The following is a 55,586-nucleotide window of genomic DNA, read 5'->3' as shown; positions in this document are numbered from 1 at the left end:
GAACAAGATTCTGGCACTTACTGCGGCACTGGCACTCGCCGGCTGCACCACCACCTCGGACGTCTACCTGAAAAACGGCGAACAAGGCCTGACCATTGACTGTTCCGGCGAAGCCAATTCCTGGGCCAGCTGTTACGAAAAGGCCGACGCTTCATGTGCAGGCACCGGCTACCGTATTGTCGGCACCGAAGGCACGCCGTCGCTCAAGGAAAGCGAGAAAACCCTGGGCCAGGACGTTGGCAACTACAAAAGCCGCAGCGTCGTCGTGGTGTGCAAATAAGCGTCGGCGCTTACAGCTGAATGTCGGCGAACTTGATGCCCAGTCCGCGAATGGTCTCGATCAGATCGTCCAGGCGCTGGAACGACTCCACCTCGTCCTGATCGTCCACCAGGAAGAAACTGCGTCCACCGCTTTTTTTGAAGAAAACGATCCACTCGCCGAGGTCGGCAGGATTCTGGATGACATGGGTGGCCGAGATCTGACCCTCGGCATGGCGGGCTCTGACATCTTCACGTTTCATAACTGGCTTCCAGAAAAAGACAAATACCGCGCGAACCCGGGCTCGCACGGCATTTTTGCATTGAATGGTCGACAGTCTAACGGATGCCCTGCCCGATCAGCACGCCCTCTACGGATTGGCCATACAAATTGACGCCGTCGTTGGCGTGGAACTTCAGTCGGGTCTTCTCCACCGAGCCGTCCACCAGGCGCGGATCCTGCGGCCGTTCGTGGCTGTTGACGTAGGCCGCCACATCCCAGGCTTGCTGGTCGCTCAAACTGCCGCCTTTACCCAGTGGCATATTGTGTTTGATAAACGATGCGGCCGTATTGATGCGGTGCATGCCCGCGCCCCAATTGTAGGAATCCTTACCCCATAGCGGTGGCATCGCGTAGTCGTCGCCTACCTTTTGCCCTTGGCCTTGCGGCCCATGACACACCGCACACTGCTCTCCATAGACCTGTGCGCCCCGAGCCAAGCTGTAACCGTCTGCCGGTTGCGCCACCTCTGGGTACCCGCGCCCCGGCAGCTCGACGCCCAGCGGCGCCTTACTGGCCAGCCAATAGGAGTACACCGATAAAGCGGTGATTTCCGGGCTGTCGGCGGCCGGCGGGGTGCCGCCGTTCATGCTGAATTGGAAACAGCCCTGCAACCGCTCCGCGTAGGTGTTGACCTTGTCGTTCTTCTTTCTATAAGCCGGATACATCGGATAGGCCGCCCACAACGGCGCCGAGTTGGCCAGGCGGCCCTGGTTGAGATGGCAATTGCTGCAATTGAGGCCGTTGCCGACAAACTGCGGGGCCAGACGCTTGGTGTCGACGAACAAGGCATATCCCTGCCTGACCAACTTGCCATAGGCATTGTCGGGCAAGTCTTTTTCCGCCGGTGGCTGGAACACGCTGGCTGGCGATTCGACCGAATGGGGCACTAACTGGGATTGGTCTTCCATGGCGATGGTTGCGGCATGGCTTGGCAGGACCATCAACAGCCCGACAGCGGGAGTGATCAGATGCGCCTTCATGGCTTAGCCTCCACGTTCAATGACGCGAAGTACTGAGCGACACCCTGGACTTCCTCGGCGGTCAGTGACTTGGCGATGTGCCCCATCAGATCATTGGCATCGTTGCGGCGAGTGCCGTTCTGCCAGGCGCTCAACTGCGCAGCCAGATAAGCCGCAGGCTGGCCGGCCAGTGGCGGGAACGCGTCACCGATGCCGCTGCCGGCCGGACCGTGACAACTGACGCACGCAGGAATCTGCCGCTCCCACGCGCCTTGCCAGGCAAGTTGCTGCGCGGCTGTGGTCGGCATTTCGCTGCGGTGCAGCGCAGCCGGTGCTGGCGCCGGCATCGCGGCGATGGCTTGGCTCAGTGCGTCCAGCTCCGCCTGTGTCAGGGCAATTGCCAGCGGGCGCATCACCGGGTTGCTGCGGCTACCGCTTTTGAAATCTTCCAGCTGCTTGCGTACATAGGCCGCTGGCAGGCCCGCCAACCGGGGGAAACCAGCCGCCGCCATGCCTGAACCATCCGCACCATGGCAAGCCACACAGGGCATGGCGCCCGGCTGCGCACCGCCTTCCATAAAAATTTTCTTACCATCCAACGCCTGGGCGTTATCCATCAGCAAAAGCAGCGCGCTACTTATCAGCACTCGTTGCAGAGCTTTCATCACGACTCCGTTTTTATTGTTATGAGTTGATGCCCTTACGGCATAAACCTTACAAAGCGTAGGGCAATGGCCCTGCTTCCACAATATTAACGCCGAGAATAAAAAAGCCTGACACTGCAGCGGCAGGGCCAGGCTTTTATCGGATTCGAAGTCTGATGATGAGGCTCAAAAAGGATCAGCCGGAGATGCAGTCCTCACCGGCTTTTTTCACATCGCCCGGACGAATCGGCACATTCGACATGCTCTCGTAGAGCTTGATGCTGCTGCCGCTGGAGCGTTCCTCGATTTCAAAAATCGCCGATGGGTCGGCCGAGAACTTCTGCGGCACGATCACCCTGACGCCTTCCTTGTGCGGCTCGATCTGCGGTGGCCGACGGGTAGTGGAGAGTTTCTGCACAACACATGCGGCGTATTCCTGCGGCTTCTTACCGGAAATCACTGCCAACGTTGGCGGGGTCTGCTTGATGTCTGCAACCGAAGCACATCCACCCAACGCCAAGGCCAGAACCAACACACTCCACTTCATATAAAAACCTCCGATAAAGACCCTACGACAGCGGGGATGGTAAATTTCTCCCGGACACGTAGGATTTATCCCTGATCACACGGTAAATAACTGTTTTAAATTGTCGACGCCGTTGAAGACGGGCCGATAATAAACGCGCTGGGGCTGATAAACTCCATCTTAACCTACGTATCATTCTGATTTTTCAGAAAAAGTCCTTCTGGAGACACTCCCATGAAATTTATCCACCAGCGCGAGCACCTCAACGAGGGAGATATTGTCGTCATCGAATGCTCGCAAACCTGCAATATCCGTCTGATGAGCGACGCGAACTTTCGCAGCTTCAAAAACGGCGGCCGCCACACTTACCATGGCGGTGCGTTCGATAAATTCCCTGCGAAGATCACCGCGCCGAGCACCGGTTTCTGGAACATCACCCTGGATGTGGTCACCCGCCGCGCCATCAGCGTGACCCGCAAACCTGCGCTGTCCCACAAGATTCGTATCGTGCGTCGTACCAGCTCCAAGCTGAGCTGATCCGCCCTTCCACAGGAAATAACCGTGACTGCCACCACCAAATACGTGATCAAGTACAAGCTCAACGGCGAGCGCCGTTTCGAGTTTGCCCACCTGCACAGCAACGACTTGGAAGAAGCCAAGCAAGCCTTGGCGAAAATTCATGAATCCAGTGATGAAATTACCGACATCACTGTGAGCAAGGCACTCTAAGCCCATGCCCGGCCCCACTGCGGACCTGTTCGCCGACCACGCCTTGCAGCAACCCGCAGGGCGTGAGCAGATCGGCGAACAGTCCTACGTGCTAAGAGGCTATGCCCTGCCTTGGATTGATCGTCTTCTACCGGAACTGCGCCGCGTGTTGGCGCAAGCACCGTTTCGCCAAATGGTTACCCCCGGTGGCTTTACCATGTCGGCAGCCTTGAGCAGTTGTGGTGACCTGGGCTGGACCACCGACACCACCGGCTATCGCTACACCCCCTTCGACCCGCGCACCCAACAGCCTTGGCCCGCCTTGCCCGAAGCCTTGCGCTCATTGGCTGTAGAGGCGGCGGCCGAGGCCGGTTTCGCCGCCTTCGCCCCCGACGCCTGCCTGATCAACCGCTACGTGGCCCGGGCCAAGATGTCGCTGCACCAGGACAAAAACGAGCGCGATTACGCAGCGCCCGTGGTGTCAATATCCCTGGGCCTGCCGGCGATCTTCCTGTTCGGTGGCCATGCCCGTGCAGACAAACCGCAGAAAGTCTCGCTGTTCCATGGCGACGTGGTGGTCTGGGGCGGTGTGGACCGCCTGCGTTTTCATGGGGTGATGCCGATCAAAGAAGGGGTGCATCCGGTGATGGGCCCGCAACGCATCAACCTGACGCTACGCACCGCCGGTTGATTTGACCGCAAGCTTCGGAGTGCCAGGCGGTCTCGGCGCGGTTAATCTGCCCGGGAGCCGTCAAGAGTGCCAAGCATGACTATCGAACAAGATCCCCGCTGGGCCGCCATTGTGGCCCGCGACAGCAACGCCGACGGGTCGTTTGTGTATGGCGTTAAGACCACCGGTGTCTATTGCCGCCCCAGCAGCGCTTCGCGGCTGCCGCGCCCGGAGAATATTGAGTTTTTCGACACCCCGGCGCAGGCCGAAGCCGCCGGCTATCGCCCCAGCAAACGCGCGAGCGGCGACCAGACCCAACTGGCCGCCCACCATGCCCAATTGGTGGCCGACGCATGCCGGCATATCGAGCACGCGGCCACTGCGCCGAGCTTGAATACCCTCGCTGACCGAGCCGGTCTGAGCCCGTTCCATTTCCATCGCGTTTTCAAGGCCGTGACGGGTCTGACGCCCAAGGGCTACGCCAATGCCCATCGTTCCCGCAAAGTGCGCGACGGGCTCAAGGGCCAGCATTCCGTGACGGCTGCGCTGTACGACGCCGGTTTTAATTCCAACAGTCGTTTTTATGAAGCGGCCAATCAGCTGCTTGGCATGAAACCCAGCGACTACAAGGCCGGCGGCGCTCACAACGCTATTTGGTTCGCCGTCGGGCAGTGCTCGCTGGGGGCGATTTTGGTGGCGCAGAGCAGTCGAGGCGTCTGTGCGATCCTGCTGGGTGACGACCCCGAACAACTGTTGCGCGACCTGCAAGACCAATTCCCCAAGGCCGAACTGGTGGGCGCCGATGCGACGTTCGAAAGGTTGGTGGCCCAGGTCGTCGGCTTTGTCGAGGCGCCCGCGCTAGGCCTGGATTTGCCGTTGGACCTGCGTGGCACCGCGTTTCAGGAGCGTGTGTGGCAAGCCTTGCGGGATATCCCAGTGGGCAGCACCGCCAGTTATGCGCAGATCGCCCAGCGCATCGGCGCACCCAAGTCGTTTCGTGCCGTGGCCCAGGCGTGCGGCGCTAACAGCCTTGCAGTGGCAATCCCTTGCCATCGGGTGGTGCGCAGCGATGGCGAGCTGTCCGGCTACCGCTGGGGCGTTGCACGCAAGCAGGCATTGCTTGAGCGCGAACGTAACAGCAAAAGCTGATAGCCCTGCACGAAACGTCCACAGCGTCCAGTGAATAAAACAGACTGGCCGCGTGGCATACGCCCTGCTAAAAACAGCGAAACCACTGACCTTCGCTGGAGCCCCATCCATGAGCACCTGGCCTGACACACGGATTCTCGACTTGCTCGGCATCGAGGTACCCATTATCCAGGCGCCCATGGCCGTCGGCACCACGCCCGCCATGGTGATTGCCGCCAACCAGGCAGGCGCGTTGGGCTCGTTGCCCGCCGCCGCGCTGAGTATCGAGCAGCTGCGTGAAAGCCTCAGCGTCATCCGTGCGGCCAGCAACCGGCCGATTAACGTGAACTTCTTCTGCCATCAGCCGCCTGCGCCGGACGAGGCTCGCGACCAACGCTGGAAAGCCCTGCTGCAACCGTTCTACTGCGAACTGGGCGCCGATTTCGAGGCGCCGACGCCGGTGTCCAACCGTGCGCCGTTCAACGACGAGGCGTGTCAGGTGGTAGAGGCGTTCCGCCCCGAGGTCGTCAGTTTCCACTTCGGGCTGCCGGAAAAAGCTTTGTTAGATCGGGTCAAAGCCACGGGGGCCAAAGTGCTGTCGTCGGCCACCACGGTGGAAGAAGCCCGCTGGCTAGAGGCCCACGGTTGCGATGCAATCATCGCCATGGGCATCGAGGCTGGAGGTCACCGGGGCATGTTCCTTAGCGATGACCTCAACACTCAGATAGGCCTGATGGCGCTGGTGCCGCAGATCGTCGACGCCGTCAGCGTGCCGGTGATCGCCGCGGGCGGTATCGGCGACGCGCGGGGCATCGTCGCAGCGTTCGCCCTGGGCGCCTCGGCGGTGCAGGTCGGCACGGCGTACCTGTTTACCCCCGAAGCCAATGTGAGCGCGGCCCATCACTATGGGTTGCGCCACGCCCAGGCCAGTGAAACCGCCTTGACCAACCTGTTCACCGGCCGCCCGGCGCGAGGCATCGTCAATCGAGTCATGCGCGAATTGGGCGCGATGAATCCCGCAGCGCCGGCATTTCCCCGCGCCGGTGGCGCGTTGATGCCGCTCAAAGCCAAGGATGAAGGCGGCTTCAGCAACCTGTGGTCAGGCCAGGCCTTGCGTCTGGGCCGTGACATCGGCACCTATGAACTGACGCGTCAATTGGCCGAGCAGGCGCTGGCCAAACTCACGTAATCCGTTGCGGCAACGTTGCACTGTACCGGCAGTGGCTAACCGCTATATAGTCCCGTACATAGCGATTAACCACGCCGTGCATTCCAAGGAGCTGCTTCATGCTGATTCATGCCTCACGCCTGGCCGTCCTGGCTACCGCCCTCGTGTTCGGCTCGGCCCACGCCGATGAAGTCCAGGTGGCGGTGGCGGCCAATTTCACCGCACCGATCCAGGCGCTAGCCGCCAGCTTCGAACAGGACACCGGCCATAAACTGGTCGCGTCCTACGGCGCCACCGGCCAGTTCTACACCCAGATCAAGAACGGCGCGCCCTTTGAAGTGTTCCTCAGCGCCGACGACAGCACCCCACAGAAACTCGAAAACGAAGGCGATACAGTCAAAGGCTCGCGCTTCACCTACGCCGTGGGCACCTTGGCGCTGTGGTCGCCTCAAGCTGGCTATGTCGATGCCAACGGTGAGGTGTTAAAACGCAATCAGTTCAAGCACTTGTCCATCGCCAACCCCAAAGCGGCGCCCTATGGTCTGGCCGCCACCCAGGTTTTGGCCAAACAGGGCTTGAGCGAACAGGTCAAGGACAAGCTCGTCGAAGGCCAGAACATCACCCAGGCCTATCAGTTCGTTTCCACTGGCAACGCCGAGCTGGGCTTTGTGGCCTTGTCGCAGATCTATAAAGACGGCAAAGTCACCAGCGGTTCGGCGTGGATCGTCCCCGCGGCCTTGCATGACCCGATCAAACAGGACGCGGTGATCCTCAACAAAGGCAAAGACAGCGCCGCTGCCAAAGCGCTGGTCGAATACCTCAAAGGGCCGAAAGCCGCTGCCGTTATCAAATCCTACGGTTACGAGCTGTAAATGCCCCTATCGAGTGCCGATTTTTCCGCGATCTGGTTGACCATCAAACTGGCGTCACTGACCACCGTGATCCTGCTGGTCATCGGCACTCCAATTGCCCTGTGGCTGTCACGTACGCGCTCCTGGTGGCGCGGGCCGGTGGGGGCGATCGTCGCCCTGCCCCTGGTGCTGCCACCGACGGTGATCGGCTTTTACCTGCTACTGAGCATGGGGCCCAACGGTTACTTCGGTCAGTTCACCCAGTGGCTGGGGCTGGGCACCCTGACATTCAGCTTCGCCGGGCTGGTGATTGGCTCGGTGATCTATTCCATGCCGTTTGTGGTGCAGCCGTTGCAAAACGCTTTTTCGGCCATCGGCACGCGGCCTTTGGAAGTCGCTGCGACACTGCGCGCCGGGCCGTGGGACACGTTCTTCAGCGTCATCCTGCCCCTGGCGCGGCCGGGGTTTGTCACCGCATCCATTCTGGGCTTTGCCCACACCGTGGGTGAATTCGGTGTGGTGCTGATGATCGGCGGCAATATTCCGGACAAGACGCGCGTGGTGTCGGTGCAGATCTACGACCATGTCGAAGCCATGGAATACGCCCAGGCCCATTGGCTGGCCGGCGCCATGGTGGTGTTCGCGTTCTTTGTGTTGCTGGCGCTCTACTCCAGCCGTAAAACCAACATGGGCTGGAACTGATATCGATGATGGAAATACGCCTGCGACTGTCGTACTCCGGCTTTGCTCTCGATGTGGACCTGCACCTGCCCGGGCGCGGCGTCACTGCGCTGTACGGGCATTCCGGCTCGGGCAAGACCACTTGCCTGCGCTGCATCGCCGGGTTGGAGCGGGCCGGCGACGGCTTTGTGCGGATCAACGATGAGGTCTGGCAAGACAGCCGCAGCGGCCTATTCGTACCACCGCACCAGCGCCCGTTGGGGTATGTGTTCCAGGAAGCGAGCCTGTTTGCGCATTTGTCGGTGCGCGCCAACCTGGCCTTCGGACTCAAGCGCACACCGCGCGCGCAACGGCGGGTGGACATCACTCAGGCCACCGAACTGCTGGGCATCGGCCACTTGCTCGAACGTCACCCGCAGCACCTGTCCGGCGGCGAGCGCCAGCGCATCGGCATCGCCCGCGCATTGCTTACCAGCCCGCGCTTACTGCTGATGGATGAGCCCCTGGCCGCCCTCGACAGCCAGCGCAAAAGCGAAATCCTGCCGTACCTGGAACGCCTGCACGACGAGTTAGACATCCCGGTGCTGTACGTCAGCCATGCCCAGGATGAGGTGGCGCGCCTGGCCGATCACATCGTGCTGCTCAGCGACGGCAAGGCCTTGGCCAGCGGTCCCATCGGCGACACGCTGGCGCGCCTGGACCTGCCCCTGGCGCGTGGCGACGAAGCCGGTGTGGTGATCGACGGCGTGGTCACTGCCTACGATGCGCACTACCAATTACTCACGTTGCAGTTGCCGGGCAGTGCCTCGACCATGCGCGTGGCCCACGCACCGCTGGGCATCGGCCAGGCCCTGCGGGTCAAGGTGCAGGCTCGTGACGTGAGCCTCAGCCCGCAGGCCGAAGAACACAGCAGCATCCTCAACCGTTTGCCGGTGACCGTCACCGAGGAAATCGCCGCGGACAATAGCGCCCATGTACTGGTGCGCCTGGACGCCGGTGGTACACCGTTACTGGCGCGCATCACACGGTTTTCCCGCGATCAGTTGCAATTGCATCCCGGCCAGCCTCTGTGGGCGCAGATCAAGGCCGTGGCGGTGCTGGCCTAGCAAACCTTTTGGCACGACCGCACACAGCTGCGGTCCATCAGACATACCGGCCTGATTTTGTTGCCAAGGAACCTGACCCATGCCCGACTCCGCGCTGCCCGCCGACCTGCCTCGCGACCTGCATTACGTTGATGACACCCAGCCGGGCATTCGCCGCAAGAAAGTGCGCGGCAAATTCCAGTACTTCGACCCCAAGGGCGAACGCATCACCGATGCTGACGAGATCCGACGTCTCAACGCCCTGGCGGTGCCACCGGCCTACACCGACGTGTGGATCTGCGCCGACCCGCGCGGCCACCTGCAAGCCACCGGCCGCGACGCCCGTGGGCGCAAGCAATACCGCTACCACACACGCTGGCGCGAAGTGCGCGACACCGACAAGTACGCGCGCTTGCAAGCCTTCGGCAATGCCCTGCCAAAACTGCGCAAGCAGTTGGAAGCACAACTGGCCGAGCCCGGTTTCACCCGCGAGAAAGTCCTGGCTACCGTGGTGATGCTGCTGGACGCCACCCTGATCCGCGTCGGCAATACCCAATACGCCCGCGACAACAAATCCTATGGCTTGACCACCCTGCGCAACCGTCATGTGGACGTCAAAGGCAGCGAAATCCAGTTCCAGTTTCGCGGCAAGAGCGGCGTCGAGCACCAGCTCAGCGTGAAGGACCGCCGCCTGGCAAATGTGGTGAAACGCTGCATGGAATTGCCGGGACAGAACCTGTTCCAGTACTTGGACGAGAACGGCGAGCGCCACACGGTCAGCTCGCATGATGTGAATGCCTATCTGCACAGCCTCACCGGCGAAGACTTCACCGCCAAGGACTACCGCACCTGGGCCGGCACCGCCATGGCGTTGGCGGTGCTGCGCGAGTTGGAGTGGCAGCCCGAATCCGATGCCAAGCGCCATGTGGTGGCGATGGTCAAGGATGTCGCCAAACAGCTGGGTAATACTCCGGCGGTGTGCCGCAAGTGTTACATCCACCCGGCGGTGCTGGAGCATTTCAGCCTTGGCGAGTTGTCGAAATTGCCCAAGCCGCGAGTGCGCAAAGGATTGAAAGCCGAGGAAGTTGCACTGGCGATGTTCCTGGAAAGACTGGCCGCCGACTTGCCGCAAAAGGCCAAGGCAGGTTAGGCTCTGCCGCCCTCCTGTTCTCTAGGACGACCGCCGACGTGAACCACTAAGCCTTCCAAAATGTATCCGCAACCAGCGCCATGCGCGCTAGTTGGCCTGTCCGACATTTTTTTGGAGGTGCTGATGACTCACGTCAAACGGCTGCCCGCAATGATTTCCCTGCAACACGTTACCTTCCAGTTCGCCAATGGCGAAACCTTGCTGGCTGACGTGAACCTGTCCATCGATCACACCTCCACCGGTATTGTGGGACGCAATGGCCGTGGCAAAAGCGTGCTCGCGCAATTGATCGCCGGGGTGCTTGTGCCGTCATCCGGCTCGATCACCCGCTCGGCCAGCGCGGTCTATGTGCCGCAACGGGTGGTGGTCAATCCGGGAATGAGCGTTGCCGATCTTAGCGGCACTGCCAACGTGCTGGCAGCGCTGGAACGCATGGCTGCGGGCGCGGCGCACATCGACGATTTTGACCTGATCGACAATCGCTGGGATCTACCCGAACGTCTGCGCGCGGCCCTGGATGAAGCCGGTCTGGGGTCACTGGCGGCGGATTCATCGGCCGAACAGCTCAGTGGCGGCCAACTGGCGCGGGTAGTGCTGATTGGCGCCCTGTTGGCGTCGCCACAGGTGCTGGTACTCGACGAGCCCACCAACCACCTCGACAGCGATGGCCGCGCCTGGCTGATGCGAGCGCTGGGCCAGTGGCGCGGCGGCTTGGTGGTGGTCAGTCACGATCGGCCCTTGCTCGATAGCCTGGCGCGCATCGTCGAAGTGTCGCCCCTCGGTCTTCTCGTCTATGGCGGTAATTACGAGACTTATCGCCGGCAACGCGACGCCGAGCAACAGGCCGCCGTCGCGGCATTGGAACAGGCGCGCCTGGAGCGCAGTCGCGAACGCCGTCGTCTACAAAAGGACCACGATACACTGCAACGCAATGCCGCCCGTGCGCACCAGCACGCACAAACCGCGAATGTGGACCGGTTTACCCAGGCGCGCTGGAAGCGCACCGCCAGCGAAGTGGTCAGCAGCGTGCGCAGTGAGCAATACGCGCGTAAACAACAACTGGATACTCAGGTCCGCCAAGCCCATGAGCGCGTGGAGGAACAGTCGCCGACATTGATCGCCTTGCCGGCGTCGACGGTGCCTAAGGGGCGGCTGATGCTGAGGTTGGTGGATGCATGCCTACCATGGTTGCATACACCCGCACTGACGCTCAGTTTGATGGGCCCCGTGCGAGTAATCGTGCAGGGCCCTAACGGTTGCGGCAAATCTACCTTGCTAAAAGTGCTGGCGGGCGATTCCCACCCAGTCAGCGGTGAGTGTTGTGTGCCGGTGCCCACCGCCTACATCGATCAGCAACTGGCCTTTCTGGAGGACCGACGTTCGGTTATCGAGCACCTCAATCTGCTCGAAACGCCGCTGGCCGAAGGCGAGCTGCGTACTCGCCTGGCTTTGCTGCAACTGAACGCCGTGCGTGTGACTCAGCCGGTCGCGCAGCTCAGCGGTGGCGAGCGTTTAAAGGCCGCGATGGCGATTGCCCTGTGGCGTGAAATCCCGGCGCAATTATTGCTGCTGGACGAACCGACCAACCACTTGGACCTGGAGTCGGTGCTTGCCTTCGAACAGGCGTTGCAAGGGTTTGCCGGCGCATTGGTGGTGGTATCCCATGACGAGGCGTTTATCCAGGCCATCGGCCCGACCCATCGGTTGCAGTGGACATCCACAGGATGGTGCCTGGAAGCTGTCTGAGATCATTGCGCGTAAGGTCAAAGCGTCCTACCGTAGTGGCCGGATAATCTCACCGAGGAACCCGCGTCCATGCTGCCTGCGCCCCGCAAACCGTACGCCAACGCTGCACTGGCTCATCGACGCTTATGGCGAGGCCGCATCGGCATGATGCTGGTGGGCAGCTTATCGGTGCTGGCGGGTATGACGGATGCCATTGGCTTTATGGCCAGCGGCGACTTCGTTTCGTTCATGAGCGGTAACACCACGCGCCTGGCGGTGGCTATCGGCGCCGGCGACCACAGCCTGACCGTACGGCTACTGTTGCTGGTCGCCACCTTTGTTCTGGGGAACGCGCTGGGGATTGTGGTCAGCCGATTCAGCCGGCGCCACGCCCTGCCGCTGCTGCTGTATATCGCTGCGTTGCTGTGCTGCGGCGCCTTCTGGCCATTCGAAGACATGTTGCCTGCGCTACTGGCTGCCATCGTGGCCATGGGCATGCTTAACGCGGCGGTCGAGGAAGTGAACGGCCTGCCGGTGGGCCTGACCTATGTGACCGGCGCACTTTCGCGTTTCGGTCGCGGGCTGGGCCGTTGGCTGCTGGGCGAACGTCGCAGCGGTTGGCGGGTGCAACTGATTCCATGGGGCGGCATGTTTGTCGGCGCCGTGATCGGTGCAGTGTTGCAGCAGCACATGGGCCTGCGCGCGCTTTGGGTCAGCGCTGCATTGGCGGCGGTGTTGGGGTTGGTGTCGTTGAAGATTCCGCGGCGTTGGCACTTGGGCTACATGCCACGCTGATCAAGGAGGGATGCTCGCCCGGCGCGACGGCCTCGACGTCCGTGTACCGGTAAAGAGCCATCACCCCGGGCGAGCGAGGTGAATCATAAGCCAATGCCCAAAGCCTGTCCCGCCGGGCGTTTCCGAATATGACTAAGGCAAGGGACTACAGACAAGTCGCCAGTGCGGCCAAGCGACGCTTGGCGGGCATCGTGTCTTCGGCAGCGTAGTACTTGACGCTGGAACCTGCGCCCACGCTCTGAATGTCGACGAAGTAATCGCCGCCGGTGGTGTATACGGTGAAACCACCTGCCTCGCTCGGTTCCTTGAAGCCACCGGCGTCCACGCCGAACACACTTTCATCCTGCCAGCCGAACTGAATGCACTCGGCAACCACCAGTGTGGCCTTGTCCGATGCCAGGGTTTTGTAGGGTGCGCCGGTGCGTGCCTCGTTCATCTTCGAACCCGCGCAACCGCTCAGTACCGCCAGTGCCAATGCGCCCAATACCACGTTCCGCATGCCATCGCTTCCTTGGAAAAAACGCGACTCTACCATTTACGGGCACCCGCCAAAGACTATTACGTTGCTCTGGTGGTGCCTGATCAAGGCTGGAGTGGCATCGGCACAAACATGGCATTATGATGCCGCGGTCGGCTTCACTGATGAGGCCGACCGGTTATTTTCTACAAGGAAGCGTCATGAAAGATTTCGTTATCAGCGTTAACAACACGGTTTTGTACATCGCCCTGGCCTTCGTCTGGTTGATCGGTCTGGTGTCGATGTTCAGCGCCAGCTTCCTGTCGGGCCTGGCGGTTCTGGTCGGGGGAACGTTGACGTGGTGCATCATTTCCGGCTTCTGGTTCGTCCAGTCGGCCACCTACGAAGAGCTGCGCAAGCTCAACGCAAAAAACTGATGCCCTGAAGCGGCCCCGATTGGGGCCGCTTTGCTTTGGCAGGATAAATTTATCTTCACTGTGATACGCGCCGTAGCCACCTACACTGGCCGGGCTCATTTTTATGAAGTCTTCCTTCTGCCCGCTCTCCCGCGGGCTTTTTTTCGCCTGGGTTTTACAGCCACCAGCGCAGCAAATAGAACACCGCCATGCTCAGCAACACGGTGAGCAGCACATTGCGCGTCCAGACCATCAACCCCACCGCGCAGAGGCCGGCGAGCAAATACGGATTGGTCGGGCTCAGGTTGAGGTGATGGTCGGCCAGGAAAATAATCGGCCCGCAGATCGCCGTCAGCATGCCCGGCACCGCAAACCCTAGAAACTCTCGCGCACCGCGATTAAGGCGCACCGGCAGACGCGGTTCGATAAACAGATAGCGGTTGAAGAACACCACCAGGCCCATGGCCACAATCATCAGGTAAATCATCGCTGCCCTACCCCCAGTCGCTTACAGGCAAAGCCGGCGCCCATGCCCAGCAAACCCGACACCACCACGGCCGACTCCCACTGCAAAAAGCTCAGCCAGACCGAACACAGCAACGCCACCGCCACGCACACCACCGTTGGTACATCGCGCACCACCGGGGTTATCAACGCGATGAAGGTCGCGGCAATCGAAAATTCGAGCCCTAGCTGGTCCAGGCCCGGAATGCTCTTGCCCAGCACAATGCCGGCCAGGGTGAACAGGTTCCAGATGATATAGAAGGTCAGCCCCACGCCCAGGGCGTACCAGCGATTGAAGGTCTGGCGGTCGTAATGGCTGACCAACGCGAAAAACTCATCGGTCAGCAAGAACCCCAGGCTGATACGCCAGCGGGTACTTAACGGAGAAAGCACTGGCCGCAGGTGCATGCCGTAGAGCAAATGCTGAGAGGTCAGCAGCAAGGTGGTCAGCACGATCGATATCAGGCTGGCGCCACTTTTGACCATACCGATGGCCACCAACTGCGCAGCACCGGCGAACACGATGGTCGACAGCCCCTGGGCTTGCAACGGGGTGAATTGCGCATCGATGGCCATGGAGCCGGCGAGCAGCCCCCAGGGCGCGCAGGCCAGGGATAACGGAATAACGGCGATCGCACCGCGCGCGAACGCATAACGGGGTAAGGCAGCAGGCATAAAAACGGCTCATCGACGGACAGTCGCCAAGCATGCCAGCGCGCCGAGGCGCCTGTCTTGAACGATATTGCTCAGGCGAGCTTCACGGACACCTGTTCCACCGAATCCCGCGCTTCGCGCAACTCGTAGGCATCTTGGTTGAGCCGGTGAATGGTGTTGAGCAAGCGTTGACGCAACACCTCGTCGCCGAGTTTTTCCACGGCGCGCATCAGATCGAACGCCGCGGTTTCGTTATTTTCCGCGACGGAATCCAGGGTTTTGCGCAGGTTGCGAGTGGCTCGGGTCACGCGGGGTCTTCCTTCATCTGCAATGGGGAGGCACTCTAAGACATGAGTGTTTCATTTTAATTTCAAACACTTGTGGTTGATCTTCATGAACTTGATCCACATCAATCGAAACAAGATTTGACCGAAATATATGGAAATACGTATATTCGAATAAACGTATATGCGGATGGAACCATGTCAGACCTCCTGTCTCCTCCCGAACTGTTCAAATGCCTGGCCGACGCTACCCGTGCCCGCCTGACGTTGTTGATCCTGCGCGAAGGCGAACTTTGCGTGTGCGAACTGATCCATGCTCTGGGCGACAGTCAGCCGAAAATTTCCCGGCACCTTGCGCAATTGCGCAGCGGCGGGTTGCTGGTGGACCGTCGCCAAGGCCAGTGGATCTACTACCGTCTCAATCCGGCACTGCCCGACTGGGTGCATCAGGTGCTGACCACTACGTTGCAAGCCAACCAGCCATGGTTGCACGACGACGCGCAGCGTCTGGGTGCAATGGGCGACAGACCACAACGGGCCAGCAACTGCTGCTGAGCCATCGGAGCGTTAATTCATGCTTGTCGCAATCGCCATTTTTCTGTTCACCATCGTGCTGGTTATCTGGCAACCCAAAGGCCTCGGCGTGGGCTGGAGCGCCAGCCTCGGTGCGATCCTGGCCTTGGCGTCCGGTGTCATCAGCCTGGCGGATATCCCGGTGGTGTGGCACATCATCTGGAACGCCACCGGTACCTTTGTTGCGTTGATCATCATCAGCCTGCTGCTCGATGAGGCCGGCTTCTTCGCCTGGGCCGCCTTGCATGTGGCGCGTTGGGGCCGAGGCCGCGGCCGACGTCTGTTTGCGTATATGGTGCTGCTCGGCGCGCTGGTTTCGGCGCTGTTCGCCAACGACGGCGCGGCGCTGATCCTTACGCCCATCGTGATGTCGATGCTGTTGGCACTGCGCTTTTCGCCGGCGGCGACCCTGGCGTTCGTGATGGGCGCGGGCTTTATTGCCGACACTGCGAGCCTGCCGTTGGTGGTATCGAACCTGGTGAATATCGTTTCGGCCGACTACTTCAAGATCGGTTTCAACCAATACGCGGCGGTGATGGTGCCGGTCAACCTGGTCAGCGTCGCGGCCACGCTGGCGGTGCTGCTGTGGTTTTTCCGCCGGGATATTCCCCAGAGCTACGACCCGGCCGACCTGGATGAGCCTGTCAGCGCGATCCACGACCGCGCCACGTTCCGCGCCGGCTGGTGGGTGCTGGGCATTCTGCTGGTCGGCTGTTTTGCCCTGGAACCGTTGGGCATTCCCATCAGCGCGATTTCCGCGGTGTGCGCCGTGCTCCTGCTGGTGATCGCCGCCAAGGGCCACAAAATCTCCACACGCAAAGTGCTCAAAGAAGCACCGTGGCAGATCGTGATTTTTTCCCTGGGCATGTACCTGGTGGTCTATGGCCTGCGCAATGCCGGTCTCACTACTTACCAGGCCACCTGGCTCGATACCTTCGCCACCTATGGCGTGTGGGGTGCGGCCATGGGTACGGGGGTGCTGACGGCACTGCTGTCATCGGCGATGAATAACCTGCCGACGGTGCTGATCGGCGCGCTGTCCATCGAGTCCAGCCATGCGGTGGGCGTGGTCAAGGATGCGATGGTCTACGCCAACGTGATCGGCAGCGACCTCGGCCCGAAAATCACCCCTATCGGCAGCCTGGCCACGTTGCTGTGGCTGCATATCCTGGCGCGCAAAGGCATCACCATCACCTGGGGTTACTACTTCAAAGTCGGCATTGTGCTGACCTTGCCAGTGCTGCTGATCACCCTCGCCGCCCTCGCCTTGCGCTTGAGTGTCTGAAGGAGCCGTTTCATGAAAGTCCTGTTTATGTGTACCGCCAACAGCTGTCGCAGCATCTTGTCCGAAGCCGTGTTCAACCACCTGGCGCCGGCAGGTTTCCAAGCGGTCAGTTCCGGCAGCTTTCCCAAAGGCCAGGTGCTGCCCCGCAGCCTGAGCACCCTGCAAACAGCCGGTATCAGCACCGAGGGTTTGTACAGCAAGGGCAACGACGCCTTCGAAGACAGCCCGCCGGACCTGGTGATCACCGTGTGCGACAAGGCCGCTGGCGAAGCCTGCCCGGTGTACTTCGGTCCGGCAATGAAAACCCATTGGGGGTTGGAGGACCCGTCCGACGTCCACGGTGATGACGCACACCTCGATGCCGCCTTCCAGGCCACCCTGGAAACCATCGAAAGCCGTTGCCGGGCGTTTTTTGCATTGCCGTTCGAGCGTTTGTGCCCGGCAGAACTGAAGGTTGAACTGGAGCGCATTGCGCAACTGTGACAGGAGCAAACAATGAGCACGCTGCCGAATCTCGATGCAGGCCTTTCCCCCCCTCTTCACACTGGGCCGACCCCCGCGCCGCGTATCTTGCTGCTCTACGGCTCGACGCGACCACGCTCGTTCAGCCGCTTGCTGGTGGAGGAAGCGGCGCGCTTGCTGGAGCATTTCGGCGCTGAGACCCGGATATTCAACCCCAGCGGTTTGCCGCTGCCGGACGATGCTCCCAGCGACCACCCCAAGGTCCAGGAATTGCTGACGCTGATGCAGTGGTCCGAGGGTCAGGTATGGTGCTCGCCCGAGCGGCATGGTTCGATGAGTGCGGTATTCAAGGCGCAAATCGATTGGGTTCCCCTGGCGCTGGGCGCCGTGCGCCCCACCCAGGGCAAGACTCTGGCGGTGATGCAAGTGTGCGGCGGTTCGCAGTCGTTCAACACCGTCAACCAACTGCGCGTCCTGGGCCGCTGGATGCGCATGTTCACCATCCCCAATCAATCCTCGGTGCCCAAGGCGTTTCTGGAATTCGATGAACACGACCGCATGAAGCCTTCAGCGTTGTATGACCGCGTTGTGGATGTGATGGAGGAACTGGTGAAGTTCACGGTGCTGCTGCGCGATCGCCCGGACCTCGTCGACCGCTACTCGGAACGCAAGGAAAGTGCCGACGAGTTGTCGCAGCGGGTCAATCAACGGTCGATCTGAATGACCGGGCCCGGTTATGCTCAGAAGCTTGCGTTTTCTACCGAGTCGATTGAATGAACGACATGCACCACGCCTGGCTGGGCAGCTACGAAATCAGCAGTACGCACTGCACGGGCTTGAACTTCGCCCGTCACAGCCACGACGAGTGCGTGATCGGCGTGAATCTTATCGGCGAGGAAAACGTGTGGCTCGACCGACGTGAGTTTGTCGCCGGGCCGGGCAGCATCACGCTGTACAACCCCGGACAAATCCAGGGCGGCGGCGCGGCTGATGGCGCGCCTTGGCAATTTGTCAGCCTGTATGCCACGGCGGATCAGTTGGCCCACGACCTGGGGCTGGCGTACGTGGAATTCGATCGCGCCGTGTGCTTTCAGCCAGCCCTTGCTCAGCGCCTGGCGGCTGCGGTGCACGGCGCCTTGAGTACCGATGCGCTGATACGGGAATTGAACGAGGACGCCCTTGTCCTGGCGCTCGCCGAGGTGGTCAGCCTCAGCGGCGTGCGCCTGCCCAGCACCACGGCCACCGGTAACAGCCTGATCAGCCGTGCACAGGAATTGCTCGCCGAGCAGTTGCATCAATCGCTGCCGCTGGAACAGTTGGGCGATGAGCTGGGGCTGTCCAAATTCCACCTGCTGCGCACCTTCCAGAAAGAAACGGGCCTCAGCCCGCGCCAATGGGCCATGCAACTGCGCACCCGTCGTGCCAAAGGTTTACTGCGCAACGGTGTATCGGCCGGTCAAGTCGCCCATGACCTGGGCTTCGCCGATCAGAGCCACCTCAACCGGCATTTTCGCGCCGCGTATGGCATCACGCCGGGGCGCTACCAAAACGTGCTGCAGCGCTGAACAACGCAATCTGATCCAAGACACCTGTGCGACGCGGCGGCACACTGCCGACCATCACTGGATGGGAACGCGGGCATGCTGACGATTTTTCTTTACGCACTGGTATTCGGTTTTGTCTTTTGCCTCTCTCCCGGTGCGGTGCTGGCCGAGACCCTGCGCCGTGGCTTGCTGCATGGGTTCACCCCGGCGTTGCTGGTGCAAGTCGGTTCGCTGGTGGGCGATGCGGTATGGGCAGTGATCGGTCTGACCGGCATTGCGCTGTTGATCCAGCATGATGCCGTGCGTGTGCCCCTGACGGTGATCTGCGCGTTGTACCTGGCCTGGCTCGGCGTGCGCAGCCTGCTGGATGCCTGGCGCTTGCCGGCCATGGACAATGCCCCGGCCGGCTCCGGGCAGAGTGCGCTGGCAGTGGGCGCGGCGATCTCGCTGGCCAACCCGAAAAACATTGTGTACTGGGGCGCGCTGGGCAGCGCCTTGTCTGGCATCGTCGGCGCCACGCCGAGCCATGGGCAGACGCTGATATTCTTTGCCGGGTTTATGCTCGCCTCGGTGTTGTCGTGTTTCTTGACCGCCGCGCTGGTCAACCTGATGCGCAAGCATGCCTCGGCGCGATGGCACCGCATCAGTTATGCCACGTGCGGGCTGGTCTTGATCTATCTGGCCGTACTCGCTGCGCAGGGTATTTGAAGCGGTAGCGTCCAAGCGCCCGATGATGCAGGCACGCTGCTCAAGCACTATGATGGCTCGGTCCTCCACCCCCGGGCATGGCACATGAACCGCATCGAACATTTCACACTCTTGGCCACCTACAACCAGTGGATGAACCGCAAGGTCTACGCCGCCGCCGGCAGGCTGAGCGACGCTGACTTACGCATGGACCGTCACGCGTTCTTCGGTTCGATCTTCGGCACCCTCAACCACCTGATCCTGGGCGACACCGTGTGGCTCAAACGCTTTGCCGAGCACCCTGCCGGCTACTCGGCGTTGGCCCCATTGAGCAGCGTCGCCCTGCCCCCGGACCTCAAACAACTGGCCTTCGCCGACCTGCATGAATTGTCCGCACGGCGCGCCTGGCTGGACCAGATGATTATCGATTGGGCTCACAGCCTGACCGAGAGCGACCTCGATCAGCGCCTGCACTACCACAACATGCGCGGCGATGGCGCCAACAAACCATTTGCCAGTCTTATCGTGCATTTTTTCAATCACCAGACCCACCACCGAGGCCAGGTAACCACCCTGCTGACCCAGGCGGGCCAGGATGTGGGCGACACCGACCTGCTGGCGCTGATCGACTGAGATCAGTGCGAGGTCAGCTCGGCATAGGCCTGCATCAAGCGTGGAAAGTCCTCGGGCGCGGGCAATTGCGCGAAGCTTTCGACCGCCGGCGTGAGCGCCCAGGGCAGCTTTTCACAGGTCCAGGTCTCCATGAACGGCGCAAAATCGGCCGCGCTGTCCAACATCGTTGCCCGCACGTTAACGAAGCCGTCGATGCCATGGGGGCGCGTAAATAACCAACTCATACAGTGGGGGCAGCAGTAATGGCGGTCCGCGCCGTGCAGGCCACCGATCACCGGGGAACCTTGGGTGACGGTAAACGCATCCGCGATGAATAGCGCACTCAAAGAGAACGCACTGGCGCTCATCTTTTGGCAGCCGGTGCAATGACAGGCCATGGTCATCACCGGTGCATGGTCCACGCGCAAACGCACGCGATTACAGCGGCAACCGCCTTCTCGTGGCAGGTCTTCGATACGCATCACACTCTCCTGTTTATGATGGGACGCGCCAGCGTAGCGGTATTCGCGCCAATCTGCAGCCTCGGTGCGGCGCCTAACCCGGCTGAGCACCGCACGCGCAAATAATCCCGCGTCTCCATCATTCCTCCATAAAACCTCCCATGAAAGCGCACGCATGTGATGCACAGTAGGCTTCGTCGCCCCCTGGTAATTGGCCATACTGCGACCATCGAACCGCACCACCGAGCCGACCATGACTGAATCGCACCTGACTTCGACACCAGCGGACTTCGCCGCTCAATCCCAGGCTCTGGTATTGATTGCCGAAGACGAGCCGCAAATCGCCGACATCCTCGCCGCGTACCTCAAACGCAGTGGCTTTCAGACCGTCCATGCCCTGGATGGGCGGCGCGCGCTGGAACTGCATCAAACCCTCAAGCCCGACCTGGTGCTGCTGGACGTGTTGATGCCACAACTGGATGGCTGGATGGTACTGGCCGAGATCCGCCACCGCGGCAACACCCCAGTGATCATGCTGACCGCCCAGGACCAGGACATGGACAAGTTGATGGGGCTGCGCATCGGCGCCGACGACTACATCGTCAAACCGTTCAACCCCGCCGAGGTGGTGGCCAGGACCCAGGCGGTCCTGCGCCGCTCCCGCGACCAGGGCTATGGCAGCGGCCAGCGCGTGTTGCGGGTGGAGGGTTTTGAAATCGACGTCGACAGCCATGAAGTCAACGTGCGAATCGGCACACAACAGCACGCATTAAGCCTGACCGCGACGGAATTCCGCTTGTTGGCACAGCTGGCCAAAGCCCCCAGGCGCGTATTCAGTCGCGCCGAGTTGCTCGCGCTGTGCTCGCCAGAGAGCGACAGCCTGGAGCGTACGGTGGACAGCCATATCAGCAAATTGCGCCGCAAGATCGAAGACCTGGGCCTGCAAGGTGTGCCGGCGAGCATCCGCGGGGTGGGTTACCGGTTTGGGAGCCACCCATGAGGACCGCCAATAGCTTGAGCCGGCAGATTATTCTGTCGATGTCTGCCGTGGTGCTCTGCGTGATCGCCCTCGCGGTCGTCGGCTCCTATGTGTTTTACGCGCTGCTCTGGATGTTCTGGCCACCCACGGATATCGATGTGGACGAGTGGCTGCCAACCGGTGTCGAGTGGCTCTGGATGGGTTTGGTCACCGCCATCAGCTTGGCCGTGGGTGCGGTGGTGGCAATCAAATTGTCCCGGCGCATTCTGATGCCGTTGAACTCGGTGGCGGCCAGCCTTCGCCGCCTTGCCGACGGCGACCTGGATGCCCGGGCGACGGCGTCCGATCGCGCATTGGCCGAGGCCAGCGTGCTAGTGGATGACTTCAACAGCATGGCCGCACGTTTGAAGCGCATGGCCCAAGAGCAGTCATTCTGGAACGCCGCGATTGCCCATGAACTGCGCACCCCGCTGACTATTCTGCGCGGTCGCCTGCAAGGGTTGGCCGAAGGGGTCTTTCCTCCGGATCAAGCACAGTTCTACAGCCTGCTGGGCCAGGTCGAGGGCCTGACCCGACTGATCGAAGACCTGCGGGTCGTGGGCCTGGCAGACAATGGTTACCTGGATGTGCATATCCAACGGGCCGACTTGGCCGACGAGATTGAGGCTGACGCGCGTCTGTTCGAACCGGGCCTGCAAGCCTGCGGATTTACCCTGCATATGGACCTGCTCAGGCAACCGGTGCATTGCGACCCCGCACGCATTCGTCAGGCCCTGCTAGCCATGCTCGACAACCTCAAGCGGCACGCCACTCCAGGCACCGTCACGGTGAGCCTGGGCAGCCTGGACGGCGTCAATACCTTGAGCGTCGCGGATGCAGGGCCGGGCATCGACGAAGCGTTCGCCGCGCATATCTTTGAGCCATTCCAGCGTGGGGAAAGCTCTCGCTCCCGCGCCCAGGGCGGCAGCGGCCTGGGGCTGGCGGTGGTGCGCGCCATTGCCATGGCCCACGAGGGCCGCGTGACCTGCCGCAATCTGGAGAGTGGCGGCAGCCTGTTCGAACTGACGTGGCCAGAACGACCGGTCGCTATCTGAAACCCAACCGCCCCAGGTGCAGGCATGTGTTTTTTTGTCCTCGGATTCAAGGGCGTTGAACGCTATCGCCATTTCGCCTTGCTGGACACACAAGGACGCTGTATCGCTTTTAAAAGCTGCGAAGGAACGCCCCAGAACGGCAAATGGGTGCAAGTCAAACATATCAATCTGGCCTGGCTGAACCGTGTGTTACCTGCGCGGGCGCTGAGCGGGCCAACTACACCACCGTTGTAATTCACCCACGGATTGCATCCATGTCTAACTCTATTCGCGACCGGACCATGCTTGACCTGACGCAACTGGAAGACTCCATAAAGCGCTGCAGCGCTAAGCTCAGGAAACTACAGCGCTTCTGGATTCCCCTGCAAAAACACGCGCCGCGTCTGGTGCTGTCGCTGTGGATCATCGGGGTTGTGGCCTCGTTGTTCACCCAGTGCTACTACCACTGGCTGCTGCTGGCGCCGGCCATTTGCATCTTGATCATCCTGGAGATGGTGATCGAAGAAGTGCAAACCGACCTGTTATTGATGACCGCAGAGACGCGCTACCTGCTCGACATCACGCGCGGCCTGTATGCCGGTACATCCATGCCTCAACACCGTACGTTACGCACACCAGGTGCCCCATGCCGTCCGTCACACCGCCATTACTGAACGAACCCAGCCGCCAGATCGGCCAACAATCGGCCAGCCAGACGCTCAAAGCCATAGCCAAAGCCTACCCCGGCAAGTTGTTCTGCACCCTGTCGCTGGTGGCGCTGGAAAATGCGTTATTGCTGGCCTACCCGCTGTTCGCGGGGTTTGCCGTGGACGCCATTATTCGTGGCGATGGCAAGAGCGCACTACTTTATGCCGCCGTGGTCCTGGGTTTCTGGGTAGTCGGCGCGGCGAGACGCGCATTGGATACGCGAACATTTACCCGCATCTATGCTGACCTTGCGGTGCCGGTGATCCTCAATCAGCGCCTGCAACGCCACAGCACCTCCAAGTCAGCCGCGAGAGTGGTACTGGCACGGGAATTTGTGGACTTCTTTGAGAAGCACGTGCCCACGATTGCCACCGCATTGGTCTCCATCGTTGGCGCCGCCGCCATGCTGCTGGCGATCGAACCCTGGGTTGGGCTGGCATGCCTTGGGGCACTGGGGCTGTGTCTGATGGTGGTGCCAGGCTTTGCGCGGCGCAATCAACGACTGCATGAGCGTCTGAACAACCGCCTGGAAAAGGAAATCAGCCTAGTGGAGCAAGTCGGCGCTCATACGCTACGCCGTCATTACCGGGTGCTGTCGCGATTGCGCATTCGCTTGTCGGACCGTGAGGCCATCGCCTTTCTCACCATCGGGCTGTTGGCGGCCTTGCTGTTCGTGGTCGCGATTACCCAGCTGGCGCTCTCGCCTGCTTTGAAGGCCGGGCATGTGTATGCGGTGATGACTTATCTGTGGACCTTCGTGAGTTGTCTGGACGAAGCGCCCAGCGTAGTAGACCAACTGGCGCGCCTCAAGGATATCGGCGAGCGCGTGGACCCCGGTTTGGGTGAAACATCGCCTTGACTGCTCTCACGTCGACGCCATGGCGATTGGGTTTTTCAGACTACCCTCTTCCCTACCAGTCGTCCGCTGTTGCCCGTGGCTATTCAATTTTGCGGCGTCTGGCCGATAGCTTGTAAGAACTGCTCGCTTTCCTCCTTATGAGTACGCCCCATGCGCCTGAGAAACCTGAACCTTGCCCCCCGTGCCGCGTTGTTTTTTTCCGCGATCATCGCCTTAGTGCTGGTGCTCGGCGTAATTGCCATTTTGCAAATGGGCAAGTTGCGTGACTCGGAAAAGGATGTGGAACTCAATTGGATGGCGAGCATCCGCCAAACCGCTCTGATGAACGCCACGGTATTGCGCCTGCGCCTGGAAACCCAGCGGGCCGTCGCCGACCCTGAAACGATTCAGAAGACGCTGGCGGATTTTCCGGGCTATCGCAAAGCATTCAGCGATGCGGTATCCAACTATGAACCACTTATTGCAAGCGATCAGGAACGAGCCCTGTTCACCGCCGTGAAAACCTCGGCTGACGGTTATTCCAAGCAGCTGGACGCGCTGGAGCCGCTGCTCAAGCAGGGCGACACCGCTGGCGTCGTCAAATTGGTCGCCAGCGGCATCCGCCCGCTGACCAATGCCATGGAAGGCCAGATCAAGGCCCTGACCGACTTCAACAACGAAGGTGCAGCGAAAGCCGGCCAAACCGCCACGGACACCTTCAACGCCGGCACCTGGCTGGTAATTGGCTTGATCGTACTGGTGATCGCGATGACCGCCGGCCTGGCGTTCCTGTTGACCCGCAGCATCACCTCGCCCATTGGCGATGCCCTGTCGGTGGCCGAACGTATTGCTAACAGCGACCTGTCCAAAGAAGTCAGTGTGCATGGCACGGATGAAGCCGGTCGACTGTTGAAAGCGCTGGCGCAGATGCAGACCAACCTGCGCAACACCATCCTGCAGATTTCCGACTCGTCCGCACAGCTGGCCGCGGCCTCCGAAGAAATGACCGCCGTCACCGAACAGTCCAGCCGTGGCCTGGTATCGCAAAACGATGAAGTGAATCAGGCGGCCACCGCCGTTACCGAAATGAGCGCGGCCGTGGATGAAGTGGCGCGCAATGCCGAGTCCGCCGCCCAGGAATCCAAACGCAGCCAGGGCTTCACCGAAGTGGGCCTGGAGCGCGTCACGCAGACGCTGCGCTCCATCGAAAAACTGTCGGGTAATGTGGAAAACACCAGCGAGCAGATCCAGGGCCTGTCCAACCGCGCCCAGGGCATCAGTAAAGTGGTGGAAGTAATCCGCGCCATTGCCGAACAGACCAACCTGCTGGCCCTCAACGCCGCCATCGAAGCCGCGCGTGCCGGTGAGCAGGGCCGTGGCTTCGCGGTGGTTGCCGATGAAGTCCGCGCGCTGGCGCACCGCACCCAGGTGTCGACCCAGGAGATCGAGCAGATGATCGCCGCGATCCAGAACGAATCCGACGACGCGGTCAAGGCCATGGGCACCAGCAAGGAACTGGCCACCGAATCCCTCGGCGTGGCCCAGGAAGCCAGCAGTTCGCTGGATCAGATTGCAGCGGCGATTATCCAGATCAACGAACGCAATATGCTGATCGCCACCGCTTCGGAAGAACAATCCCACGTCGCGCGCGAAGTGGACCGCAACTTGGTGAGCATCCGCGAACTGGCCACCCAAAGCGCCGCCGGTGCCAGCCAGACGGCCAGCGCCTGTGGCGAGATGTCGAAGCTGGCGGCGAACCTGAACCAGTTGGTCAATCGCTTCGTGGTCTGATGCCCTCCGGAAGACCCCATCGCCCCGGTGCCTGCGGGCCCATTGGGCGTATTTTGTGGTGAGCGGGAATGTGGGAGGGGGCTTGCCCCCGATAGCGCTGGGTCAATCAGCCCCTCTGCCACTGACACACCGCCATCGGGCGTAAGCCCCCTCCAACTTTTGATAGCCATTGCCTGGGCTGGATCAACTGAGCCTTAGCTGACTGGCATTAGGGCTTGCCCCGCGCTGAGACGCGAAGCGGCCCTCTCCCCTACATCGGCGTGCTGCTGACCACCCGCAGCGCCAGGCCCTCGTAAGCATCTAGGATGATGGTAAAAGCGCCGTCTTCGGTCAGGTCACCCTCGACCCGCTCATTGATAATGTCCACCACCGGGCCCGGCGCAATGTTGGGCAGGTGCAAGGTTTCGGTGATGGGCGTGGCGCCGAAGTTCAGCGCGGTGATTTGCGTGCCCTTACCGGCCGGCAGTTCGTGGACCATGATCAGCAACCCTGGATGCTCCACATCCGGGACCAGAGTCTGGCGGCTGGCGGCAATGTCATAAGCGCGGCGCACGGCGAGAATCTTCTGCAGTTGCGAGGCGAACGACTGCGGGTCTTGCAATTGCTGGTTCAGGCTGCCGTATAGACTCTTTGAGCGCGGCATCAGGCCGGCGGACAGTTGCGCTTCCGGGTTCAAGTCCACCAGGTCGTAGGCGCCGCGATGAATCCAGCGCGTGTCGCCGTCCTGCATCAGGTGCGCCACCTCATCCGCCGCCAGCGGCAGCGCCCCCACCAAATCCCAACCGGACAGTGCGAACACCCCAGGCTGCATTGCGTTGTACATGACCAGCAACAGGTGGATCTGCTGGATCTGCTGAATATCGGCCGCCGTGATGGCGTCCAAGTCACGAATACCCAGCGCCGCCGTGATGATACTGACGGTGGTGCAGGACACGCCGTTGGTCACGAATTTGAGGTTGTACGGCGCATGTTCGCCGGTCAGGCGCTCGTACATCTGCTCGCGGATGTGCTCGCGCAGGATGTTGCCGGGGAAGGTCTGGCCCTGATAGAGGAAGCTGTCATGGGCATGCAGGGTCCAGAAGTGCACCAGCTCCAGGGTCAGTTCATCGTGGTTCTGCAGGGCGTGGATCAGTGAGCCGGGGTCGATGCCCTGGCGATGCATTTCGCGCAGCATCAAGCGCAGGAATTCGGCATCCCCCATCAACAGGGCGTGCTGGTACGCCGGCCGGGTGATGAAGTCATAGGACAGGTCGGCGCCGCCGTGGGACATGGAGGCGATGTCATCCACGGTGAGGTTCAACTCCTGGAAGCTGAAACCGCCGGCCTTGCGAATCGCGCCACCGATCAGTTGGTTACCGGTGATCGACAGCGGGTGGCTTTCGGACCATGCGCCGCCCTCAAGCTTGCGCTCCACACCGAGAAAACCGTTGGCGTCCAGGCGCAGAATCTTCGCGCCCATCACGTCGATGGCATGCAGCGCATCACCGATGATCATTTGCTGCGCGGCAAACGAAGGGTCGAGCCAGTTGAGCGATGGCTGGCCTTCCTTGAAGTAATGCAGGTACACCCAGCGGCGCGGCTTGCCGTCGACGCCGACCACCACCGGGGTGGCGCTCCAATCGGTTTCCTTGACGCCAGGCTCGAAGAAGATCACTCGCTGTAACTGGCCGACGATGTAGTGCTTGTCGCGCAGCGCGTCCACCTGCAATGGGCTGAGGTTCTGCGCGTCGCGCCCCTCGGCCACGTCGGGCAGCAATGGCCAGTCGTCCTCGCGGATTTCCACCATGTGGTAGAGGCCGGGGTAATCCTCATAAGCCATCTCGGCCAGGCGGAAGTCCGCGCCTTTGCCGGTGTGGGACGGGATCACGTCATCGATAATCACCGCGTTGTGGGCAGCGGCCATGCGTGTCAGCGCTTGCAATTGCGCCTCGGTGCCCAGCTGTGGGTCGATCTCGAAACTGATGCGGTCGAAATTGCCGTCGATGGTCGGGGTGTGTCGCGTGCCGTTAAGGCCACCGGACTTTTTCAGCGGGCCGTTATGAATGCCCTGGATGCCGATTTTCGACAAGGCGTGCCACAGGCTTTCATCCCCCAACGCCTCCAGGACCGTGCCGCCGTCGCGGGTCACGATGGACGCCGGGTACGCGGTAAACCACACCGAAGACAGCGCCGACGCATCCCGCGGCCGCGTCTGTGCGTACGGCTGTTGCCACATCCGACCCTGCCCCGAATAGAGCTTGGCGCGCTGACGCGCCGCGTGCAGCATCGATTGTTCCACCAGCCAGTTCACATGGGTGTTGTCCGCCGCCGTCATAAGCTTGATACCTGTCGTCGTAAAAAGTGACTCGTAAGCATATGAGGGGTACGGGCGCCATTCGTTGCATCGCAATCACGCCAACGCGGGCCCTCCCCCCGTCGCCTGCCGGTACTGGCGCGGCGTAAACCCCGTGGACGCCTTGAACTGCCGGGTAAACGCGCTGTGGTCGGTATAGCCGCACTGCAAGGCGACCTCGGTGATCGGCAGTTCGCTGTGCAGCAAGCGGTGGGCGTGTTCCAGGCGTACTTTCTGGATCATCTGGCGCGGCGTCAGGTTGAAGACGCGCTTGCAGTAACGCTCCAACTGCGCCACGGAAATGCCGGCGATGTGCGTCAGCTCACCGAGGGTGACGCGGCGGTTGAAGTGGCGGCGAATATGCTCATCGACGGCGGCCAGGCGCTGATAGGCCGGGTGGGTTTCGCTGGCCGATTGCAGGTCCACCGAGATGCCGGCCAGGCCGATAATCGCGCCCCCACGGTTGTACAGCGGCCATTTGTGGGTCAAGCACCATCCCGGTTCGCGGCTGCCGTACAGGTGCAGTTCGAGTTGATCTGCCAGCACCAAGCCCTCCTCCAGCACCCGTCGATCCTGCTCGGTATAGCCCGGCCCCAGTTGGGCGGGGAACACCTCGGCGCTGGTCTTGCCCAGCAGCGGTTGCAGCTGTTTGAGGCCACAGCGCTGCACCAACGTGCGGTTGGCCAGGGCGTAGCGAGCTTGCATATCCTTGATGAAAATCGCGGCGTTGGGGATCACATCCAGCATCGGCAGCAACTGCGCGACGGCGCTTACCAGCTGTTCGAGGCTGTCGGGGCGAGCGGCTGCCTCACCCTGGCAAAGGCCCGCAAATACGCTGTGCAGCATGATCGCCTCCCCGGTTGAGCCTTTTCGCGTAGCAGATTGCATGATGCCCGCCGCACTGTCGAGCCAGGTCAAACTGTGCCGGTTTCGTCATCGATGGCCGCGTAAACCATCAATCGCCTGCGCGCCGGTGAGTTCACTGTAGGGCCGTGGATGGCGCTCCAGTAACCCACAACGCACCGACCCGATTGCGTTGATCTTCTCGGCGCTACTGTCCACCGCCCTCTACATGCTGCTGGGAACCGCGTTCTTTCGGCGGCAACCGCCCTCGGCCACTCATTGATTGGAGCGTCTGATGAAACGATTGCATGTGATCGACTCCCACACCGGCGGCGAACCCACGCGCCTGATCCTCAGCGGCTTCCCGGCTCTGAGCGGCGGCAGCATTGCCGCGCAACTGGATAGCTTGCGCAACGAACACGATCAGTGGCGCCGCGCCTGCCTGTTGGAGCCCCGTGGCAACGACGTACTGGTCGGCGCGCTGTACTGCGAGCCGGTCACAGCGGGCGCCACCTGCGGGGTGATCTTCTTCAATAACGCCGGCTACCTGGGCATGTGTGGTCACGGCACCATCGGTTTGGTCGCCTCGCTGCATCATTTGGGGCATATCGCACCGGGAGTGCACATGATTGACACGCCGGTGGGCCCGGTGGCCGCGACGCTGCACGAGGACGGCGCGGTCACCCTGCGCAACGTACCGGCCTACCGTTTTCGCCACCAGGTGGCGGTGGACGTGCCCGGCCACGGCGTGATCAAGGGCGATATCGCTTGGGGCGGTAACTGGTTTTTCCTGGTCTCCGAGCATGGCAAGACGTTGGAGATGAACAACGTCGACGCCCTCACCGAGTACACCTGGGCGATGCTCAAGGCCCTGGAAAACCAGGGTATCCATGGCGCCGATGGCGCGCTGATCGACCATATCGAACTGTTCGCCAGCGACCCCGACGCCGATAGCCGCAACTTCGTGATGTGCCCCGGCAAAGCCTACGACCGCTCGCCCTGCGGCACCGGCACCAGCGCCAAACTCGCGTGCCTGGCCGCCGATGGAACACTCGCGCCCGGCCAGACATGGACCCAGGCCAGCATCACCGGCAGCCAGTTCACGGGCCATTACGAATGGGACGGCGAGCGGGTCATCCCCTTCATTACCGGCCGCGCCTATATGACCGCCGACAGCGTGCTGCTGATCGACGAGCAAGACCCTTTCGCCTGGGGCATTTAAGCCCACCCCCATTTGACTTGAAGGAGTACGACTATGAGCGACAGCGTTTTCGCCGGCTGCATCCCGGCCCTGATGACCCCTTGCACCGCCCAGCGCCAACCGGACTTCGATGCGCTGGTCGCCAAGGGCCGCGAACTGATCGAAGCCGGCATGAGCGCGGTGGTGTACTGCGGCTCCATGGGCGACTGGCCGTTGCTCACCGAAGCCCAGCGCCAGGAAGGCGTGGCGCGGTTGGTAGCGGCTGGGGTGCCGACCATTGTCGGTACGGGGGCGGTCAATAGCCGTGAAGCGGTGTCCCACGCCGCCCATGCTGCCAAGGTCGGCGCCCATGGCCTGATGGTGATTCCTCGGGTGCTGTCCCGTGGTGCGTCCGTCACCGCACAAAAGGCGCACTTCGCGGCCATCCTCAATGCCGCGCCGGAGCTGCCGGCGGTGATCTACAACAGCCCCTACTACGGCTTCGCCACCCGCGCCGAGCTGTTCTTCGAACTGCGCCGCGAGCACCCGAATCTCATCGGCTTCAAGGAATTCGGCGGTGGCGCCGACCTGCGCTACGCCGCCGAACACATCACCTCCCAGGACGATAGCGTGACCCTGATGGTGGGTGTGGACACCCAGGTGGTGCACGGTTTCGTCAACTGCAACGCCACCGGCGCCATCACCGGCGTCGGTAATGCCCTGCCGCGGGAAGTGCTGCACTTGGTGACGCTGAGCCAACAGGCAGCCAAGGGCGATGCCAAGGCACGACGCCTGGCCCGCGAACTGGAAAGCGCGCTGGCGGTGTTGTCGTCGTTCGATGAGGGCTGCGACCTGGTGCTGTACTACAAATATTTGATGGTGCTCAACGGCGACACAGGCTACGACCTGCACTTCAATGCGACCGACGTGCTCAGTGACGCCCAGCGGCGTTATGCCGAGCAGCAGTTCGCGTTGTTCCGCCAGTGGTATGCCAACTGGTCGGCGGAGCAGCATTGTGCCTGAGTGCGTACGCGCCGCCGTGATCGCCGCGATGGTCAACCGCCACAACGTGAAAGCCTTGGCCGACGCACAGAGAGAGGCATAGCCGATGAGCCGTAGGGATATCGTGGTGGTCGGCGCCGGCATTATCGGCGTGGCTTGCGCGTTGCATCTGGCGCGCCAGGGCCGCCAGGTGGTGGTCATCGATCCGCAAGCCCCGGGCATGGGCGCCTCCTATGGCAACGCCGGGCACCTGGCCACCGAGCAGGTATTCCCGATTGCCGACTATTCGATTCTCAAGCGCCTGCCCGCCATGCTGATGGACCCCATGGGCCCGCTACGCCTGGACTGGCGCTACCTGCCCCGCGCCCTGCCCTGGTTTACGCGTCTGCTGCTCAACCTGCGCGCGGCGCCTTACCAGCGCACGGTGGCCGGTCTTCGTGCGCTTAACGAGCAAAGCCTGGGCGCCTGGCAACGCTTGCTGGCCAGCCTGGATCGGCCGCAGCTGATGCGCCAGGCCGGCTCACTCCTGGTGTTCGAACGGGCCGAGTCGCGGGCGGATATCCAGGGGGTGCAGCACCGCATGCAGCAGCAAAACGTGCCGGTGGAATACTGGTCTGACGCGGCGATTCGCGCGGCGGCGCCGCACTTGAGCGAACGCCTACAAGGGGGGCTGTTCTTCCCGGCCACCGGGCACTTTGTCGACCCGTTCCACGTGGTGGGCGAACTGGTCAGCGCCGCTGAAACTGCGGGCGTGCAGTTTCTTCGGCGTCGCGTGGTCAGCGGGCAACCCGATGCGGAGGGCGTCTGCTTGTTCACCGACCACGCGCCGCTACTGGCGTGTCAGGTGCTGATCGCCTGCGGCGCGCATTCGGCGGCGCTGACAGCGACCCTGACCGGTAAAGCCATCCCGCTGGACACCGAACGCGGCTACCACCTGATGCTGCCCCATGAGCACCAGCGCCTGCCGTTCGCCGTGACCTCCCTGGAGCGCAAATTCATCATGACCCCCATGACCGGCGGCCTACGCCTGGCCGGTACGGTGGAGTTCGCCGGGCTTGAACGCCCCGCCAATATGCAGCGCGCGTGGCAGTTGCAGCGGTTAAGCCATGGGCTGTTCCGCGAAGAACTGGACGCCAGGGACGCCACGCCGTGGATGGGCTTTCGACCGTCGCTACCCGACTCGCTACCGATCATCGATCGGGTGGCTGAAGGCAAGGTACTCCTAGCCTTCGGGCACCAGCACCTGGGCTTGACCCAGGCAGCGATCACGGCAGAGATGGTCGCCGGGTTGGCGGCAGACGGGCCAATGCCAGCAGGGTTGCCGGCACTGGCGCCTTATCGGCTGGAGCGTTTTTAGCGGCGCGTGTCAGGCCGCATGACCTGCGGCATTGCACAATCCGTCGGCCATCCCCTGGATCTCATCCGCCATCCATAACCGTCCCAGCCATTCGGAGGGAATCGCCGCTGGCCCGTAATAGGCACCGGCCAATTGACCAACTATAGCGGCGGTGGTGTCGGCGTCATCGCCCAGGTTGGCCGCCGCCAGTACCGCATCGGCAAAGCTATCGGTGTGATCAAAGCACCACAGCGCTGCTTCCAGAGAGGCCACCGAATAGCCCGAGCCGACAATCTCGGCGCAGGGTTTGTCACGGTACCCGCCTGCCGCAATGGCCTTCACCTTGGGTGCCGTCAACGGTACATCGGCCAACTCCAGCACTTGCGCTTTCGACGCGCCGCCGAGGGCATTACAGATGGCCTGTGCCAACACCAGGCAGCAGTCAATGGCTTCCTGGGCGGCGTGAGTGGTGCGGGAACTGTCGACGCTGAAGGTGCGGACGTTTTGCAGGTCCGGGTAATAAAACAACACCACGGGCGCCAGGCGCATCATCGAGCCGTTGCCGGCCGAATAGGGATCGGTTGAGCCGGCGAACGGGTTGTCGGTGTTCTGGAACAGCGTCAGCGCCTCGCGCACGGTCATGCCGATATCGAAACAGTCGCCGGTCGAACTCAAATAGCCCCACTGCCACCAGTTGAGGTAGCGCCCCATCTGGTCACGGGCATCGAACCCGCCTTTTTGCAGCAGGCTCTCGGCCAGGCACAGAGCCATGGATGTATCGTCCGTCCACTGCCCCGGCTTGAGATTGAACGGCCCGCCGCCGACCATATCGGTGATCGGCGCAAAACTGCCCCGACGTTTGAATTCCAGGGTGGTCCCCACAGCATCGCCGCAGGCCAGGCCCAGCAAGCTGCCACGGTAGCGGTCCTTCAAGGTGATCGACATCGGCACTCCTCGGAAAAATTCCAGACGGTGCCCATGCTACTTGACCAGGCGCTTCTCTTTCGAGGGGCGGTAGCCGAAGTAGGCGCTGTAGCACTTGCTGAAATGGCTCGGCGATACGAACCCGCAGGCCACCAGCACCTCCACTTGGGACAGCTCGGTGTGTTGTAGCAGTCGGCGCGCTTCAGTCACACGCAACTCCATGTAATAGCGCTGCGGCGTGGTGCCCAGTTGCTCTTTGAACAGGCGCTCCAACTGCCGCCGCGACCGGCCGGCGTAGACCGCCAACTGGTCGAGTTCCAGCGGTTCTTCGAGGTTGGCGTCCATCAGCTTGACCACTTCCCGCAGCGGGGCGCTGACGCTGATGTTCTCAGTCGGCTTGATACGCCGGTAGCGTGACTCCTCAAATGCGAGGATGTCTTCGATGCCTTCCACCAACGCCTTGCCATGCAGGCTCTTGATCCAGTCCAACGCCATATGGAATGCGCCCGAGGGGCTCGATGCAGTCAGGCGGTCGCGGTCGATCACAAAGGGTTCGCTGGTGACCTTGGCGGCCTTGGATACCTCGGCCAGGGCCGGGCGATGTTCCGGGTGAATGGCGCACTGATAGCCCTGCAACAGCCCGGCCCGCCCAAGAAACCAAGACCCGTTCCACAACCCGGCCAAGCCCACGCCCATCTCGGCGGCGCTGCGCAACAGGTGGATGAAGTCTTCGCTGGCCTTTAGCTCAGTGCGAAAGCCACCGCAGATCACCAGCAGGTCCAGTTCGTGCAGCACGGACGCGTCCAAGCATGCGTCAGGGCGAATCACCAGGCCCAGGTCACTGATAACCTCGCCATCGTCACAGCCAAAGGTGCGCGTGGCGAACAGCTCGGGGCGCAGCAGGTTGGCGGTGACTAGGGTGTCGAGGGTCTGGGTGAAAGCCGGCAGGGAGAAATGTTCGAGCAACAGAAACCCGACGCGAGTGACCGACGCCAGTTGTTGAGAGGTTTCGTTAAGGTAGCGCAGGTTCTTGCCCTTCATGCCACCGCTGAATTGACGTCTTTCCATCGAGGGTTGGCCCACTCTTATTGTGTTGATGCCGTGGGCGCCATCTTAGGGGCAAAAGCGTCGTCTGTCTCAAGCACTGATCTGGAAAAACCCGACGCCCTCCAAAGCCCGGTGCAGCAGCGCGACTGATGCATCTGATACGGTTTTTTCTTTGTTATCTGCGTCTGTACCGAAAACCTGCCCGGGCGGACAATGGCCAGCGTTCCCACTCCCCTTCCCTTCGGAGGTCCTATGACCAAGATGGCACTCTTCCTGTTCGGTTTTCTGGTACTGACCATCGGCATTGGCCTGTTGGCGACCATCTCGCCGGTCTGAACGCCTACCCTGCCAAGAACATCGGGTACAGCGACAACACCAACAAACTGGCCATCACCCCGTTGAACAGACGCACCCAACGCGGTTCACGCAGCAAGTTGCGCAGCCCCGTGCCGCAGCCCAACCAGACACACACGCTGGGCAGATTGACCACGGCGAACACCAATGCAATCACCAGCACGTTGGTCACATAGCCTTCAGCGGGGGTATAGGTGGTGATCGCGCCCAACGCCATGATCCAGGCCTTGGGGTTCACCCACTGGAACGCGGCGGCAGCGAGGAACGTCATGGGTTTGCCGCGCTCGTCCGTGCTATCGGACATACCGCCTGCCGTGGCGATCTTCCACGCCAAATACAGCAGGTACGTCGCTCCCACGTAGCGCAGCAGGGTGTAGGCCCAGGGCAACAGTTTGAACACCTCGCCCAACCCCAACCCGACTGAAATCACCAGCAGCATAAAGCCGATGCTGATGCCCAGCGCATGGGGTATGGAGCGGCGAAAACCAAAATTCACCCCCGAAGCCAGCAACATCGTGTTATTCGGGCCGGGGGTGATCGAAGAGACAAAGGCAAACAGCACAAAGGCTGACAACAAACTGGTAGACATGACCATCGCGAGGTATCCGAACAAAGATGGGGCAAGCCTGGAACACTAGTGATTTATCCCGGCGAATGCCCCGTACAGCCAGGCGCGGATCGAGGCATACACTTTTGGCGCACATTGCCATGCAGTTTCACAAACCTTTCACAGATGATCGCCTAAGGTGAATTCAGCAGCTCCTAATGAACATCCCTTTTAGCCCGCACTCCCCATCGCGGGCTTTTCTTTGCCTGAGTTTTACCGACGGTTTATTGCGCAATTACGGAGAAGCAGATGGCGGAATTAATAAATGATCTGGATGGCCCTCGAACCGCCCAGCAGGAACTGTTCTATGACCTGGAAGATGCAGCGGCGGTGATCGGCTGGTCGGTGGTGGAGCTAGCGACCCTGGCGGCAGATGGCGCGTTGCCCAAACAGGCAGCGGTGCTGAAGAAGGTTTGTGAGTTGCTAGCGGCCCAGCAGGGCAAGCTCACGGGTTATGCGCAGGAGGTGAAACAGGAGCGCATCAGCCGGTCCGACGTCAAATCCAAACTGTGAAATCGATCACATTTAAAGAGACCCAGCGTTGAAGCTCAAAATTTGAGCAAATAGTATTTCGCCGCACCTGGGCGCTCATCTATAGGGAAATTGCCATGCGCCAGCCCGGGGCCACTGACCTGCGCAGGCAATCAAACATTGAGGTTTGCCATGCGCCTTTCCACTCTCGCACCTACCGCCGTTCTGCTCAGCCTGTTCACCCTGCCCGCCCACGCCGCAGACCTATCCGCCCTCACCGGCGCCCTGTCGACCGCACTGGGTGGCGCAAATAACAGCAACGCCGGCAACACCAACAACGCCGCCTCCTGCCAGCAACAAATCCGCGACCTTCAAGCCAACATCAACGCCGCCAACGCCAAGGGCGACACCCTGCGCGCGACCGCTTACCAAGCGGCACTGACCCAAACCAATAAAAGCTGCACCAACTCCACCTACAACACCCAAGCTCAAGTGGACACCAGCTCACAACGCCAGCAGAACGTGAACAAGGCGGCGGACGCGATCAATGCGATTGGTGGGTTGTTTAAATAACGGAGGCGGATGCATTAGCGGTTTTGCCAGGTAACCCAGCCTGAGGCGAGGAGCATTCCTGGCCATAGGCGGCTGGAAAAATCGGGGGCAGACCACCATCGTTTAAGTGTGGTCTGACCCCATTTTTCCCTGATTGGTCAGGCAAGACCGAAACACGCCTCCGTCTTCGTCGATGGAGCGGCGCACGAGAGAAGGCAGCAATCAAAGCGTCAGCTGATGATGGTCCCTTGCTGGTAACGAGCATTCGTCAGTTCCATTCAAGGGCATGCGGCCCAAAGCTGCTAGAGGGCAATATGACAATCGAGTTCGGATTCCACTTAAAAAATTATAAAAGCTTTGGCGCCTCCGGCGCCAAAATAGAAAAAATCAAGAAAATTAATGTAATTATTGGCCGAAACAATATAGGCAAGTCCGCCTTATTACACGCACTTGATTACTTATGCATAGACAAAACAAGCAAGATAGGCATTCATCGCAGCATCGAGATTACGAACACACTTACCGAGCGTCAACTGCAACAAGTATTTCATCGAAACACTAGCTCAGGCGATTTAGGAGGAAGCCACTGGAACGACCACGGAGTTAAATTTGTCGGTACTAAGATCACCTGGAGGAGCGATGAAAAAGAAACTATTGAAGTCATTAACTTAGAAAAGTCAGCTTCCGAAGTAGAATTAAACTATCTATCCAGGATGAAACTAACACCACTCCTCCGCACTTACAAACATATTAAGCTCGATGCGGATAGAGACATCACCCCGGAAACTATAGACGACAGCATGTCGCTTTCAAGCAGCGGCATTGGTGCGACGCGCATTATTCATAAGCACCTATTACATGTAGAGTTCAACAGATCATTAATCCAAGAAAAATTACTTAGCGCATTAAATCAAATATTTGAACCAGACCTGTTTTTTAATGAAATAGCTACTCGCTACCATTCGGCTACTGATCAATGGGAAATATTCTTGGGTGAGAGTGGAAAGGGGCCGATTGCGTTGTCCGCATCCGGAAGCGGGCTGAAAACTGTAATACTCACACTATTAAATTTATTAGTTCGCCCAAGCATTGAATCAATCCCATTGAACAAATACATTTTCTCCCTGGAGGAACTGGAAAACAACTTGCATCCTGCGCTCCAGAGGAATCTATTTATATTTCTGGAGAAATTTGCCGTAGCTAATGATTGCCACATCTTCCTCACAACCCATTCCAATGTCGCTATCGACATATTTGGCAGTTCTGATCACTCACAGATACTCCATATCACACGGGGTTCCGATGGAGTTATTGGAAACACGTATGCTGGAGAAGCTAACGGACACGGTGTACTGGACGATCTTGGTGTAAGAGCAAGTGATCTATTACAGGCAAATGGGTTGATTTGGGTAGAAGGGCCCTCTGATCGGGTTTTTCTAAAAAAATGGATCGACATATGGAGTGACGGTGAACTTAGCGAGGGGCGACACTACCAGTTCGTATTTTACGGGGGGAGCGTACTCGCCAACATTGACGCCAATTTGCCTGAAACTGAAACAAGAGAAGCCATTAAAGCATTCAAAATAAATCGCAACTTTGCTTTCGTTTGTGACAGTGATCGAAAGCATTCAAACGGGGCTCTAAAACCCCGTGTAGCCCAACTGATTAACGAAGTGGCAGAAACGCGCGCACTTGTTTGGGTAACTCGCTGCAAAGAGATTGAAAACTATATACCTAGGGAAGCATTTGAAGCCGTTCACAAATTAAAAGATCTACCACAAATTGGAGAGTATGAACCGATACAAGACTACCTTATTAGTAACGGCATATCAAAAGCAAAATCTTATACTGACAAGCACAATAAAGCATTCGCCTATGCGGAGCACCTTACCCAGCAAAACTTAAAATTTCGTCCTGAGCTAGAGGAACGAATTAGGGAACTGGTCCAAAAGATACGCGCTTGGAATACCTAACTGCTCGCCCTCTCTGGCACCGAAATAAACTCATGAACGCCCCCTAAAGGTCAAAATCCTTAGGGGGTTGCGGAACACATCCCAAAAGTTGCGGAACGATTCATGAATCTGAGGCAATAAAAAACCCCGTAGACCATTGATCTACGGGGCTTTAAGAGTGGAGGCCGAGGTCGGAATCGAACCGGCGTAGGCGGATTTGCAATCCGCTGCATAACCATTTTGCTACTCGGCCTCAGACGATCAATGCCCTGATTGCTGGCACTCACCGTATGCAAACTTGAGTGGGCTGTGTAAAGCCTGCCTCTACTCTAACTCATTGAATACATTGAAGTTTTTAAAGCTTCGATGCGTTCGATGGGCGCCATTATGTACTCATTTGCCGGGGCCTGCAACCCCTTGATTTCAAAAATATTTCGCATTGGCATCAAGGGCTTGCAGGTTGGGTTCACTCCTTGATGACTTGCTGGCGGTACTGTGGGTCGGCCTGGATTTGGGCGTCGGTGAACGGGAGCGAGCTGAGTGTTTTCTTGGAAAACGCTTGGGTTTGGTCCTTGGAATATGGGGAGGCAGGGTTGCTGGATTGGGAGAATGCCAACACACCTTCAGCATGGGGGCCGTGGTCGTCGAAGGTGACGATCTGCAGGTAACTGCTGCCGCCGATAACCTCGCGTTTAGCGTCGCTGCGGGGCACGCTTTGCATGGCGTTGTAGATGCCCAGTTCTTGAGGGCCGCCGTGGATCGGGATTTGGCCGGAGACTTGAACATCCCCCCAAGTACTTGTGGACGTCAGCCCGCGCTTGGCGACGTCGGCGGCGGAAGCCAGCATCGCTTCGCGCACAGCCTTAGCAACCGCTGGACGCTCGATAGCCACGCCCCGTGGGGTGGTCAGGGGTTGGCTCGGATCGAAGGCGACGCGCCAGGCATCGGGTATTTGTTGCAGGTGCTCCATCAGATTGATGAAGTGCACCAGGCCCACGCCGCTGTCGAGGTTGGCGTGGCGGTCCCAGGTTTTAAGGCTGTCGCACAGCGGTTGCAGGGTCTGCGCGTCAGTCGCGAGGTGGTTGGCGCAGAATTCCAGCAGGTCCGGCATGACCTGCCCGGCCAGGTACACCTCGTTATCCATCACCATATTGCGTAAGTCAGCGGCGTTGATCGGCCGGTTGCTGAGGCTGTGCAAGCGCTGCAAGGCGAAGCGCGCGCGCAGGCCAAGGCCGATGCGGTCCTGGCTGATCACCGGCGAGAAGCCGCTTAACGGCGCTTGCGGATTGGCCAGCCAGGCCGAGTCGTTGGAGTGCTGCACGTAGTCACTGCGTAGCAACTGCGGCAGTTGATCGGCCGCAAATATACCCGGCTGAGCGGCCTTCGGATCGATATCCCAGGCGCAGGCGCTACGGGCGCCGTCCAGCACAATCATCTGCAAACCGGCGCGCCGGTCGCTGCACTGGGCCAATTTGGCCGCGCTGACGTTGGGCACCACCGACAGGTTCATGTATAGGCTATGGCCCTGGTCATCGGCGGCCAGGGTGTTGACCCATGGGATGCCTTGCAAGCTCTGCACCGAGGTTTGCAGCGCCTTGACGCTACTGGCCTGGTTCATGGCGTACCACTGTTGCAGCACGCGGTCGTTGCCCAAGTTGGCGTCGCGCAGGCTGAACGCATAGCGCCGGTCCCAATCGAGTTTGCCGGGCCATTGCACCACAGGGCCGAACTGGGAGCTGTACAGCGTGTGGTTCACTTCTTTGACACTGCCATCGGCTTGCTTGACCTGGACCGCCACCGAGGTTTTATCCAGCGCGATGGATTTACCGTCGAGCAGATAGCGCGTGGCATCGTTCGGGTCCAGGGTCAGGCGGTACAAGGTGAAATGCTTGGACGTATCGACCGTGTGGGTCCACGCCACACGCTGGTTAAAACCGATATTGATCACCGGCAACCCCGGCAACGCAGCGCCCATGACATCCAACTGGCCGGGGATGGTCAGGTGCATCTCGTAAAAACGCATACCGCCCACCCACGGAAAATGCGGGTTGGCCAACAACATGCCGCGCCCGTTGAACGAGCGCTCCTGCCCCACCGCCACGGCGTTGCTGCCGCGATCCAGGCTGAAGCGTTGCTGCTGCGCGGCGGCCAGTGCGAAAGCCTTGGCGTCTGGCTGCACACTGGCGCTCGCCTGGGGCGGTGTTGCGCCCACCAAGGCTTCGGCGAATTGGCCGATACCGCCCTCCACCAGCAGCCTGCGGGTCAGTTTGACCAAGTCCTCGGCCACCAGCGGTCGGACCCACGCCCCTTGGCACTGGGCCGGCGCGCCCCGCTCTTGCAGATAACGGTTATAGCCGGCCACGTAGCCTTCGATGCGTTGCTGGATCTGCGGGCTCTGCGCCTTCCAGAACGCGGCAACCGCCTGAGGCGTGTTCAGCCAATGAAAGAACACATCGCTGGCCAGGTTATTGCGCTCCTCCAGCGTGGCCTGCTCGGGCCCGAAGTAACGCGCGCGCTCGCCGTTGACGGTCACCACTTCGTTAGCCAGCAGGCACATATTGTCCTGGGCATAGGCGTATCCGATGCCATAGCCCAGACCGCGCTCGTCACTGGCCCGGATATGCGGCACGCCGAAACCGGTGCGCCGGATCTCGGCAGAGGCTTGCGTGGCCTGCTCGCGCGCCGATGCGGCCAGGCTGACGCCCAGCAATACTCCGAGCGCACATACCCTGGACAACCTGTTGTTAATAATCACACCGACTCCGCCGTCAAATGGAACGTCTTTACGCGGGGCGACCCCCCCACCGTAAGAACGCACATCGGCCCGCGGAATTTAGCGCGCAGGTTGTGACAAAACCGATACCGACGAAATTTCTACATTCGGCGCTTCATGATTTCGCTCGCTCGTTCGTCTTATTGAATAAGAGCGCCATCATTTTCCTGATCAGGCTCTGATAAGGAGTTTTCTGCATGTACAACCCGCAAGTGCCCACGGAAGGACATCTCTCGGCCGCCGATGCCAACTTCGGCAGCGGCACGACCGCCTTCGGCAAGACGCCGGAGCAAGGCAACCAGCGTATTCGTCATTTGCTCAAATGTTTCGGTCTGCGCACCAGCCTGATCAGGCTGAAGGTCATCGACGCCCTGCTCACCGCCGCCGACAACCAGCGCACCCTCGGGGTACGCGGAGTGCACAGCCACTTGCTGGCGCTGGGCATTCCATTGTCGTTTCTCAGCGTGCGCGAAGTACTCAAACGGCTATGCAGCGAGGGCGTGATCACCCTCAATGCGGACAAAAGCTACAGCCTCCACGAAGAGGCTGCCAAGGTGCTCGACAACAACGCCTGACTTACGGCTTGACCTTGCGCCGCATGATGCCGTTGAGCACCACCACGACCACCGCGACGGCAATGGCGATGGTCTGGAACGTTTTTTCACTGATAGACCCGATGCTCTGCAGGTAAGACAGGCCAAACATCGTCGCCAGCACCACCAAGACAATCAGTATCGAATATTTCAAACGTTGCTTTTGCGTCATCACGACTTCCTGAATCTGAAGATTGTATTTACGGCCTTGCGCCGAACAGGGCGCGGTGGGCGTCTATGTTACAGACGATGAGAGGCTTTGGCTTGTTCGAGGCGGTGACCTCTGGCATTACGTGAGGCCGGGTAACTTTTCCATGTGCTACGGACACGAAGGCATACACAGTGCAAGCAGCACAGGCGGAACTTGCGCGGGCCTTTTCCGCAACCAACGGGGGTGCCTGGGGAACAGGGAACCTCCCAAAGACAGGCGCTTTTTCTTGATATGTCTGGAAAAGGTACCCGCATATGAACAGTCTTTCATCCGCTCCTGCACTGCACCTCAACCCTCAGCGTATTTCACCGCCCCTCTACCCTCAGACAACTCCATTGCAGCCGCTGGCCAGTGTTCAATCCGCAGCCATCGCACAACAGGCCCCATCGAGCGCCGCGCCTGCCGGAGGTGCCCTGGCGAACGCGTTGGCAGACCGTCACAACCTCAGGACGCTGGGCCAACAGCTCAACGAAACCGCGAAGAACCTTGGGCCGCAGGCGACGCCCCAGGCCGTGCGCACGGCGCTGAAAACCAGCACGATGCAAGCACATCCTGCATCCGCTTTTCCCCCACCGGGAGACTCCCCTCTCACGCTTGAAGCCTTCATCACCGCATATGGCTTGAGCCTACCCACTGACCACTTCAGCCTCGTCGCCCTAGCCGATGCGGTGCTCGACAGGGCTCGGGAGCATCCCTTGGGCAACTTCGGCGGCAGCTTGTCGTGGCCGCTTGAACTCAGCGTACAGGCGCAGCGCACCGTGCTGGCGAGCGCCAGGGACTACGCCATGCGCCACCCAAACCCGCCGCGCATGGGGCCGAGTCTGGGAATTCTGGAATACCTGAACAGCAACCAGCCGCTCAGCGCCCAGGCCATGGATGATCCGGCCAATGCGCTGGAAACCCTCCTGAGCACGCCACGCGCTCAAGCCATGGGGCAAGCGCTGCAGACTCAGCTCAACGGCATCGCCACCGCCACCAGCGCAAGCGACTATGTGTTGGCAGCCATAAATCTGGTACTGGACCCGCAATCCCTCGACGCACCCGCGTGGAACAAGGTGGCCGATTTCGACCTGACGCAAACCGAGCATTGGGGCAAACCGGCGTCGGCGATACGCGATGGGTTGAGCGCCCATTTGGTCGAGCAAGGCGATGCCACACCTGCCATGGCAAAAGTTGCCGCTCACCTGTTACTGGCCAGAAAGGCCCCCGAGTTGTTGATCAAAGACATCCCCGCCAGCGTCACCTACGGCAGCCCGGCCTGGGTCAGCCTGTCGGTCGCGGCGGCCACGATTGAAGCGCAGACGCCGGGCAAGGTGCCCAACATGACCTTTACCCAAGTCATGATGGAGGCCGAAAGCGCCGGTCTGCAGGACCTGACCGTCACCCGACAAGCCCAATCCGATGCCTTGCGGGTCTGGGGGCTGGTCAGCGGCACGTTGTCGGCGCAAGAAGCTGACCGTTACGGCCCCGCGGATAAGCAGAAGGTCCGCAGCGCGTTCAATGCGCAGGCCAACGAACGCCTAGAAGCCTCGGTGCAAATCGACACCGAAATCCCAAGCCGTCGCGCGATTGCCCTGGCCAAGCTCAAGGAGCGGTTTGGTGAAGACGTGCCATTTGAAGAAAAACTGCTGACGGTCAAAGCCACTACCCAGCCCCATGACGAGCCGCTGTATAACCCCAATCGCGCCCCGGCCGGCCGCCATTCGCTGCTGGATATCGCCATGAGCGGGCTGCACGCCTACCAGTGGGAAAGCGAAGACCCGCGTGTGATCGAGGCCACCCGGGGCAAATCCCTGGCGTTTGACGTCAACAGTGTGTTCAACGAGCAGTTCGCCCACGCCGTCGATCTGCGCAAAAAGGGCATTGCCACAACGGTCAAGCAGCTGATCGCTCGGCTGCCTTTAGAAGACAGGCAAACTCTGGAATACGCAAAACTGGAGTTCTACCAGAACCCGACCTATAGGCTGAGCACCGGCTTCACCGGTCGCACCCTTGAGCGCAAAAACCCCAAGCTGCTGATCAAAGCCACAAGCGCTGATGGCGAAAAGGTCTACGAAATTGACTTGAAACAGGGCGCTATCAGCCGGGTCCGCGACACGGTGTTGACCCAACCAAGGCCGCGTAACGGCAGCCTGGTGTATCCGATAGAGCCTTTCACCCCCGCCCACGTCAGCCAATCGGCTCTGGACTTGAACAAGGGCGTGAGCACTCCGCTACCCATCCCCGCCAGCTTTTCAAGCGCGCGAACCCAGGCCATTGCGGACGTATTCGTCGAACATCTGGACATAGATGGCGAGGATGCGGTCAAGCGCGCCAAAGGCACCACCCGCCACGATCAGCACGTGGAAAACGAGTGGAAGCTGGCCGATTTTTTTCTCGACCTTGTGCCGCTGCGCTCGGCCATCGTGAACTTTCGTGACGGCAATTACCTGGAAGGGACGTTCGATCTGGGCATGGATATTTTCGGTTTCGTCACCGGCGCTGCCGGGGCCGCCAGCAGGGTCACCAAGGTCGCGGCCAGCGCGGTGAACACGACCCGCAAAGCTGCGAAGATGGCAAAGATTCTCGGAACCACCGTCGTCAGTGAATTGAACCCATTGAGCGGGCTGGGCAGCCTGGTTGAGGAAGGCTCGCGGCTGATCGGTAATGGGGGCAAACGCGTCAGGGGCGCAAGCGGCGGGTACGACTTGACCAAGCGGGTCAGCGCCGAACACGGGCCGGTCACGTATGGCACTTTCAAAATCGACGACCACGTCTATGAAGCCGATACCATTGTGTCCAACGGTCAGCGCTACGCGTACGACCCGGCCAAAGCCACGCCTTACGGCCCTCCCCTGGAAGGCTTCAACCCCCTGGACACCCTGGCTCCCGTGCACCCGCCCAAACATTTCCACGGCCATCGGAATAACCTGGTGGGCACCGATGGGCGCCCTGTGCGGCCGCGAAAACCTTTGCCCTCGGGTGACTATGTGGAAAGCATGCGAGGCAGGCTGGAAGCCGACCATTTCAAGCCGGACACCAAGGCAGAGACCGTGCGACGGTTCAACGAACAGATGGCTGAGTATTACGAGGCAATCGACCAAAACGGCCTGCCACCTCGCCCTGCCATTCCACAGGTGCCCAAGCAGGTCCCCGCATCCGAGCTGCTGACGGAAACCCTCAAGGTCTCGCCCGGTGTGGTATTGGGTGAGTCCCACAGTCAGATGGCAAGTTTCAGGGTGCTTTACGACAACGTCACTACCCTCAAGAGCGCCGGTGTCACGAAGGTCTATTTCGAAGGATTGATCGATATGCCCCAAGGGTTGATGGACGACGGCATCGGCCTCCTCGGTCGATCCCGGCAACCGCGCACCCACCCGACCTTCGAGCAACTGTGCAAAAAGCTGAAGGCCCACGGCATCGAAGTCTTACCCCTTGATCACTACTACCTGACGCGCCACAAAGATCTACGCGGCGTCAACCTGGCCACCACGGCGGGCAACGGCTCAACGACCCGGCTACGTGAGTTCAACTATTACGCCGCAGAAACCATCCAGGCCAACTCCGGGACGGAAAAGTGGGTGGCGCTGGTCGGCAATGCGCACATGAACACCAGCGAAGGCATCCCGGGTCTCGCGGAGTTGACGGGCAGCATCGGCGTTGGTGTTTCTAACAACTCCCACGTGAAGTCACAGATCGGCTTGAAGGTCAAAGGCCATACCCCCGACCCCGCCCTTCCCCTGCGCCCCGAGGATGCGCCCGGCGACTTGCAGATTTTCGTCAAACCGTAGAAAACGCACACGCCCCAGCCTGCCGAAAAATCAGGCTGGGCCCCCATCAATCACCCCAAGCCAAGGGGCTGACGCTGCAAACCGGTGTCAGGCGCAGCGCACAGTTCCACTAGCCAATCCACAAAGACCCGTACCCGCAACGATAACTGGCGATGGGGCGGGTACAGCGCGGTCAGAGCCATTTTCGGCACTGGCCAATGTGGCAGCACCTCCACCAGGCATCCCTCGGCCAGTTGTCGCATCGCATGGTAATGGGGCGCCTGAATCAAGCCGTAACCGGCCTCGCATGCGGCAAAGTAGCCGTCGGAACTGTTGACCGCGACGCGCCTGGGCAGGTCGAACGGGCGCACTTGGCCGTCAATCAGAAATTCCAGACCGAAGCGCTTGCCGCTGACGCTGGAGACGTACTCGACCATGTGATGGCGCGCCAGGTCGTCCAGATCGGCGGGCATGCCCATACGCTCAAGGTAGGCGGGGCTTGCCAGAGTCAACTGGTCCATCTGCGCCAGGGGCCGTGCCACCAGGGATTCGTCCAGAGCCAGGCCACCGCGCAGCACGCAGTCCACGCCCTCGCGGATCAAGTCTACCGGGCGGTCGTTCAAGCCGATGTCCAGTTCGATCTGCGGGTAACGCGCGGTAAAGGCCGGCAGTGCGGGGATCACGATCAAGCGGCCGATGCCCGAGGGCATGTCCACGCTCAAGGTGCCGCGCGGGTTCTGACGGCGGGTGGAAAACACCGCTTCGGTTTCTTCCAGGTCTGACAGCAACTGCACACAGCGCTGGTAGTACGCGGTGCCGTCCGGGGTGGGACTAACCTGCCGCGTGGTGCGCTGCAACAGTTGCACCCCCAGGTGCGCTTCCAGTTGTTTGATCAGGATGGTCACCGAGGCGCGGGGCAGTTGCAGGCTGTCGGCGGCTTTGGCGAAGCCGCCCAGTTCGACGATACGGGTGAACACACGCATGGCGTTGAAACGATCCAAGGGGTGGCTCCGTGCGGATTATTTAGAAATTACAAACAGTGATAGTGCTTTTAGCCGCTTTATCTCGGTTTTGTCGAGGATAACAATGAAGTCCTTCCCAACTCAGGAGTCCCACAAATGCACACTCGTCAACTTGGCACACACGGTCCCCTCGTCTCTGCCATCGGCCTTGGCTGCATGGGCATGAGCGATTTCTACAGCCCCGGCAGCGACACCCGCGAAGCCATCGCCACCCTGCACCGCGCCCTGGAACTGGGGATCAACTTCTTCGATACCGCCGATATGTACGGCCCGCACACCAACGAGCAATTACTGGGCAAGGCATTCGCCGGCAAGCGCGACCAAGTGTTCCTGGCCAGCAAATTCGGCATCATCCGCGACCCGGCCACCCCTGCCTCGCGCGGTGTGGACGGCAGCCCCGAGTACATCCGCGCGTCCATCGACGGCACTTTGCAGCGCCTGGGCGTCGACACCCTGGACCTGTACTACCAGCACCGCATCGACCCGCAGGTGAGCATCGAGGAAAGCGTCGGCGCCATGGCCGAGCTGGTCAAACAGGGCAAGGTGCGTTACCTGGGCCTGAGCGAAGCGTCGGCCGCCACCCTGGAGCGTGCGCATAAGGTCCACCCGATCAGCGCCCTGCAAAGCGAGTACTCGCTGTGGAGCCGCGACCAGGAAAGCAACGGCTGTCTCGCCGCCTGCCAGCGCCTGGGGATTGCCTTCGTGCCTTATAGCCCGCTGGGTCGCGGTTTTCTCACCGGCACGCTGCAAAGCCCGGATGACTTCAGCGCAGATGACTACCGCCGCTCCAACCCGCGTTTCCAAGGGGACAACTTCGCGAAGAATCTGCAATTGGTCGAGCGCGTGCGCAGCCTGGCCGCCGATAAGGGCGTAAGCGCCGGGCAACTGGCCTTGGCCTGGGTATTGGCCCAAGGGGACTACATCATCCCGATCCCAGGCACCAAACAGCGCAAATACCTGGAAGAAAACGCAGCGGCGGTGTCCATCGTGCTCAGCCCATCCGAGCTGTCAGCCCTGGATGGGATTTTTCCGGCCGACGCCACTGCCGGTCTGCGCTACCCAGAGGCGGTGATGGCGATGCTGGAGATCTGACATAAACAGCGAGGCCCGCCAAGCCTCGCTGCTTGCGCACGCAGATATTGGCACCCTCGTACCTAAAGCCTGCCCTACTCAAGCCGATACCCCTACGAAGCTCCAACAAAGCCGCGTCGACAATAAACGCTTCGTAAGGACGATCCCATGCCCCCACTGCGCTCCATCCAAGCCCGCTATACCCTGTTTCTAGTGTTGTTCGTCCTAGTGTTATTCGTGTTGACCATCGTTGGCATCGGCCAGTTGGTCGCGCCGACATTGCGCCACACCGAAGAGCAGGTGGTGCTCAACCGCATCGACGAGGTGGCGAAAACCATCCAGGGCGAGCTGAACAAGGTTCAGGCCCAGCAACGCAGCATCACCCAGACCATCCCGCTGCTGGACAGCGATGCCATCGACAAGGTCTTGCCTGGCCTGGTCGACCAGTACGGTGAGCTGAAAGTGTTCGGCGGCGGTATCTGGCCGCTGCCAAACCAGCGCACCCCGGGGCGCAACAAGCACAGCACGTTCTGGCACCGTGATGCCTCGGGCAAGCTGATGGTCAATACCTTCTGGAACAGCGACCCGGCCCCCAACTATTACGACCAGAGCTGGTACAAGGGCGGCCTGGCCTCGCCGCGTGGCCAATGCGCCTGGGCCGCGGCTTACAAGGACGACGCCAGCCAAGAGCCACGCACTAACTGCGCCATGGCGATCCAGCGCGATGGCGCGGCCTATGGCGTGGCCACGATTGACGTCACCCTCGGTTTCTTCAACGAGCTGGTGGCCAGCAAGGAAAAAGACATCGGCGGGCAGATGCTGATCGTCGAAGGCGACGGCAAGATCATCAGCAACAGCACGCGCCTGAACAGCCCGGTGGTGTTGAAAAACATCAGCGAACTGACTGCTTCCTCAGCCTTCGCCACCCAGGTCAGCAAAGCCCTGGCCCATCGCGACCAAGGCTTGCAGCGCAGCGAGTTCGATAACGGCGGCGTGGCCAGCACCTTCTATATGCGCCCAATCGAGGGTACGCCGTGGTTCCTCGCCACCGCCCTGCCCACCTCGTTGATCACCGCGCAGCGCGATGACGTACTCGGCACTTTGGCCCTGCTGCAAATCCCCATGGTATTGCTGCTGGTGCTGCTGGCCGCGTATGCGATCCGCAAACTGGTGCAGCGCATGAAGACGCTGAAAGCCAATATCGACGCACTGTCCACCGGCGATGCCGACCTGACGCGGCGCATCACCATCCGCGCCGAAGACGAACTGGGCGCCATCGGCCATTCCGTAAACCGCTTTATCGTCTACCTGCAAAACATGATCGGCGAAGTGACCCAGGCCACCGCAGCCATGTCCACAGGGCTTGAGCGATTGCAGCAGACTTCGGCACAGACCAACCAGATCCTGGTGCGTCATGCCTCGGAAACCGATCAGACCGTCACGGCCATCACTGAGATGAGTTCCACTGCCGAGACCGTGGCACAGAACGCCGCCGAAACCGCCGCGTTCACCCAGCGCGCCAACGAACACGCCGACCGCTCGCGCGTGGTGGTGGGAGAAGCGTCCAGCAGCGTCGGCGCGTTGATCGGCGAGGTCGCCAGCGCCACCCACACGGTGGAGAACATGCGCCAGGACGCCGCGCGCATCACCGAAACCCTTGAAGTGATCGGCGCGATTGCCGGCCAGACCAACCTGCTGGCGCTCAACGCGGCCATCGAAGCAGCGCGGGCCGGCGAGCAAGGCCGTGGTTTTGCGGTAGTGGCCGACGAGGTGCGGGCCCTGGCCGCGCGCACCCAGGCCAGCACCTCCCAGATCAACGAGATGCTCGCTCGATTGACCACGGGGGTGAGTTCCTCAGTCACCGCCATGGAAAATACCCAGTCCAGCTGCCAATCGGCGGCGGACGCCACGGCGCGGGTCAACACCGGCCTGGATGAAATGGCCGGTTCCGTCGGCCATATCCACAGCCTCAGCACCCAGATCGCCACCGCCGCCGAACAGCAAAGCGCGGTGACCGAGGAGATCAACCGCAGCATGGTGCAGATCCGACAAATGGTCGAAGACCTGGTGCAGAGCGGTCACGCCACCGAAAACAATACTCAGAGCCTGCTGGAAGCCAATGGCCGGGTTATCAGCCTGATGAGTCGCTTCAAAGTCCGTTGAAACAGCGTTTGAGAACTCCCGTGCAAAGCACGGGAGTCAGACTATTCTGACAGTTCGAGATACTTCTTCCCGCCACACAGGAGGTGTGTCATGCGCGCTGTCGAGCAGTCGGTCCGCTTGGAGCGGATCAGTCAGGAACGCTTTATCAATGCCCCCCTTGAAACTGTCTATGACTACGTAACCCAACCGGACCGCTGGCACGAATGGCACCCCACTTCCCTCGGTGCAGAGACCGGCACCAGCGGCTCTTTGGGTGCCGGTTCACGCTTTACCGAGATGATCGACTTGCTTGGCGTACGCGTCCCCATGAGCTACCGCGTGCAGATCGCCCGACGCCCCGACGAATTCAAATGCGTGTTCACCTCCCTGGTCGTTGACGGCTCGATCCACTACTTCCTGCAACCGTTTCGCGACGGCACGCTGTTTAAACGGGTGCTGACCTACGAAACCGAATTGCAACTGGCGACCTTGCACGAGCGCATGCACGAACTGTCGGCCATCGCCCTGGACCGTCTGAAGCAGCGCCTGGAACATCCGCCCTTTGTATAATTTAGAAACATTACACTGTCGTCCCGTCCGTAAAAGCGCGGAGAATGCCGGGCTTATCGCCCCGATTGGATGAGACTCCGATGAAAACCCCACTGCGATTGGCCCTGCTGTCCGCCCTCTTCACCACTACCCTGGCCCAAGCCGCCGACCTGATCCCCATCGATGTACACCGTGACGCCAACTGCGGCTGTTGCAAAAAGTGGATCAGCCATCTGGAAAACAATGGGTTCAAGGTCAATGACCATGTCGAAACCGATATGAGCGCCGTCAAACAACGCCTCGGCGTGGCGCCGCGCCTGAACTCGTGCCACACCGCCGTGATCGACGGCAAGTTCGTTGAGGGCCATGTGCCCGCCGAGCAGGTGCTGGCGCTGCGCAAGCGCGACGACCTGCTAGGCGTTGCCGCACCGGGCATGCCCATGGGCTCGCCGGGCATGGAAATGGACGGACATGCCGATGCCTACCAGATCATCGGACTGCGCCGTGACGGCACGGATGAGGTGGTGGCCGATTACCCGGCACACTAATCGGTGCTGATGGGTTACCTGGGGCTGTTCGTCGCCGCGTTCGGTGCGGCGACGCTGCTGCCCCTGCAATCGGAAGCCGTGCTGGTGGGCCTGCTGCTCAGCGGCCACTACAGCGTGTGGTGGTTGTTGGCGGTCGCCACCCTGGGCAATGTACTGGGCTCGCTGGTCAATTGGTGGCTGGGCCGCTGGGTGGAGCATTTCAAACAGCGGCGCTGGTTTCCGGTCAACGAGCGGCAACTGCAAACGGCCCGTCGCCACTACGCACGCTGGGGGCACTGGACCCTGCTGCTCAGTTGGGTGCCGATCATCGGCGACCCGCTGACCCTGGTGGCCGGTGTGATGCGCGAACCGCTGTGGCGTTTTCTGGTGGTGGTCACTTTGGCCAAAGGTCTGCGCTATGGCGTGCTGGCGGCAATTACCTTGCAGTGGGTGTTAATCCCGCGTTAATCCTCTCGCAACAGCATCCCAAAACCTGTTTCAGGAGATGACACCATGCCGCCAAACCGCGTCCTTTATATCGCCGGCCTGTTCATGGCCAGCAGCGTCCCCGCCCTCGCCGCAACTTACGGCCCCGAGTTACAAGGCTTTCAATACCCCTATCCGCTTGCGCATTTCAGCTTTGAATCCCAAGGCAAAACCCTGCAAATGGGCTACATGGACGTGCCGGCCAGCGGCAAGCCCAACGGGCGCAGCGTGGTGCTGATGCACGGCAAGAACTTCTGCGCGGCCACTTGGGAAGGCTCGATCAAGGCCCTGAGCGACGCCGGTTACCGCGTGATCGCCCCGGACCAGATCGGCTTTTGTACCTCCAGCAAGCCGGAGCATTACCAGTACAGCTTCCAGCAGTTGGCGCTCAACACCCATCAACTGCTGGAAAAACTCGGCATCCCCAAGGCCACCCTGCTCGGCCACTCCACCGGCGGCATGCTCGCCACCCGGTATGCGCTGATGTACCCCGCGCAGACCGAGCAACTGGCTTTGGTCAACCCCATCGGCCTGGAAGACTGGAAAGCCCTCGGCGTGCCGTACCTGAGTGTTGATCAGTGGTACCAACGTGAGCTGAAAGTCAGCGCCGAAAGCATCCGCCAGTACCAGCTCAACACTTATTACGTCGGGCGCTGGAAGCCGGAATACGAGCGTTGGGTCGATATGTACGCCGGCTTGAGCAACGGCCCCGGGCATAAACGGGTCGCGTGGAACTCGGCGCTGATCTACGACATGATTTATTCCCAGCCGGTGTATTACGAATTCAAAGACGTACAGGTGCCGACCCTGCTATTGATCGGCACCGCCGATAACACCGCGATCAATAAGGCGATGGCGCCGCCCGAGGTCAAGGCCAAACTCGGCAACTACGCCGTGCTGGGCAAGCAGGTCGCCAAGCTGATGCCCCACGCTACCCTGGTCGAATTCCCTGGCTTGGGGCACGCGCCGCAAATGGAAGAACCGGCGCGGTTTCATCAAGCGTTGTTGCAGGGCTTGAACGCCCTTTAATCCAACATTCGGAGGCACGCGTAAATGGCGCTACAGATCGCTGTGATTGATGACTGGCAGCAAGTCGCCGCTGGCGTGGTGGATTGGTCGGCCCTGGCAACCGTGGGCCAGGTGCATTTCCTCCACGATTACCCGGCGGATACCACGACCCTGATCGAGCGCTTGCAAGGGTTCGAAGTGATTTGCGTAATGCGCGAACGCACGGTGTTCGACAAAGCCCTGCTGCAAGGCCTGCCGCGCCTCAAGCTGCTGGTGACCGGCGGCATGCGCAATGCCGCTCTTGATATCGGCGCCGCCCAGGCCCTGGGCATCCAGGTGTGCGGCACCGACAGCTATAAACACGCCGCACCGGAACTGACCTGGGCGCTGATCATGGCCTGCACCCGCAACCTGCTGGCCGAAGCCAATGCCCTGCGCGCCGGGGGTTGGCAGTTGGGTCTGGGTGGCGACTTGCACGGCAAGACCCTGGGGATTCTCGGGCTGGGCAGCATCGGCCAGAAGGTCGCCGGGTTCGGCCAGGCGTTCGGCATGCGCGTGATCGCCTGGAGCCAGAACCTCACGCCGGAACGCGCCGCTGCGGCGGGAGTGACCTGGGTCAGCAAGCAGCAGTTGTTTGAGCAGGCCGATATCCTCAGCGTCCATCTGGTGCTCAGCGAACGTAGCCGGGGGTTGGTGGATGCCCAAGCCTTGGCCTGGATGAAGCCGAGCGCGCGCCTCGTCAACACCGCACGCGGGCCGATCGTCGATGAACAGGCCCTGATCCAGGCATTGCAATCCGGCCGCTTAGCCGGCGCAGCACTGGATGTATATGGCCAGGAGCCACTTCCCGTCGATCACCCTTTCCGGCACCTGCCCAATGTGCTGGCCACACCGCATGTGGGTTATGTCAGCGAGCAGAACTACCGGCAGTTTTATGGGCAAATGATTGAAGACATCATCGCCTGGGCCGGGGGCGCGCCAATACGGTTGCTGGGTTGACTGCGTCGTGGAGCGAGCAGGCCTGTGCAGCGCTCCCCAATGGTGCACAGGGTGCATCAGATAGGTCGCAGGTCCCTTCTTGGGGCGACGATGTCGCCCAGTGCAGGGCAAGCCTGCTCACCACTGAATGAGTGCGGTATTGCCTGGGGCAAACAAGTGCAAAGTGACATCACTCTCGTCGGCCGCCAACGGTTTTTCCGCATCGCATAAGGTTACAAGTTTTTTGTCCTACAAAATTCATGTAGAAACCCTACGCTGTCTGGGATCTGTCCTAGACTGATGACCGATGGGTCCCTTCCAAAACAAAAACCCCGCGAAAAAAATCTAAACTTTCCAACTCTGCCATTGGTCAGGTTTAGGTAAGGCGCGCCAGTGCGGTTTACGCCGGTTGCCGTCTATCCAACTTTTTAACGCTAACCGTGCAACTGGCATACGCCTTGCCAGATTTGTCATGCGCTTGTGCGCCTGGCCGCAGGATGCGGTCATCGGAGCTAATGGCAGCGGGCCATTAGCCGACCAACACGTGGAGAGAACTATGATCAGTGCCGCAGTAAGTATTCAGGGAGAGCGTGTTAGTCAGCCAGTTGGCGGGTCGACCTCTTTGGTCGACCTCAACACGGTGCGGCCGGTGTCCAGTTTCAACCCCAATCGAAAGAAAGTACTGTTTGTAACCTCGGAATTCGCCGATCTGGTGAAGACCGGCGGCCTGGGCGACGTATCCGCCGCCCTGCCTCGCGCCATGGCGCATCTGCATGATGTGCGCGTGTTGATCCCCGGTTACCCGCAGGTGATGGAAAGCGATAACCCGATCCATATCATCGGCGAATTGGGTGGCCACGCCGCGCTGCCGCCGTGCAAGATCGGGCGCATGGACCTCAAGGATGGCCTGGTCATCTACGTGTTGATCTGCCCCGAGCTCTATGAGCGCGAGGGCACGCCTTACGGCGCCAACAACGGTCGCGACTGGCCTGACAACCATATCCGTTTCGCCCGCCTGGGCCTGGCCGCCGCCGATATCGCCGCCAACCTGGCGCAGATCCACTGGTGCCCGGACCTGGTGCACGCCCACGACTGGCCCGCTGGCCTGGCCCCGGCGTACATGCACTGGCGTGGTTCACGCACGCCGACGCTGTTCACCATTCATAACCTGGCCTACCAGGGCGTGGTCAGTCTGGCTTCCACGCCGGAGCTGGGGATTCCGCCCCACGCACTGCAGCAGGAAGGCATGGAGTTCTACGGCAAGATGTCGTTCCTCAAGGCCGGCATGGCGTACTCCAGCCACATCACCACGGTGAGTGCCACTTACGCTCAGGAAATCACCACCCCCGAATTCGGCTGCGGCCTCGACGGTTTCCTCGCCGCCAAGACCCAGCAAGGCTTGCTCAGCGGCATTCCCAACGGCATTGATGAGAGCTGGGAAACGTCCACCGACACGCACCTGACCCACAACTTCAATATCGGTGACTGGGAAGGCAAAGCGATCAACGCCGCCCATGTGCGCAATCTGTTCGGGCTGCACGACTCCACCGGCCCGCTGTTCGCCGTGGTTTCGCGCTTGGTGTACCAGAAGGGTCTGGACCTTACCGAAGCGGTTGCCAGCTTTATCGTCGAGAACGGTGGCCAGATCGCGATTATTGGGCGCGGCGAGCCGGAAGAAGAACAGGCCATGCGCGAGCTGGCCCTGCGTTTCCCCGGCCAGATCGGCGTGCGCATCGGCTTTAACGAAACCGACGCACGGCGCATGTTCGCCGGCAGCGATTTCCTGCTGATGCCATCGCGTTACGAGCCATGCGGCCTGAGCCAGATGTACGCGCAGCGCTTCGGCTCACTGCCGGTGGCGCGCAACACCGGTGGGCTGGCGGACACCATCGAAGACGGCGTCACTGGGTTCCTGTTC

At 60.8% G+C, this 55,586-nt stretch carries 58 protein-coding genes, 1 tRNA gene and 1 pseudogene (2 of these 60 running past the window's edge); 42 read left to right on the top strand and 18 right to left on the bottom strand.

What is annotated here, in order from left to right; all coding sequences use genetic code 11:
- A protein-coding gene (locus tag K1567_RS02795; RefSeq protein WP_034098001.1) for a hypothetical protein crosses the window boundary here: on the top strand, nt 1–280 show its 3' portion. Its footprint begins 2 nt before the window's first position; the window shows 280 of its 282 coding nt (coding positions 3–282); the start codon is cut by the window's left edge — 1 of its three bases falls inside, at nt 1; the stop codon is at nt 278–280.
- Between the two features lie 10 nt (nt 281–290).
- Here the strand turns inward: K1567_RS02795 and K1567_RS02790 are convergent, their stop codons facing one another.
- From K1567_RS02790 to K1567_RS02775, 4 genes are all read right to left on the bottom strand, one after another.
- Nucleotides 291–521, bottom strand: coding sequence for a hypothetical protein (locus K1567_RS02790; RefSeq protein ID WP_034098003.1), 231 nt, complete (start codon nt 519–521; stop codon nt 291–293).
- A gap of 76 nt (nt 522–597) precedes the next feature.
- A complete protein-coding gene (locus K1567_RS02785) occupies nt 598–1,521 on the bottom strand; it encodes a c-type cytochrome (RefSeq protein WP_047882172.1) in 924 nt (307 codons plus the stop codon).
- The gene (locus tag K1567_RS02780; RefSeq protein ID WP_220698101.1) at nt 1,518–2,165 is read right to left on the bottom strand and encodes a c-type cytochrome; all 648 of its coding nucleotides are present in this window, start codon (nt 2,163–2,165) and stop codon (nt 1,518–1,520) included. Before K1567_RS02780 ends, K1567_RS02785 begins: the two co-directional genes overlap by 4 nt.
- 175 nt (nt 2,166–2,340) lie before the next feature.
- Complete coding sequence (locus K1567_RS02775) at nt 2,341–2,691, bottom strand: hypothetical protein (RefSeq protein ID WP_034098008.1); 351 nt, start codon at nt 2,689–2,691, stop codon at nt 2,341–2,343.
- 213 nt (nt 2,692–2,904) lie between these two features.
- Here K1567_RS02775 and K1567_RS02770 point away from each other — a divergent pair, with 213 nt between their 5' ends.
- From K1567_RS02770 to K1567_RS02720, 11 genes are all read left to right on the top strand, one after another.
- Complete coding sequence (locus K1567_RS02770; protein WP_003191319.1) at nt 2,905–3,207, top strand: DUF1883 domain-containing protein; 303 nt, start codon at nt 2,905–2,907, stop codon at nt 3,205–3,207.
- Nucleotides 3,208–3,231: 24 nt separating this feature from the next.
- On the top strand, nt 3,232–3,399 hold the full coding sequence (locus tag K1567_RS02765) for a hypothetical protein (RefSeq protein ID WP_098100993.1): 168 nt from the start codon (nt 3,232–3,234) through the stop codon (nt 3,397–3,399).
- A gap of 4 nt (nt 3,400–3,403) precedes the next feature.
- A complete protein-coding gene (gene alkB, locus K1567_RS02760) occupies nt 3,404–4,069 on the top strand; it encodes a DNA oxidative demethylase AlkB (protein ID WP_169867780.1) in 666 nt (221 codons plus the stop codon).
- Between the two features lie 75 nt (nt 4,070–4,144).
- A complete protein-coding gene (ada, locus tag K1567_RS02755; protein WP_220698100.1) occupies nt 4,145–5,197 on the top strand; it encodes a bifunctional DNA-binding transcriptional regulator/O6-methylguanine-DNA methyltransferase Ada in 1,053 nt (350 codons plus the stop codon).
- Between the two features lie 109 nt (nt 5,198–5,306).
- Nucleotides 5,307–6,365 (top strand): nitronate monooxygenase family protein, encoded by a 1,059-nt coding sequence (locus K1567_RS02750; protein WP_220698099.1) that lies wholly within the window; start codon nt 5,307–5,309, stop codon nt 6,363–6,365.
- 98 nt (nt 6,366–6,463) lie between these two features.
- A complete protein-coding gene (gene modA / locus K1567_RS02745) occupies nt 6,464–7,216 on the top strand; it encodes a molybdate ABC transporter substrate-binding protein (protein WP_034113791.1) in 753 nt (250 codons plus the stop codon).
- A complete protein-coding gene (modB, locus tag K1567_RS02740) occupies nt 7,217–7,897 on the top strand; it encodes a molybdate ABC transporter permease subunit (protein ID WP_034098015.1) in 681 nt (226 codons plus the stop codon).
- A 5-nt stretch (nt 7,898–7,902) separates the two neighbouring features.
- A complete protein-coding gene (modC, locus tag K1567_RS02735; RefSeq protein WP_047882170.1) occupies nt 7,903–8,982 on the top strand; it encodes a molybdenum ABC transporter ATP-binding protein in 1,080 nt (359 codons plus the stop codon).
- Nucleotides 8,983–9,061: 79 nt separating this feature from the next.
- On the top strand, nt 9,062–10,111 hold the full coding sequence (locus tag K1567_RS02730) for a DNA topoisomerase IB (RefSeq protein WP_034098018.1): 1,050 nt from the start codon (nt 9,062–9,064) through the stop codon (nt 10,109–10,111).
- A gap of 123 nt (nt 10,112–10,234) precedes the next feature.
- Nucleotides 10,235–11,857 (top strand): ABC-F family ATP-binding cassette domain-containing protein, encoded by a 1,623-nt coding sequence (locus K1567_RS02725; protein ID WP_220698098.1) that lies wholly within the window; start codon nt 10,235–10,237, stop codon nt 11,855–11,857.
- Between the two features lie 69 nt (nt 11,858–11,926).
- Nucleotides 11,927–12,631 carry a YoaK family protein gene (locus tag K1567_RS02720; protein WP_034098022.1) on the top strand — a complete coding sequence of 235 codons (705 nt, stop codon included), beginning with the start codon at nt 11,927–11,929 and terminating at the stop codon, nt 12,629–12,631.
- A gap of 145 nt (nt 12,632–12,776) precedes the next feature.
- On the opposite strand, the gene K1567_RS02715 is transcribed toward K1567_RS02720, so the two are convergent.
- Nucleotides 12,777–13,130: a hypothetical protein gene (locus tag K1567_RS02715; protein ID WP_034113797.1), complete on the bottom strand. Its 354-nt coding sequence runs from the start codon at nt 13,128–13,130 to the stop codon at nt 12,777–12,779.
- Nucleotides 13,131–13,309: 179 nt separating this feature from the next.
- Between K1567_RS02715 and K1567_RS02710 the strand changes: the two genes are divergently transcribed.
- Nucleotides 13,310–13,525: a hypothetical protein gene (locus tag K1567_RS02710; RefSeq protein ID WP_034098026.1), complete on the top strand. Its 216-nt coding sequence runs from the start codon at nt 13,310–13,312 to the stop codon at nt 13,523–13,525.
- A gap of 154 nt (nt 13,526–13,679) precedes the next feature.
- On the opposite strand, the gene K1567_RS02705 is transcribed toward K1567_RS02710, so the two are convergent.
- The 3 genes from K1567_RS02705 to K1567_RS02695 all read right to left on the bottom strand — a co-directional run bounded on the left by K1567_RS02705 (nt 13,680) and on the right by K1567_RS02695 (nt 14,970).
- On the bottom strand, nt 13,680–13,991 hold the full coding sequence (locus K1567_RS02705) for an AzlD domain-containing protein (RefSeq protein ID WP_034098028.1): 312 nt from the start codon (nt 13,989–13,991) through the stop codon (nt 13,680–13,682).
- A complete protein-coding gene (locus K1567_RS02700) occupies nt 13,988–14,683 on the bottom strand; it encodes an AzlC family ABC transporter permease (protein ID WP_040268410.1) in 696 nt (231 codons plus the stop codon). The genes K1567_RS02705 and K1567_RS02700 overlap by 4 nt, the downstream gene beginning before the upstream one ends.
- 71 nt (nt 14,684–14,754) lie before the next feature.
- Entirely contained in the window at nt 14,755–14,970 is a 216-nt protein-coding gene (locus K1567_RS02695; protein WP_003191339.1) for a hypothetical protein, read from the bottom strand.
- Nucleotides 14,971–15,144: 174 nt separating this feature from the next.
- On the opposite strand from K1567_RS02695, the gene K1567_RS02690 reads away from it, so the two are divergent.
- The 7 genes from K1567_RS02690 to K1567_RS02660 all read left to right on the top strand — a co-directional run bounded on the left by K1567_RS02690 (nt 15,145) and on the right by K1567_RS02660 (nt 20,130).
- Nucleotides 15,145–15,501: a metalloregulator ArsR/SmtB family transcription factor gene (locus K1567_RS02690; RefSeq protein WP_034098032.1), complete on the top strand. Its 357-nt coding sequence runs from the start codon at nt 15,145–15,147 to the stop codon at nt 15,499–15,501.
- Nucleotides 15,502–15,520: 19 nt separating this feature from the next.
- Nucleotides 15,521–16,804 carry an arsenic transporter gene (locus tag K1567_RS02685; protein ID WP_220698097.1) on the top strand — a complete coding sequence of 428 codons (1,284 nt, stop codon included), beginning with the start codon at nt 15,521–15,523 and terminating at the stop codon, nt 16,802–16,804.
- Nucleotides 16,805–16,816: 12 nt separating this feature from the next.
- Nucleotides 16,817–17,287: an arsenate reductase ArsC gene (locus K1567_RS02680; protein WP_213547174.1), complete on the top strand. Its 471-nt coding sequence runs from the start codon at nt 16,817–16,819 to the stop codon at nt 17,285–17,287.
- 12 nt (nt 17,288–17,299) lie between these two features.
- Nucleotides 17,300–17,986, top strand: coding sequence for an arsenical resistance protein ArsH (gene arsH / locus K1567_RS02675; RefSeq protein WP_220698096.1), 687 nt, complete (start codon nt 17,300–17,302; stop codon nt 17,984–17,986).
- A 53-nt stretch (nt 17,987–18,039) separates the two neighbouring features.
- On the top strand, nt 18,040–18,831 hold the full coding sequence (locus tag K1567_RS02670) for an AraC family transcriptional regulator (protein WP_034098040.1): 792 nt from the start codon (nt 18,040–18,042) through the stop codon (nt 18,829–18,831).
- A gap of 75 nt (nt 18,832–18,906) precedes the next feature.
- Nucleotides 18,907–19,518, top strand: a complete 612-nt coding sequence (locus K1567_RS02665; RefSeq protein ID WP_220698095.1) for a LysE family transporter — start codon at nt 18,907–18,909, stop codon at nt 19,516–19,518.
- Between the two features lie 84 nt (nt 19,519–19,602).
- Nucleotides 19,603–20,130: a DinB family protein gene (locus K1567_RS02660; protein ID WP_034098044.1), complete on the top strand. Its 528-nt coding sequence runs from the start codon at nt 19,603–19,605 to the stop codon at nt 20,128–20,130.
- A 2-nt stretch (nt 20,131–20,132) separates the two neighbouring features.
- Here the strand turns inward: K1567_RS02660 and K1567_RS02655 are convergent, their stop codons facing one another.
- Nucleotides 20,133–20,591: a GFA family protein gene (locus K1567_RS02655; protein WP_034098046.1), complete on the bottom strand. Its 459-nt coding sequence runs from the start codon at nt 20,589–20,591 to the stop codon at nt 20,133–20,135.
- 232 nt (nt 20,592–20,823) lie between these two features.
- Here K1567_RS02655 and K1567_RS02650 point away from each other — a divergent pair, with 232 nt between their 5' ends.
- From K1567_RS02650 to K1567_RS02630, 5 genes are all read left to right on the top strand, one after another.
- Nucleotides 20,824–21,570 (top strand): response regulator, encoded by a 747-nt coding sequence (locus tag K1567_RS02650; RefSeq protein ID WP_169902616.1) that lies wholly within the window; start codon nt 20,824–20,826, stop codon nt 21,568–21,570.
- Entirely contained in the window at nt 21,567–22,643 is a 1,077-nt protein-coding gene (locus K1567_RS02645; protein WP_034098050.1) for an ATP-binding protein, read from the top strand. The genes K1567_RS02650 and K1567_RS02645 overlap by 4 nt, the downstream gene beginning before the upstream one ends.
- 254 nt (nt 22,644–22,897) lie before the next feature.
- Nucleotides 22,898–23,296, top strand: a complete 399-nt coding sequence (locus tag K1567_RS02640) for a hypothetical protein (protein ID WP_034113807.1) — start codon at nt 22,898–22,900, stop codon at nt 23,294–23,296.
- The gene (locus K1567_RS02635) at nt 23,269–24,189 is read left to right on the top strand and encodes an ABC transporter six-transmembrane domain-containing protein (protein ID WP_220698094.1); all 921 of its coding nucleotides are present in this window, start codon (nt 23,269–23,271) and stop codon (nt 24,187–24,189) included. Before K1567_RS02640 ends, K1567_RS02635 begins: the two co-directional genes overlap by 28 nt.
- A gap of 150 nt (nt 24,190–24,339) precedes the next feature.
- Nucleotides 24,340–25,959, top strand: a complete 1,620-nt coding sequence (locus tag K1567_RS02630; protein WP_034098056.1) for a methyl-accepting chemotaxis protein — start codon at nt 24,340–24,342, stop codon at nt 25,957–25,959.
- A 250-nt stretch (nt 25,960–26,209) separates the two neighbouring features.
- Here the strand turns inward: K1567_RS02630 and treS are convergent, their stop codons facing one another.
- Entirely contained in the window at nt 26,210–28,273 is a 2,064-nt protein-coding gene (gene treS / locus K1567_RS02625; protein ID WP_213547182.1) for a maltose alpha-D-glucosyltransferase, read from the bottom strand.
- A 75-nt stretch (nt 28,274–28,348) separates the two neighbouring features.
- Entirely contained in the window at nt 28,349–29,137 is a 789-nt protein-coding gene (locus K1567_RS02620) for an AraC family transcriptional regulator (RefSeq protein WP_034113813.1), read from the bottom strand.
- Nucleotides 29,138–29,429: 292 nt separating this feature from the next.
- Here K1567_RS02620 and K1567_RS02615 point away from each other — a divergent pair, with 292 nt between their 5' ends.
- The 3 genes from K1567_RS02615 to K1567_RS02605 all read left to right on the top strand — a co-directional run bounded on the left by K1567_RS02615 (nt 29,430) and on the right by K1567_RS02605 (nt 32,673).
- Nucleotides 29,430–30,356: a 4-hydroxyproline epimerase gene (locus tag K1567_RS02615; protein ID WP_220698093.1), complete on the top strand. Its 927-nt coding sequence runs from the start codon at nt 29,430–29,432 to the stop codon at nt 30,354–30,356.
- Nucleotides 30,357–30,389: 33 nt separating this feature from the next.
- A complete protein-coding gene (locus tag K1567_RS02610; protein WP_220698092.1) occupies nt 30,390–31,337 on the top strand; it encodes a dihydrodipicolinate synthase family protein in 948 nt (315 codons plus the stop codon).
- Nucleotides 31,338–31,422: 85 nt separating this feature from the next.
- On the top strand, nt 31,423–32,673 hold the full coding sequence (locus tag K1567_RS02605; RefSeq protein ID WP_220698091.1) for an FAD-binding oxidoreductase: 1,251 nt from the start codon (nt 31,423–31,425) through the stop codon (nt 32,671–32,673).
- A 9-nt stretch (nt 32,674–32,682) separates the two neighbouring features.
- On the opposite strand, the gene K1567_RS02600 is transcribed toward K1567_RS02605, so the two are convergent.
- The 3 genes from K1567_RS02600 to K1567_RS02590 form a co-directional block, all read right to left on the bottom strand.
- On the bottom strand, nt 32,683–33,597 hold the full coding sequence (locus K1567_RS02600) for an ADP-ribosylglycohydrolase family protein (protein ID WP_034113819.1): 915 nt from the start codon (nt 33,595–33,597) through the stop codon (nt 32,683–32,685).
- Nucleotides 33,598–33,633: 36 nt separating this feature from the next.
- Entirely contained in the window at nt 33,634–34,617 is a 984-nt protein-coding gene (locus K1567_RS02595) for a GlxA family transcriptional regulator (protein ID WP_047882161.1), read from the bottom strand.
- A 346-nt stretch (nt 34,618–34,963) separates the two neighbouring features.
- Nucleotides 34,964–35,572 (bottom strand): LysE family translocator, encoded by a 609-nt coding sequence (locus K1567_RS02590; RefSeq protein WP_034098069.1) that lies wholly within the window; start codon nt 35,570–35,572, stop codon nt 34,964–34,966.
- A 261-nt stretch (nt 35,573–35,833) separates the two neighbouring features.
- On the opposite strand from K1567_RS02590, the gene K1567_RS02585 reads away from it, so the two are divergent.
- The 3 genes from K1567_RS02585 (at nt 35,834) to K1567_RS02575 (ending at nt 38,580) form a co-directional block, all read left to right on the top strand.
- On the top strand, nt 35,834–36,097 hold the full coding sequence (locus tag K1567_RS02585; RefSeq protein ID WP_213547198.1) for a hypothetical protein: 264 nt from the start codon (nt 35,834–35,836) through the stop codon (nt 36,095–36,097).
- A 150-nt stretch (nt 36,098–36,247) separates the two neighbouring features.
- Nucleotides 36,248–36,628 (top strand): DUF1090 family protein, encoded by a 381-nt coding sequence (locus K1567_RS02580; RefSeq protein ID WP_034138014.1) that lies wholly within the window; start codon nt 36,248–36,250, stop codon nt 36,626–36,628.
- A gap of 293 nt (nt 36,629–36,921) precedes the next feature.
- Nucleotides 36,922–38,580, top strand: a complete 1,659-nt coding sequence (locus K1567_RS02575; protein ID WP_220698090.1) for an ATP-dependent endonuclease — start codon at nt 36,922–36,924, stop codon at nt 38,578–38,580.
- A 158-nt stretch (nt 38,581–38,738) separates the two neighbouring features.
- On the opposite strand, the gene K1567_RS02570 is transcribed toward K1567_RS02575, so the two are convergent.
- A tRNA-Cys gene (locus K1567_RS02570) sits at nt 38,739–38,812 on the bottom strand.
- Nucleotides 38,813–39,025: 213 nt separating this feature from the next.
- Complete coding sequence (locus K1567_RS02565; protein ID WP_220698089.1) at nt 39,026–41,314, bottom strand: acylase; 2,289 nt, start codon at nt 41,312–41,314, stop codon at nt 39,026–39,028.
- Nucleotides 41,315–41,529: 215 nt separating this feature from the next.
- Here K1567_RS02565 and K1567_RS02560 point away from each other — a divergent pair, with 215 nt between their 5' ends.
- On the top strand, nt 41,530–41,907 hold the full coding sequence (locus K1567_RS02560; protein ID WP_034098075.1) for a hypothetical protein: 378 nt from the start codon (nt 41,530–41,532) through the stop codon (nt 41,905–41,907).
- Nucleotide 41,908: 1 nt separating this feature from the next.
- On the opposite strand, the gene K1567_RS02555 is transcribed toward K1567_RS02560, so the two are convergent.
- The gene (locus K1567_RS02555; protein ID WP_034098077.1) at nt 41,909–42,097 is read right to left on the bottom strand and encodes a hypothetical protein; all 189 of its coding nucleotides are present in this window, start codon (nt 42,095–42,097) and stop codon (nt 41,909–41,911) included.
- Nucleotides 42,098–42,390: 293 nt separating this feature from the next.
- Here K1567_RS02555 and K1567_RS02550 point away from each other — a divergent pair, with 293 nt between their 5' ends.
- Nucleotides 42,391–45,906 (top strand): membrane-targeted effector domain-containing toxin, encoded by a 3,516-nt coding sequence (locus K1567_RS02550; protein ID WP_220698088.1) that lies wholly within the window; start codon nt 42,391–42,393, stop codon nt 45,904–45,906.
- Between the two features lie 50 nt (nt 45,907–45,956).
- Here the strand turns inward: K1567_RS02550 and K1567_RS02545 are convergent, their stop codons facing one another.
- Nucleotides 45,957–46,886 carry a LysR family transcriptional regulator gene (locus K1567_RS02545; protein ID WP_169867763.1) on the bottom strand — a complete coding sequence of 310 codons (930 nt, stop codon included), beginning with the start codon at nt 46,884–46,886 and terminating at the stop codon, nt 45,957–45,959.
- A 117-nt stretch (nt 46,887–47,003) separates the two neighbouring features.
- Between K1567_RS02545 and K1567_RS02540 the strand changes: the two genes are divergently transcribed.
- From K1567_RS02540 to glgA, 9 genes and pseudogenes are all read left to right on the top strand, one after another.
- Nucleotides 47,004–47,999, top strand: coding sequence for an aldo/keto reductase (locus K1567_RS02540; RefSeq protein ID WP_220698087.1), 996 nt, complete (start codon nt 47,004–47,006; stop codon nt 47,997–47,999).
- A 147-nt stretch (nt 48,000–48,146) separates the two neighbouring features.
- A pseudogene (locus K1567_RS27855) lies at nt 48,147–49,280 on the top strand (cache and HAMP domain-containing protein); the annotation flags it as partial.
- Nucleotides 49,281–49,295: 15 nt separating this feature from the next.
- A complete protein-coding gene (locus tag K1567_RS27850; protein ID WP_371918464.1) occupies nt 49,296–50,141 on the top strand; it encodes a methyl-accepting chemotaxis protein in 846 nt (281 codons plus the stop codon).
- Nucleotides 50,142–50,231: 90 nt separating this feature from the next.
- On the top strand, nt 50,232–50,690 hold the full coding sequence (locus tag K1567_RS02530) for an SRPBCC family protein (protein ID WP_169867760.1): 459 nt from the start codon (nt 50,232–50,234) through the stop codon (nt 50,688–50,690).
- 80 nt (nt 50,691–50,770) lie between these two features.
- The gene (locus K1567_RS02525) at nt 50,771–51,217 is read left to right on the top strand and encodes a DUF411 domain-containing protein (RefSeq protein WP_169867759.1); all 447 of its coding nucleotides are present in this window, start codon (nt 50,771–50,773) and stop codon (nt 51,215–51,217) included.
- 3 nt (nt 51,218–51,220) lie between these two features.
- Nucleotides 51,221–51,664: a YqaA family protein gene (locus tag K1567_RS02520; RefSeq protein ID WP_169902629.1), complete on the top strand. Its 444-nt coding sequence runs from the start codon at nt 51,221–51,223 to the stop codon at nt 51,662–51,664.
- 45 nt (nt 51,665–51,709) lie between these two features.
- Complete coding sequence (locus tag K1567_RS02515; protein WP_034098088.1) at nt 51,710–52,711, top strand: alpha/beta fold hydrolase; 1,002 nt, start codon at nt 51,710–51,712, stop codon at nt 52,709–52,711.
- A gap of 24 nt (nt 52,712–52,735) precedes the next feature.
- A complete protein-coding gene (locus K1567_RS02510) occupies nt 52,736–53,689 on the top strand; it encodes a D-2-hydroxyacid dehydrogenase family protein (RefSeq protein WP_034113832.1) in 954 nt (317 codons plus the stop codon).
- A 535-nt stretch (nt 53,690–54,224) separates the two neighbouring features.
- Nucleotides 54,225–55,586 carry the 5' portion of a glycogen synthase GlgA gene (glgA, locus tag K1567_RS02505; RefSeq protein WP_080758739.1) on the top strand. Its footprint extends 192 nt past the window's final position, so 1,362 of the gene's 1,554 nt are visible here — the first part of the coding sequence; it begins with the start codon at nt 54,225–54,227; the stop codon falls past the right edge of the window.

The sequence above is a fragment of the Pseudomonas sp. S5F11 genome (assembly GCF_019641515.1).
GTDB classification, from domain to species: Bacteria; Pseudomonadota; Gammaproteobacteria; order Pseudomonadales; family Pseudomonadaceae; genus Aquipseudomonas; species Aquipseudomonas rhodesiae.
This window is presented reverse-complemented; position numbering and strand designations above follow the sequence as displayed.

What these genes read in the sequence shown, in the direction of transcription:
- K1567_RS02785 (WP_047882172.1), bottom strand. Translation starts at nt 1,521, where the DNA reads ATGAAGGCGCATCTGATCACTCCCGCTGTCGGGCTGTTGATGGTCCTG.
- K1567_RS02715 (WP_034113797.1), bottom strand. Translation starts at nt 13,130, where the DNA reads ATGCGGAACGTGGTATTGGGCGCATTGGCACTGGCGGTACTGAGCGGT.
- K1567_RS02750 (WP_220698099.1), top strand. Translation starts at nt 5,307, where the DNA reads ATGAGCACCTGGCCTGACACACGGATTCTCGACTTGCTCGGCATCGAG.
- K1567_RS02640 (WP_034113807.1), top strand. Translation starts at nt 22,898, where the DNA reads ATGTCTAACTCTATTCGCGACCGGACCATGCTTGACCTGACGCAACTG.
- K1567_RS02530 (WP_169867760.1), top strand. Translation starts at nt 50,232, where the DNA reads ATGCGCGCTGTCGAGCAGTCGGTCCGCTTGGAGCGGATCAGTCAGGAA.
- K1567_RS02540 (WP_220698087.1), top strand. Translation starts at nt 47,004, where the DNA reads ATGCACACTCGTCAACTTGGCACACACGGTCCCCTCGTCTCTGCCATC.
- K1567_RS02615 (WP_220698093.1), top strand. Translation starts at nt 29,430, where the DNA reads ATGAAACGATTGCATGTGATCGACTCCCACACCGGCGGCGAACCCACG.
- K1567_RS02585 (WP_213547198.1), top strand. Translation starts at nt 35,834, where the DNA reads ATGGCGGAATTAATAAATGATCTGGATGGCCCTCGAACCGCCCAGCAG.
- K1567_RS02635 (WP_220698094.1), top strand. Translation starts at nt 23,269, where the DNA reads ATGCCGTCCGTCACACCGCCATTACTGAACGAACCCAGCCGCCAGATC.
- K1567_RS02655 (WP_034098046.1), bottom strand. Translation starts at nt 20,591, where the DNA reads ATGCGTATCGAAGACCTGCCACGAGAAGGCGGTTGCCGCTGTAATCGC.
- K1567_RS27850 (WP_371918464.1), top strand. Translation starts at nt 49,296, where the DNA reads ATGATCGGCGAAGTGACCCAGGCCACCGCAGCCATGTCCACAGGGCTT.
- K1567_RS02730 (WP_034098018.1), top strand. Translation starts at nt 9,062, where the DNA reads ATGCCCGACTCCGCGCTGCCCGCCGACCTGCCTCGCGACCTGCATTAC.
- K1567_RS02575 (WP_220698090.1), top strand. Translation starts at nt 36,922, where the DNA reads ATGACAATCGAGTTCGGATTCCACTTAAAAAATTATAAAAGCTTTGGC.
- modB (WP_034098015.1), top strand. Translation starts at nt 7,217, where the DNA reads ATGCCCCTATCGAGTGCCGATTTTTCCGCGATCTGGTTGACCATCAAA.
- K1567_RS02700 (WP_040268410.1), bottom strand. Translation starts at nt 14,683, where the DNA reads ATGCCTGCTGCCTTACCCCGTTATGCGTTCGCGCGCGGTGCGATCGCC.
- K1567_RS02780 (WP_220698101.1), bottom strand. Translation starts at nt 2,165, where the DNA reads ATGAAAGCTCTGCAACGAGTGCTGATAAGTAGCGCGCTGCTTTTGCTG.
- arsH (WP_220698096.1), top strand. Translation starts at nt 17,300, where the DNA reads ATGAGCACGCTGCCGAATCTCGATGCAGGCCTTTCCCCCCCTCTTCAC.
- ada (WP_220698100.1), top strand. Translation starts at nt 4,145, where the DNA reads ATGACTATCGAACAAGATCCCCGCTGGGCCGCCATTGTGGCCCGCGAC.
- K1567_RS02705 (WP_034098028.1), bottom strand. Translation starts at nt 13,991, where the DNA reads ATGATTTACCTGATGATTGTGGCCATGGGCCTGGTGGTGTTCTTCAAC.
- K1567_RS02510 (WP_034113832.1), top strand. Translation starts at nt 52,736, where the DNA reads ATGGCGCTACAGATCGCTGTGATTGATGACTGGCAGCAAGTCGCCGCT.
- K1567_RS02690 (WP_034098032.1), top strand. Translation starts at nt 15,145, where the DNA reads ATGTCAGACCTCCTGTCTCCTCCCGAACTGTTCAAATGCCTGGCCGAC.
- K1567_RS02605 (WP_220698091.1), top strand. Translation starts at nt 31,423, where the DNA reads ATGAGCCGTAGGGATATCGTGGTGGTCGGCGCCGGCATTATCGGCGTG.
- K1567_RS02590 (WP_034098069.1), bottom strand. Translation starts at nt 35,572, where the DNA reads ATGGTCATGTCTACCAGTTTGTTGTCAGCCTTTGTGCTGTTTGCCTTT.
- K1567_RS02620 (WP_034113813.1), bottom strand. Translation starts at nt 29,137, where the DNA reads ATGCTGCACAGCGTATTTGCGGGCCTTTGCCAGGGTGAGGCAGCCGCT.
- K1567_RS02515 (WP_034098088.1), top strand. Translation starts at nt 51,710, where the DNA reads ATGCCGCCAAACCGCGTCCTTTATATCGCCGGCCTGTTCATGGCCAGC.
- K1567_RS02555 (WP_034098077.1), bottom strand. Translation starts at nt 42,097, where the DNA reads ATGACGCAAAAGCAACGTTTGAAATATTCGATACTGATTGTCTTGGTG.
- K1567_RS02775 (WP_034098008.1), bottom strand. Translation starts at nt 2,691, where the DNA reads ATGAAGTGGAGTGTGTTGGTTCTGGCCTTGGCGTTGGGTGGATGTGCT.
- K1567_RS02710 (WP_034098026.1), top strand. Translation starts at nt 13,310, where the DNA reads ATGAAAGATTTCGTTATCAGCGTTAACAACACGGTTTTGTACATCGCC.
- K1567_RS02525 (WP_169867759.1), top strand. Translation starts at nt 50,771, where the DNA reads ATGAAAACCCCACTGCGATTGGCCCTGCTGTCCGCCCTCTTCACCACT.
- K1567_RS02610 (WP_220698092.1), top strand. Translation starts at nt 30,390, where the DNA reads ATGAGCGACAGCGTTTTCGCCGGCTGCATCCCGGCCCTGATGACCCCT.
- K1567_RS02660 (WP_034098044.1), top strand. Translation starts at nt 19,603, where the DNA reads ATGAACCGCATCGAACATTTCACACTCTTGGCCACCTACAACCAGTGG.
- K1567_RS02630 (WP_034098056.1), top strand. Translation starts at nt 24,340, where the DNA reads ATGCGCCTGAGAAACCTGAACCTTGCCCCCCGTGCCGCGTTGTTTTTT.
- K1567_RS02685 (WP_220698097.1), top strand. Translation starts at nt 15,521, where the DNA reads ATGCTTGTCGCAATCGCCATTTTTCTGTTCACCATCGTGCTGGTTATC.
- K1567_RS02670 (WP_034098040.1), top strand. Translation starts at nt 18,040, where the DNA reads ATGAACGACATGCACCACGCCTGGCTGGGCAGCTACGAAATCAGCAGT.
- K1567_RS02550 (WP_220698088.1), top strand. Translation starts at nt 42,391, where the DNA reads ATGAACAGTCTTTCATCCGCTCCTGCACTGCACCTCAACCCTCAGCGT.
- K1567_RS02560 (WP_034098075.1), top strand. Translation starts at nt 41,530, where the DNA reads ATGTACAACCCGCAAGTGCCCACGGAAGGACATCTCTCGGCCGCCGAT.
- K1567_RS02600 (WP_034113819.1), bottom strand. Translation starts at nt 33,597, where the DNA reads ATGTCGATCACCTTGAAGGACCGCTACCGTGGCAGCTTGCTGGGCCTG.
- K1567_RS02770 (WP_003191319.1), top strand. Translation starts at nt 2,905, where the DNA reads ATGAAATTTATCCACCAGCGCGAGCACCTCAACGAGGGAGATATTGTC.
- modC (WP_047882170.1), top strand. Translation starts at nt 7,903, where the DNA reads ATGATGGAAATACGCCTGCGACTGTCGTACTCCGGCTTTGCTCTCGAT.
- K1567_RS02650 (WP_169902616.1), top strand. Translation starts at nt 20,824, where the DNA reads ATGACTGAATCGCACCTGACTTCGACACCAGCGGACTTCGCCGCTCAA.
- K1567_RS02645 (WP_034098050.1), top strand. Translation starts at nt 21,567, where the DNA reads ATGAGGACCGCCAATAGCTTGAGCCGGCAGATTATTCTGTCGATGTCT.
- alkB (WP_169867780.1), top strand. Translation starts at nt 3,404, where the DNA reads ATGCCCGGCCCCACTGCGGACCTGTTCGCCGACCACGCCTTGCAGCAA.
- K1567_RS02580 (WP_034138014.1), top strand. Translation starts at nt 36,248, where the DNA reads ATGCGCCTTTCCACTCTCGCACCTACCGCCGTTCTGCTCAGCCTGTTC.
- K1567_RS02725 (WP_220698098.1), top strand. Translation starts at nt 10,235, where the DNA reads ATGACTCACGTCAAACGGCTGCCCGCAATGATTTCCCTGCAACACGTT.
- K1567_RS02790 (WP_034098003.1), bottom strand. Translation starts at nt 521, where the DNA reads ATGAAACGTGAAGATGTCAGAGCCCGCCATGCCGAGGGTCAGATCTCG.
- K1567_RS02720 (WP_034098022.1), top strand. Translation starts at nt 11,927, where the DNA reads ATGCTGCCTGCGCCCCGCAAACCGTACGCCAACGCTGCACTGGCTCAT.
- K1567_RS02595 (WP_047882161.1), bottom strand. Translation starts at nt 34,617, where the DNA reads ATGAAGGGCAAGAACCTGCGCTACCTTAACGAAACCTCTCAACAACTG.
- K1567_RS02665 (WP_220698095.1), top strand. Translation starts at nt 18,907, where the DNA reads ATGCTGACGATTTTTCTTTACGCACTGGTATTCGGTTTTGTCTTTTGC.
- treS (WP_213547182.1), bottom strand. Translation starts at nt 28,273, where the DNA reads ATGACGGCGGCGGACAACACCCATGTGAACTGGCTGGTGGAACAATCG.
- K1567_RS02680 (WP_213547174.1), top strand. Translation starts at nt 16,817, where the DNA reads ATGAAAGTCCTGTTTATGTGTACCGCCAACAGCTGTCGCAGCATCTTG.
- modA (WP_034113791.1), top strand. Translation starts at nt 6,464, where the DNA reads ATGCTGATTCATGCCTCACGCCTGGCCGTCCTGGCTACCGCCCTCGTG.